The following is a 57,671-nucleotide window of genomic DNA, read 5'->3' as shown; positions in this document are numbered from 1 at the left end:
CTGTATCTGTCGGCCACATTAGGAAAAGGCATCTTCTCGCTCACTCCCGGCAAGGAGAGACAGTATTCTCTGAATTCTTCCACATTCATCGCTCACTCCTCCCCCGAAAAGTCCTCCGTATCATTTTCCATCCCAACTGGGTCTTCATCCGGAATTCCCGTCTTTCCCTCGGCCCGCTCCTTTCTCAGTGTTTCCGGCCGCAACATATCGTGAGGGAAATATCGGCTAAGCGGATAACGGTAGAAATCCATCCCGCTGTTCAGCCTCGCCACCAGCGACCTGTCCGGACGAAAATAGACGCGGGATAAGCGTACCTTGCCCGGCATCACATCGTCGGGATGCTCAAACCCGTCACTCGTCACCGCCACATGGAAGGAACCCAGCCCCTTAATGGTCACCGACTCTCCCTCCATCAGCGCTTCCTCTACAAATTTCGGCAAATCTATCAACACACTCTGCACGTCTCCCGCGCTCATGCCTTTTCTGGATGCCATACGCTGCGCCAGCAACTCCGCCGTCACACCTCCACGCTGTTGCAGCACACGCTGCACTGCATAATAAAGTTGCTTCACCCCTTCCGCCGTGCGGAAAACCTTCTTTCGAACCAAATAGACTATACTCATACTTTTTTCACAATAAACATAATGTTTCTTACTGCAACCAGGCTGCAAGCAATCTGCCCGAAGGTTACTTCCTCTCAACAGAAAGACAGCTTCCGCACGGCAGGAAGACTATTCCCCAAGATAGATGAGATGCACATCTCATGCTGTTCGAGATGCACATCACAATGCACACGAGATGTGCATCTCATACAGCAAAGGTAGTCATATTCCGGCTGATATACAAATATCTTTCATGTATCGGGGAATAATGTTCTGCACAGCCTGCAGAGACACTCAAAAAGAGAATACCCGACAACGGACCTCCACTGCTTTTATCATTAATTAACAATGATACATGCAGGGTTTTCGCAAATATGCTATTCTTACAAGAGTAAGACCTATTCCGAATGTTTAATTTTAAAGAGCACCCTATGAAAATGAAGTCAATCTTTAACAAGAAAACTCTAATCGCCATTGCAACCATCGGCACCTTGAGCTTCCAATCATGCCTGGACGATGGTGACAATTATGCCGTGAGATTCCCCAATGCCCTGGTAACGGTAAAGACCGATGCAGACCAGACAGTCTTTCTGCAACTGGATGACAAGACCACTCTGCTGCCCACCAACATGACGAAATCTCCCTACGGCGAAAAGGAAGTCCGCGCCCTGATAAACTACAAGGAAGTGGACGAGCCCAGCGATATCTACACCCAAGCTGTATATATAAACTGGATAGACAGTATCCTTACCAAGCCCGTCGCCCCGGATTTGGGCGAAGAGAACGATGCCGTATACGGTACCGATCCGGTGGAAATAGTAAACGATTGGGTGACCATTGCAGAAGACGGTTATCTGACCCTCCGCTTCAGAACCCGACGAGGAGACTATCACACCAAGCACTTTGTCAATCTGCTGCTGAGCCAGAATCCGGAAAACCCGTATGAAGCAGAGTTCCGCCACAATGCCAAGGGCGATATTTACGGCAAGTATGCGGACGGATTGGTTGCTTTCAAGCTGGATGCACTGCCCGATACAGAAGGCAAGACCGTCAAATTGAAACTGAAGTGGAAATCATACAGCGGCGAAAAGTCTGTGGAATTCGACTATTGTACCCGGAAATCCGTAACGCCCGAGAGTCCGGCTGTCACTTCCGTAAGAAATAGCCTAAACTTGCAATAACTTCATTCAAAGTATGCCTGCCCGCTCAAGGTCATTGCCTGTCAAGGCAGGCATATGAGTAAAAAAAGAGCAGGACACGTTGGCCGAAAGCCTTGAAACTGCAAAATATAGGTTCATTCAATAAAAAAAGCACTATAAATATTTGCTATTTTAAAATAAAGCCGTACATTTGCACCCGCAATTCGGGATGTAGCTCAGCCCGGTAGAGTACGCGTCTGGGGGGCGTGTGGTCGCAAGTTCGAATCTTGTCATCCCGACTGGTGAGCATTAAGGAGTTAAGTGATAAACTTAGCTCCTTATTTTTTATAGCATTTCTTAATGATAGAACTTGCTGCCATGAATTACTGGAATTCTCGTAAGAAATCTCTATTTTTGCATTTTAAACAAGAAAAATTATGGGAGCAGCTAAATGGATAGGCGGCATCATCGGTTTCATGGCCGGAGGACCGCTGGGAGCCTTGGCAGGTTTTGTATTCGGTTCATTATTCGACACCGATTCAAATGATGCAGGCGGTTATTATAGAGAAGAACCAACGCATGGTACTACCTATGCCGGGCAACGGAACAGTTTTCTCTTCTCCATGCTCGTAATGGCTTCGTACATAATCCGTGCAGACGGGCGCATCATGCATAGTGAAATGGAATTCGTCCGCCGCTTTCTGAGAAGCACGTTCGGCGAGGCTGCCGTGGGCGAGGGAGAACGAATATTGCTCAACCTCTTCGAGCAGCGCAAGCAGATGGACAGACAAAACCCACTGGCATTTAGAAATACCATCCGTGACTGCGGAACGCAGATTGCCGCCAACCTGACATACGAGGAACGCCTGCAACTGCTGGTATTCTTGGTAGAAATTGCCAAAAGCGACGGACACGTCTGCAACGAGGAGATAGAAGCCCTGAAAGAAGTGGCCATATACATGGGACTATCCGTCAAGGAAGTGGAATCCATGCTCAACCTAGGCAGTAACTCACTGAGCGAGGCCTACAAAGTGCTTGAAATTGAGCCCACCGCCACCAATGACGAAGTGCGTGCCGCTTACCGCCGCCTGGCCCTGAAACACCATCCCGACCGGGTGGCAACGCTGGGCGAAGACATCAAGAAAGCCGCAGAAGAGAAGTTCCAAAGTATCAACAATGCCAAGGAACAGATATACAAGGCACGAGATATGAAATGACGTACCTCGCTCCTTGCATTGTGGACAGAATCACTACGTTTATAAACATTCTATATTAACATCAACCCACACACTTATGAAGAAAACCTTTGCAATCCTCGCACTAGGCCTTACTGCAATTGCCGGACATGCCGCCACGCCGCTCTGGATGCGTGATGTACAAATCTCTCCCGACGGTACGGAAATCGCATTCTGTTACAAAGGAGACATCTACAAGGTGCCCGCCAAGGGTGGAACCGCCACACAGCTTACTACCCAAGAAAGCTACGAATGTATCCCCATATGGTCGCCGGACGGTAAACAAATAGCCTTTGCCAGCGACAGATACGGCAACTTCGACGTATTCGTGATGCCAGCAGACGGCGGAACCGCCCGGCGGCTCACTACCCACTCCACCGGTGAACTTCCTTCTGCATTCACTCCGGATGGAAAGTATATCTTGTTTTCCGCATCCATCCAGGACCCGGCAAGCAGCGCTCTTTTCCCCACTTCGGCCATGACCGAGCTTTACAAAGTACCTGCAACGGGAGGGCGTACGGAGCAAGTGCTGGGTACACCTGCCGAAGCGGTCTGCTTCGACAAGGCGGGCCAGCAGTTCCTCTACCAAGACCGCAAGGGATTTGAAGATGAATGGAGAAAGCACCACACCTCCTCCATTACCCGCGACATCTGGCTGTATGATGCAAAGACGGGTATCCATACCAACCTCACCGACCACGCGGGCGAAGACCGCAACCCGGTGTTGTCACCCGATGGAAAAACGGTTTACTTTCTGAGTGAGAGAAACGGCGGCTCATTCAACGTGTATGCCTTCCCGCTGGCACAGCCCCGAGAGGTGAAGCCCATCACCAGCTTCAAGACACATCCCGTGCGCTTCCTCTCCATGAGTGACGGCGGGACGTTGTGCTATGGTTACGACGGCGAAATCTATACCCAGCAGCCGGATGCCACCCCGAAGAAAGTCGCTATAGAGATTGTGCGCGATGACCAGCCGCAATTCGCCAACCTGCAACCTTCCGACGGAGCCACCTCTGCCACCGTATCCCCGGACGGAAAGCAGATTGCCTTCACACTGCGCGGTGAAGTCTTTGTCACTTCGGCAGACTATGCCACTACCAAGCAGATTACACATACACCGGCACGCGAAGCGGGTCTCTCCTTTGCGCCGGACAACCGCACCCTGGCCTACGCCAGCGAGCGAGGCGGCAACTGGCAACTCTACCTTGCCAAGATAGCCCGCAAGGAAGATCCCAACTTCCCGAACGCCACGCTGATTGAAGAAGAAGTGCTGCTGCCCTCCACCACCGTGGAACGTGCCTATCCGCAATTCTCACCCGACGGCAAAGAACTCGCTTTCATCGAAGACCGCATCCGGTTGATGGTGCTCGATCTGGAGACGAAGAAGGTGCGCCAGATTACAGATGGCTCCACCTGGTACAGCACCAGCGGAGGATTTGACTATTCATGGTCGCCGGACGGCAAGTGGTTTACACTTGAATTCACCGGCAACAAGCACGACCCCTACTCCGACATCGGCCTGGTCAGCGCGCAGGGAGGCGGAAAAATCACGAACCTCACCAACAGCGGCTACATGAGCGGCTATCCCCGCTTCGCGCTGGACGGCAACGCCATCCTCTTCACCACCGAACGTTATGGCATGCGTGCCCACGCCTCATGGGGTTCGCTAAACGACGCCATGCTCGTCTTCCTCAACCAAGATGCATACGACAAATACTGCCTGAGCAAGGAAGACTACGAACTGCGCAAGGAGTTGGAGAAGGAGCAGAAGAAGTCTGCCGGAAAAGATACCCCCAAAGACAAAAACAAGGATAAAAAGAAGAAAGACGACAAGAAAGACAGCAATACTGACGAAAAAGATGACCAGCCGAAAGACATCATCGTAGAATTGAAAGGCATCGAAGACCGTGTGGTGCGCCTCACCCCGAATTCTTCCGACATGGGCAGTACCATCATCTCCAAGGATGGCGAAACACTCTACTATCTGGCTGCCTTCGAAGGCGGATACGACCTCTGGAAGATGAACCTGCGCAAGAAAGAGACTCGCCTGCTGCACAAGATGGACGCCGGATGGGCGGACATGCAGCTGGACAAGAACGGCAAAAACCTCTTCCTGCTGGGCAGCCGCAAGATGCAGAAAATGGACACTTCATCCGACGCGCTGACTCCCATCGCCTTCCAGGTAAATGCCAAGATGGACCTGGCTGCGGAGCGCGAATACATGTTCGACCACGTGTACCGCCAGCAGCAGAAGCGGTTCTACAACACCTCGATGCACGGAGTAGACTGGGACAAGATGACCGCTGCCTATCGCCGCTTCCTGCCCCATATCGACAACAATTATGACTTTGCAGAGCTGCTGAGCGAATGGCTGGGCGAGCTGAACGTATCTCACACCGGCGGCCGTTTCTATCCCAAAGGGCAGTCCGAGCCCACTGCCAGCCTGGGACTGTTCTTCGACTGGAACTACACGGGCAAGGGCATGCTCATTGCCGAAGTGGTGGAGAAAGGTCCTTTCGACACCGCCAATACCCGGGTAAAAGCCGGCACGGTCATCGAAAAGATTGACGGTGTGGAAATCACCCCCGACGCGGACTATTACACGCTGCTCAACAATAAAGCACGAAAAAAAACACTTGTTTCTCTCTTTAACCCGCAGACCAAGGAACGCTGGGAAGAAGTCATCATCCCCATCACAAACGGTGCGTTCAGCAATTTACTCTATGCCCGCTGGGTGAAACAGCGTGCGGCAGACGTTGACCGGTGGTCGGGCGGACGCTTGGGCTACGTGCACATCGAGTCCATGGGAGACGACAGTTTCCGTTCCGTCTACTCGGACATCCTGGGAAAATACAACCACTGCGAAGGCATCGTCATAGATACCCGCTTCAACGGCGGCGGACGCCTGCACGAGGATATAGAAATACTTTTCAGCGGACAGAAATACTTCACGCAGGTGGTGCGCGGCCGCGAGGCGTGCGACATGCCCAGCCGCCGCTGGAACAAGCCGTCCATCATGGTAATGTGCGAGGCCAACTACTCCAATGCGCACGGTACGCCGTGGGTATACAGCCATCGGGGTATCGGCAAGCTGGTAGGCATGCCTGTGCCGGGAACCATGACTAGTGTTTCTTGGGAGCGTCTGCAAGACCCGTCGCTCGTATTCGGTATCCCCGTCATTGGCTACCGCCTGCCGGACGGCAGCTATCTGGAGAACTCGCAGCTGAAACCGGACATCAAGGTTGCCAATTCACCCGAGACCATCGTGAAGGGAGAAGACACACAGCTGAAAGTCGCCGTAGAGGAGCTGATGAAGGAACTCAAAAAATAAGTACCGCCCTGCCCCACGCAGGAATACCAGCCATACAGGCCCTATATATAAAAAAGGAGTTAAACCGCAGTTTAGCTCCTTTTTTATATGCCACAAGGAAACAATGCTTTTTTCTATCTCACTTTTTTGCACTACCTTTGCGGCGCAAACCCCTAACTCTTTAACCTATTATGTTTACTGACTTGTTAAACTCCTCTTATTTCGCCCTCTTCCTCATTGTGGCTTTAGGCTTCATGCTGGGAAGGATAAAAATCAAAGGACTCTCGCTCGACGTTTCCGCCGTTATTTTCATCGCCTTGTTGTTCGGACACTTCGGAGTTATCATTCCCAAAGAGCTGGGAAACTTCGGATTGGTACTGTTCATCTTCACCATCGGCATTCAGGCCGGACCCGGATTTTTCGATTCCTTCCGAAGCAAAGGCAAGACACTCATCATCATCACCATGCTGATTATCTGCTCTGCCGCCCTGACGGCAGTAGGGCTGAAATATGCCTTCGACATAGACACTCCCAGTGTCGTGGGACTGATTGCCGGTGCCCTGACCAGTACGCCGGGACTTGCCGTAGCCATCGACAGCACTCATTCCCCACTGGCATCCATCGCTTACGGTATTGCCTATCCTTTCGGCGTTATCGGCGTGATTCTCTTTGTAAAACTGCTGCCCCGTATCATGCGCATCGACCTCGACAAGGAAGCGCGCCGACTGGAGAAGGAACGCCGCAGCCAGTTCCCGGAACTGACGACCTGCCTGTTCCGTGTAACCAACCCTGCCGTCTTTGAGCGAAGCCTGATGCAAATCAATGCGCGTGCCATGACCGGAGCCGTCATCTCACGCCATAAGCACAATGAGCAGATAGCCATACCTACCGCCCAGACCATACTTCACGAAGGCGACTACATACAAGCCGTGGGCAGCGAAGATGCCTTGAACCAGCTTGCCGTCCTCGTAGGCAAACGCGAAGAAGGAGAACTGCCACTCGTTGACATGCAAGAGATTGAATCTCTGTTGCTCACCAAAAAGGATATGATAAACAAACAGTTGGGAGACCTCAACCTGATGAAGAACTTCGGCTGCACCGTCACCCGCATCCGCCGAAGCGGTATTGATTTGTCGCCTTCGCCCGACCTCGCCCTGAAATTCGGCGACAAGCTGATGGTAGTGGGAGAAAAGGACGGCATCAAGGGAGTGGCACGCCTGCTGGGCAATGACACCAAGCAGTTGTCTGATACGGACTTCTTCCCCATCGCATTAGGTATTGTACTGGGGGTACTGTTCGGCAAGCTCAACGTTTCCTTCTCGGACAGTCTGTCATTCTCTCCGGGACTGACGGGAGGCATTCTGATGGTTGCCTTGTTCCTGAGCGCCATCGGAAAGACGGGACCGATTCTATGGTCTATGTCCGGCCCTGCCAACCAATTGCTGCGCCAATTGGGACTGCTGCTCTTCCTGGCCGAAGTGGGAACCTCGGCAGGACGGAATCTGGTAGCCACATTCCAGGAAAGCGGCTGGCTCTTGTTCGGCGTAGGTGCCACCATCACGCTGGTGCCCATGTTGGTAGCAGTATGCGTAGGCTTGTTTGTGTTCAAGATAAACATACTCGACTTGCTGGGTACCATCACCGGTGGCATGACCAGCACACCGGGACTTGCCGCCGCCGACTCCATGACGGACAGCAACATTCCAAGTGTGGCATACGCCACGGTATATCCCATTGCCATGGTGTTCCTCATTCTGTTTATCCAGATTATCGCCTCCGCGGTCTATTGAGAAATGGAAAAGTACCGCAGGAAAGAAGCCATCGCCAGAATGAACGGCCTGGCAGAAGCCAATGTGCCCTTCCTCTTCATCATAGACTATGCACAAGAAGTGTCACACATCGAGCCCCTCGACAAGATAGACGCCTCCACCTGCCTTTTCCGGTTTCGGAAGGCAGGCAACGTGGCGGCATCTGCCACGGCCGATTCCGGAAGCGGCTCATGCCGATATATCTGCCCGATAGAGTGGCAAGTCACTCCACCCGCCCCTGCCGCATACCAGCAATCGTTCGACCTCGTGAAACAAAACCTGCTGGCAGGCAACAGCTACCTGACAAACCTCACCTGCAAAGTACCCGTCACCACCAACCTGACTCTGAAAGAAATATTCCTGCATTCGGAAGCCTTGTACAAACTATGGCTGAAAGACAAATTCGCCTGCTTCTCCCCCGAAATATTTGTCCGCATAGAGGAAGGCAAGATAAAGTCCTTCCCCATGAAAGGCACTATCGACGCTACCCTGCCTGATGCGGAACAGCTTTTGATGCAGGATGCCAAAGAGGCAGCCGAACATGCCACCATCGTAGATTTGATACGCAACGACCTCAGCATGGTTTCGGAGCACGTCGAAGTGACCTCCTACCGATATGTCGAGCACCTGCAAACCAATAAGGGTCCCATTCTCCAGACCAGCTCCGAGATATGCGGGACTCTCCCCGAAGATTATACCGCACATATCGGTGACATCCTCTTCAGCCTGCTTCCAGCCGGTTCCATCACCGGTGCACCCAAGCCCAAAACCATGGAAATCATTGCAGAGGCAGAAGACTACGAACGGGGATTCTATACCGGCATTATGGGGCATTATGCAGACGGGCAACTGGACAGCGCCGTCATGATACGCTTCATCGAGCAAGAAAACGACCGTCTCTACTTCAAGGCAGGAGGTGGCATCACCGCCAAAAGCCGGTGGGAAAACGAATACAAGGAAGTAATACAGAAAATATATGTGCCGATTTATTGAGACCATACGCATTGACAACGGAAGGGTCTGCAACCTGCCTTATCACAACCGGAGGCTGAACGACACCCGTGCCCACTTCTGGCCGGAAAGCACACCTCTACAACTGTCCGACCATCTCTTTCCCGGCTGCAAGGCAGGCATCGTCAAGGCACGCGTAGTGTATGGTGAGAAAGGTATTGAAGACGCCAGCTATTCCTCCTACGTCATGCGGCACGTGCATTCGCTGGCACTGATACAGGCAGATGACATTGACTACACCTACAAAAGCACCGGACGCGAACCTCTGAACCGCCTTTTCGCACTTCGCGGAGTGTGCGACGACATTCTGATTGTAAAACAAGGGCTACTGACAGATACCTCCATTGCCAACATCGCCTTTTACAACGGCACCCACTGGTACACACCGGCACGCCCCCTGCTGAAAGGGACCAAACGGGCAGCCTTACTGGAAGAAGGAATCTTGCAGGAAAAAGACATCAGACCGGAAAACTTATCCTCATTCTCCACGGTCAGACTGTTCAATGCTATGATTGATTGGGGAGAACTGGAACTCCCCGTACGGAACATTATCCCATAGAGCCTCTACTCGTGCATATCGTCGGGATGTATCTCCAAGAAGCTCACCGATATATATTTCGCACCCCGATATAGTCAGCGAAATAATCGGCAATATCAGCTCCAAGCCGAAGATGGGTTCTTCATGTACTGTTCCTTCAAAATGCACACTAGAGTTGGACATAGGACAAGGAACGGTTGGTATAGGCCAGCATAAAGAGATATGGCCGAAAACAACAAAGCGAGAGGGGAGCAAATCTATTTCCATAAGAATAATATTTATTATATCTGTCTGTCCCAACATCGGGACTTACCCCCACAAAGGCAAGCGAAAGACTGAAACCACAGAAACAAGTTACCTTTTTTCCATTTCTTAAAGATTTATCCTACTTTTGCAGTGACAATAAAAAAACTTACCACCGTAACTTAACAAATACGACCATGCAATATACCGTTTCCGCTCCTGCCTCGCTGCACGCAACCATACAGCTACCGGCATCCAAAAGCATCAGTAACCGGGCACTCATCCTCCACTCCTTAGCCCATGGCAACATCCTTCCCTGCAATCTGAGCGATTGTGACGACACCATGGTGATGACCCGCGCCCTCGACGGAAATCCCGGACATATAGATATTCTTGCCGCCGGTACCGCCATGCGTTTCCTCACTGCCTACCTCAGCGTAACTCCGGGCACCCGCATCATCACCGGTACGCAACGCATGCAGCAACGCCCCATCCGCATACTGGTAGACGCCCTAAGAGAGCTCGGCGCCCGGATTGAATACGTCAGGAACGAGGGTTTTCCCCCCTTGCACATCACCGGAACTGAACTGAAGGGCGAAGAAATATCCCTCGCCGGTAACGTCAGCTCACAATACATATCTGCCCTGCTGATGATTGGTGCCGTCCTCCCCAAAGGCTTGCGCCTGCACTTGACGGGTGACATCATCTCCCGCCCCTACATCAACCTGACCCTGCAACTGATGCGCGACTTCGGCGCCCAGGCCGACTGGACCTCCAAAGATTGCATCGCCGTCAGCCCCGGCGGATACACGGATACCCCTTTTACTGTGGAAAGCGATTGGAGCGCCGCATCTTACTGGTATCAGATGATGGCAATAGAAGGAATCAAAAATGAAATATTAAAAATGAAAGGGGAAGATGGAAGTAGCGCGAAAGAAAGTGAAAACAGTGCGAAGGAAAAAACACACCCTGCAGAAATCGAACTGCTCGGACTCTTCGCCCACAGCTATCAAGGCGACAGCCGCGGTGCAGAAGTCTTTGCCCGCCTTGGTGTCCATACCGAATATACAAACCGGGGAGTAAAACTGACCCGGAAGGGCATTCCCGCCGCCCGTCTCGACGAAGACATGGTGGACATCCCCGATCTGGCACAGACCTTTGTCGTCACCTGCTGCCTGATGAACATTCCTTTCCGCTTCACCGGCCTGCAAAGCCTCAAAATAAAGGAGACTGACCGTATCACCGCCCTCATTACGGAACTGCGCAAACTGGGTTACGTTATACGCTCCGAGCAAGACAGCATCTTGTTGTGGGACGGCGAACGTTGCCCGGAAGACGCCGCCCCCGTTATTGCCACCTACGAAGACCACCGCATGGCCATGGCATTTGCCCCAACCAGCCTCGCCCTGCCACACATCCGGATAGACGAGCCGCAAGTAGTCTCCAAATCCTATCCAGCCTACTGGAATGATTTGCAAAAAGCAGGATTCAAAGTGGAATAAACAGCCAGACGACATGCCTTGCACTCTATCTATTCAATCCGAAGCATAATTTTGCCGTGTGCAAAACAATATGTATCTTTGTCCGTTCTATTAACAGAACATGTTTTTCAAGAAAAGGAAGCCCATGTGGATATTGATTATTAGCCTGATTGTACTTGCCCTCGTGGCAGCCACGGCCGGAATTATACGCAACCGGAAACTACAGAAGAAGATAGACCGCGGCGAACTGGACGCCATGCCCGAAGTGCAAGAAGTAAATGCCGAATGCTGCGGACAGCATGAAACCTGCGAACGTGACAGCCTACTGGCAGCCGTCAGCAAACAAATAGAATATTACGATGATGAAGAACTGGACAAATACATCGGCACCGCTCCCGATGTCTATACTCCCGAGCAGGAAGACGAGTTCCGCGACGTGTTCTATACGATGCAAGACACGGACGTAGCCGGATGGGTGCGCAGCCTGCAACTGCGCGGCATAGCCCTGCCGAACAACATTAAAGATGAAGTGTTCCTCATTATCGGCGAACGCCGTCTCACTCCCCATTCCTAACACTCCACATCTAACCTTTAATTTTTAATTGAATAAATGGAGCTACTGCAATACACCTTTTTCCAACATGCACTCATCGGCAGTCTGCTGGCAAGTATCGCTTGCGGGCTCATAGGCACGTACATCGTCACCCGGAGACTGGTGTTCATCAGCGGTGGATTGACACATGCCTCCTTCGGCGGGATAGGCATAGGGCTGTATACCGGCATTTCCCCCATTCTGTCGGCAGCCTTGTTTGCAGTCTTGTCCGCTTTCGGTGTAGAGTGGCTCAGCAAACGAAAGGATATGCGGGAAGACTCTGCCATTGCCGTATTCTGGACATTGGGTATGGCACTGGGCATCATGTTCACTTTCCTTTCACCGGGATTCGCCCCCGACTTGTCTGCCTATCTCTTCGGCAACATTCTCACGATTACCTGGAGCGACATTGCTCTATTGGGAGGGCTTGCCGCCCTGCTGGCACTGTTCTTCGCACTATATCTCCATCCTATCATCTACGTAGCTTTCGACCGGGAGTTTGCCCGCTCGCAAGGTATTCCGGTGCAGGTATTCGAATATGTACTGATGATGTTCATTGCGCTTACCATCGTGGCATGCCTGCGCATGGTGGGCATCGTACTGGTCATCTCCCTACTCACTGTTCCCCAGATGACCGCCAACTTGTTCTCGCACCGGTTCCACCGCATCATCTGGCTTTCCATCGGCATCGGTTATCTCAGTTGCCTGGGCGGGCTGATGATTTCTTTCTACTTGAATGTCCCCTCGGGTGCATCCATCATATTCTTTTCCATCATTATCTATGCCATTTGCAAGACAGGAAAAAGTTTTTGGCTATATTTGCAACGCTAAAGAAATCTATAAACACAATGGAAATCAAAATTCAGTCATTAGACCAGATTCACGAAGCCGCCCGCCAGTTCATCGCTGAAATGGGTGACAATACAGTCTTCGCCCTCTATGGAAAAATGGGGGCGGGCAAGACGACTTTCATCAAAGCCGTTTGCGAGGAGTTAGGCGTTTCCGACGTCATAACCTCCCCCACCTTCGCCATTGTCAACGAATACCGTTCCGACACTGCCGGTGAACTGATTTACCATTTTGACTTCTACCGCATCAAGAAGCTGGAAGAAGTGTATGACATGGGGTATGAAGATTACTTCTACAGCGGTGCCCTCTGCTTCATAGAATGGCCGGAACTGGTAGAGGAACTTCTGCCGGGCAAGACTATCAAAGTGACCATAGAGGAAATAGAAAACGGAGAGCGGAAAGTCACCTTGGAAAACTTTGAATAACCCTTCCCCCCTTTAATTTTTAATTGTCAATTCCCATGAGCCAATACATCGTTCAAGGAATTTTTGCCGTCGCGGGCATCATCGCCTTGCTGGCAGCCATATTGAACTGGAACTGGTTCTTTACTGCCCGAAACACCCAATTTATCGTGCAAAATGTAGGGCGGCGGCAAGCCCGTTGGTTCTACGGTGTATTGGGTGTCATCCTCATCGGAACGTCCATCTTCTTTTTTCTGAATACGCCATCGGCTACATAAAAACAAAAATCGCGGATAAAGCCATGCTTATCCGCGATTTTCCTATACTTTTGATACAGACTATTCTTCGTCCAAAGATTCCGCATACTCCATTTCACCTTGCACGATGAAAAAGATTTCTTCCGAATCATAGTCACCCATCCCATCTTTATGGGCTTCCTTGACAATATAGTCCACGATTTTCTCCAAATCAATCTCGATGTACCCATCTGTATCCGGATGCGCATCAAGGATGCCGCTCTCGGAATAATACTCGTCAATCAAATCGAGAAAATAATAGAACTCGTCGTCAGAGAACTTCTCTTTCAACTCCTGCGGCAAATAATTCTTGATGTACTCGATAGTCTTTTCATCATCGACATCATTCTGCAAAAAATCGTCTTCCATTCCCATACTTACTATTGCTTAAAGGGTTAATGTTATTGACTATTTGACAATTTACTATTTGGCTGTGCCATGATGCCGAAAAGGTAAATCGTAAATAGCAAATCGTCAAATAGTACCTTATAATATCGCTTCTATCTTGGCCACGTAAGCAGATTTCGGAGCCGAACCTACCTGCTTATCCACCAGTTCTCCATTCTTGAAGAACAAGACTGTAGGGATGTTGCGTATACCATATTCGGCAGCTACGTCACCGTTCTCATCCACGTCACATTTGCCAATAATCACTTTTCCTTCATATTCAGTAGCCAATTCATCGATGATTGGTCCCACCATCTTACAAGGGCCGCACCAAGGCGCCCAGAAATCCATAACTACAGGTTTTCCCTCTGCCAGGATTTCTTGAAAATTGCTGTCTGTAATTTCTAAAGCCATTTCTTTTAATATTAAATGTCAACTATAATTATTAATTTACTGTCAATTGCATTTTATCAGCCTTCGCTTTCGAAACAAAGATAGTGCAAACCGAATGCAAAACAAAATGAACTTGTTCATTTTTTATGCTGAGGTGCAGCCTATCTTCGTTTTCTAACAAAGAAAACTAATTAATTCTGAACTCAAGGTCCGGACGTTCTTTTAAATAAGTAATTAGTTCACGCCCCACGGAAAGCTTCACGGGACGGGAAATCAAATCGACCGTCATCTTACTATCCTCATCTCTGACTTTGAAATAAAGCTCCGTACTACCCGGACATTCCTTGGTCAGTTCTGCCAGTTCAGTTATCAAAGCCTTATTCAGCACACTCAACGGAATGAGAATAGTAATCTTCTCGATCAGTTTTTCCTTGACGTCAGGCAACAATTCCATGGAGGTTATCTTCAGTTCCAGTTCATCCTGCCGCCATTGCTTAGGCTGGCAACGGGCTTTGATGAACAAGAAGGTACGCTCGCCCAGATACCCCTGATAAGTCACCCAATCATTTCCGAAGAAAGGAAGTTCTGCCGAACCGGAATAGTCTTCAATCTTGGCTATGCCGTAAGGATTGCCGTTCTTGCTGATACCGCGACGCACGGCAGTCACGATGCCACCCATTGTTATTTCGCGTCCCACAAGCACCGTCTTATCTTCCAGCTCTGCCATGTGAGTGTTGCAAACATGCTCCAGAACCACAGAATATTCATCCAACGGATGTGCGGACAGATAGATACCTACCAAATCACGCTCCCGGTTCAAACGGTCAAGGTCACTCCAACGTTCCGCTACCGGTATCTCCGGAGTGGCGATATCCACCACATTCTCACCACCGAATAGGGAATTTACAGCCGCTGCCTTGTCAGCTTGGTAACGGTTACCATAACGCACCAAAGTTTCGAGGAAGACCTCGTTCTTGGAGTTTACGGCAAAAAACTGCTCTCGCTTCAACTCAGGGAAGCCATCGAACCCGCCCGCCAAGGCAAGGCATTCCAGATTCTTCTTGTTGCAGGCTGTCAGATTGACACGCTGCACAAAATCAAATATCCCTTTGAAAGGACCATTCTTTTCGCGTTCCTCCATAATGCTCTGCACAGCACCCTCGCCTACCCCTTTCACCGCACCAAGGCCAAAACGGATATTGCCTTCCTTGTTCACGGTGAACTTCAGGTTACTTTCATTCACATCCGGTCCCAATGTATTGATGCCCATTGCCTTGCATTCGTCCATCAGCTTGGTTATATCGGTAATATTCGCCAAACTTCGACTCATGACCGCTGCCATGTATTCTGCCGGATAATTGGCCTTGAGAAAAGCTGTCTGATAGGCCACCCACGAATAGCAAGTGGCATGTGACTTGTTGAAAGCATAGGATGCAAACTTTTCCCAGTCGGCCCAGATTTTCTCGAGCACTTTCGGATTGTGGCCGTTCTTTTGTCCACCTGAAATGAATTTCGGCTTCATGTGGTCCAGCTTGTCACGCAGCTTCTTACCCATTGCCTTACGCAAGGCATCAGACTCACCACGGGTGAAGTCTGCCAGCAAACGCGACAGAAGCATGACCTGCTCCTGATAGACCGTAATGCCGTAGGTATCCTTCAGATACTTCTCCATGATGGGGATATCATACTCGATGGGCTTACGTCCCCACTTACGGTCGATGAAGTCGGGGATATAATCCATAGGCCCCGGACGGTAGAGGGCGTTCATGGCAATCAAGTCCTCGAAAGTGCTCGGTTGCAACTCGCGCAGATACTTCTGCATGCCAGCCGATTCAAACTGAAACGTACCGATGGTACGGCCGTCGCAATAGAGTTTATAGGTAGCAGGGTCGGAAATGGATATCTTGTCGATGTCGAGTTCCAAGCCGCGGTGCAGACGTACATTGGCAACGGCTTCCTTAATGATGGACAAGGTTTTCAGTCCGAGGAAGTCCATCTTGATAAGTCCCGTATCTTCAATGACGGAACCTTCATATTGGGTTACGAGCATCTTCTCGCCCGTTTCCTTATCATCCGCCGTGCTGACAGGTACCCAATCCGTGATGTCGTCACGGCAAATAATAGTACCGCAGGCATGCACACCCGTACCGCGTACATTACCTTCCAGCATCTTGGCATATTTCATCGTATCGCGCACCAGTGGATCGGGCGAAGCCTCCGCAGCCTGCAATTCGGGCACGTAGGCAATGGCATTGGGCAAATTGAGTTTCTTGTCGGGAATCTTATCCGGCACAAGCTTGCACAAACGGTCTGATTCGCTCAAAGGCAGTTTCTGTACGCGTGCCACATCCTTGATGGCCATCTTGGTCGCCATCGTGCCGTATGTAATGATGTGCGCCACCTTCTCTTGCCCGTACTTATCCGTCACCCAGCGGAGCACTTCTCCACGCCCGTCATCATCGAAGTCCACATCGATATCAGGCAAAGAGATACGGTCGGGATTCAAGAAACGCTCGAACAGAAGGTCGTATTGAATCGGGTCTATTTTCGTGATGCCCAAGCAATAGGCCACCGCCGAACCGGCAGCCGAACCACGTCCCGGTCCCACCGAGACTCCCAGCTGTGTACGGGCGGCATTGATAAAGTCTTGCACAATCAAGAAGTATCCCGGGAAACCCATCGTCTTCATGATGTACAGCTCAAAGACCAGACGTTCCTTCACCTCGTCGGACAAGGGGTCACCGTACAACTTCTTGGCACCGTCGAATGCCAACTTTGCCAGATAGTCGGCTTCCAGCTTGATACGGTACAGCTTGTCGTAGCCCCCCAGACGCTTTATCTTGGCATTGGCGGCATCCTCATCCAGCACCACCTTGCCGTTCTCATCCTGAGTGAACTCATCAAACAAGTCCTTTTCGGTATATTTCTGACGATAGCCTTCTTCCGTCCCGAAATCTTCAGGAATAGCAAACGTAGGCATAATAGGAGCATGGTCGATAGAATAATACTCCACCTTGTCCAAAATCTCCAAGGTATTGGACAAGGCTTCGGGAACATCTTCAAACAAGGCGTTCATCTCAGCCTTTGTCTTCATCCATTCCTGCTTAGTATAGAGCATTCGGGTAGGGTCATCCAGATTCTTACCCGTACTCAGACAAATCAGGCGATCGTGCGCTTCCGCATTCTCTTCATCCACAAAGTGGACATCATTGGAACAGATAACCTTAATGTCATATTTCCGGGCAAGCTCCAACAACTTGGCATTCGCCTTCTGCTGAAGCGGATAAGCTTCGTGATTGGCACGGGGAACAGTGGCTTTATGGCGCTGAAGTTCCAGATAATAATCATCGCCAAACAGATTCTTATACCAGCGTACAGCTTCTTCCGCCTCTTCCAGCTGGTCATTGATAATCTTCTTAGGAACCTCGCCACCGATACAAGCCGAGCAGACAATCAGCCCTTCATGATACTTTTCCAGTTCACTGCGATCTGTACGCGGACGCATATAGTATCCCCTTGTCCAAGCATGCGATACAAGTTTTATCAGATTGTGATACCCCTTCTCATTCTTTGCCAGCACAATCAGGTGATAACCACTCTGGTCCGGCTTCCCCTCCTTCTTATCCATGGTTCGGCGGGCCACATACATTTCACAGCCTACAATCGGCTTGAACAACTTGCTTTCCGCTTCTGCCATCTTGGTACGGCAATCGGCAATCTCCGCTTCCTTGTCTTCACACTCTATCTCACCACTTTCAATACCGGCAATCCTTTTCTTGAGGTCCTTTATCTCCCCCTTCGGCCCGCTGTTCTTCTTGTTGACATAGTTGGTGAACTCCTTGATACCGAACATATTTCCATGGTCGGTCACGGCAATGCCTTTCATACCATCCCTCATAGCCTTGTCAACCAGCTTGCTGACACTTGCCTGACCATCCAGAAGAGAGTATTGGGTATGGACATGTAAATGAACAAAATCTTGCATATATATCCTATCTATTGAGAGCCTAAAATTACAACCTCTATCACAGCTAACAAAAATATTTCCCAAAAAGTTATCAACACGCACATTTCTCTCTCCAAATCCTTGTTAGATTTTCAAAATAAGCCTATTTTTGCAAATAATTTCTATCTAAAATAGCAAATACTATATACATGAGTCGATTAAAAAGATTAAAAAAGATACGTATACACCGTGAAGGAACACATACATTAGCAGGCAGCTTGGCTCTGATTCTGACTGTCAACACTGCCCTTTACTTCGGATTGGAATGCAAAGTTCCTTTTTACGTAGTAGCGGTCATTAGCCTCATTGTATATGGTATACTAGTGAACTTCTTCCGCTGTCCCATCCGTTTGTTCGGACAGGAAACAGAGAAAGTCGTGATAGCTCCTGCCGACGGTAAAATCGTAGTGGTGGAAGAAGTAGAAGAAAACGAATACTTCCACGACCGCCGTATCATGGTATCTATATTCATGAGCCTGGTCAATGTACACGCCAACTGGTATCCGGTAGACGGTACGGTAAAGAAAGTGTGGCACAAAAACGGAAAGTTCATGAAAGCCTGGCTGCCCAAAGCCAGCACCGACAACGAGTGTTCCACTGTAGTAATAGAAACTCCGGAAGGCGTGGAAATTATGGCACGACAGATAGCCGGAGCCATGGCGCGCCGTATCGTAACCTATGCCGAACCGGGCGAGGAATGCTATATCGACGAGCATATGGGTTTCATCAAATTCGGTTCCCGCGTGGACGTCTTTCTGCCGTTGGGCACCGAAGTATTCGTTAAACTAGGACAACAGACTACCGGTAATCAGACTGTGATAGCCAAACTTAAATAATAAAAGAACAACAATGGCAAACTGCATTACCCGCCATATTCCAAATATTCTGACCTGCCTGAACCTATTCTCCGGGTGCATTGCCTGTGTCATGGCATCCGAAGCCAAATATGAATGGGCACTCGCTTTCATTATCTTCAGTGCCGTATTCGATTTCTTCGACGGCATGATGGCACGTGCACTGAACGCACATTCCATTATCGGCAAGGATTTGGATTCTCTGGCAGATGATGTCAGTTTCGGAGTGGCCCCTTCCCTGATTGTATTTTCCTTGTTCAAGGAAATGAACTATCCAAGCACAATGGAAAGCATGGCCGACGTTTTTCCCTATCTCGCATTTCTTTTGTCCGTGTTCTCTGCACTACGGCTTGCCAAATTCAACAATGACACCCGCCAGACAAGCTCTTTCGTAGGACTTCCCGTCCCGGCAAATGCCTTGTTTTGGGCTTCATTGGTGACGGGCGCTCACGACTGTTTGGTGAGCAACAGCTTCCATCCGGTTTATCTGTTGCTGCTGGTCTGCCTTTTCTCATGGTTGCTTGTATCGGAGATTCCAATGTTCTCACTCAAATTCAAGAATCTGTCATGGAAGGACAATAAAACAAGCTTCATTTTCCTACTTGTCTGCATTCCGTTCCTTATCTTCTTGGGAATCTGCAGCTTTGCTGCAATTATCGTGTGGTATATACTACTTTCGCTTATTACAAGGAAAAGTAAATAAACATTTTTATGGCACAATTGTTGTATTGAAGTTCGCAGAAAACGAACACATAAAAAGACATTAGCCCATGTTTCATATTTTAGGATTTTTATTCATCATCATAATTGCCATTCTGCTCATTGGTCTTAGCATTATCGGTAGTGTCATCCGAACCATATTCGGATTGGGTGGACACCGTACTTCCTCCAACTCCGGTCCCTACCAAAAAGGAAATGGTAATTACCAGCCGGGAGGGTATTCCTACAATGATAATAAACAATCGCCTGAGGAGGCACAAGCCGAAGAGGGTGAAATACGTCCCCGCCACAAGAAACTGTTCTCCAAAGACGAAGGAGAATATGTGGATTTTGAAGAAATCAAAGAGTAGGAATTAAGGATAAAGGATTATTTGCGCCTGGCGGCAAAGAACTCTTTCATTAGGACGGCACATTCATCTGCCAGGATTCCTTTTACTACTTCTGTTTTGGGATGCAATGCCTGCGAGGCATAGCGCTGATACCCTCTTTTCTCATCCTCGGCGCCAAACACCAGGCGTCCCATCTGTGCCCAAGCAATGGCACCGGCACACATCACACAAGGTTCCACTGTGACATAGAGAGTACATTCATTCAGATATTTGCCACCAAGGGTTGCAGCGGCAGCGGTAATGGCCTGCATCTCGGCATGGGCGGTGACATCTGTCAAGGTCTCTGTCAGATTATGGGCACGGGCTATGATACAGTCCTTACAAACCACAACCGCACCTACGGGAACTTCTCCCCGTTCACCTGCCTTATGCGCCTCCAGAAGCGCCTGTTTCATATAATAGCTATCGTCCAACGCCACTCCGTTTCAATTTTTAATTCTTAATTTTCACCTCCTCATATCGTGCTCACCAAACAAAGTAGGATAATCCTCTTCCATATTCTTATGGATAAACATGAGAATAGTCTCCCGCAGCCAGCGCGACTTGTTCGTTATCTTGTATTTATCCAGATAACGGTCTACAATCCGCAGTTCTTCCTCGCTCATCAGGCATACCATGCGCTGCTCGCGTTTCGGTTCTTCGGGCGTTGCTTTTGCACACGTTTTATCTCTCTTTCTCATATTTCCTGCAAAATTACTTTTACTTCTGTAAAAACAAAACGAACCTACGTAATTTTTATATCGGAAACACTTAAATAGCACTGAAATATTTTTCTGACCGGTAAACTTAAAGTATTTCTTAAAAACATCTTAATTTAGTAATTAAAAACGTATTTTTGGAGAGTTCTAAATTTAAAAGGTATGAAACATGTAAATTATCTTAGTTTCTTTCTACTCACATTGTTCAGTATAAGTTTTATCTCATGTAGTGACGATGACGATAATAAACTTAATATCGGCATAACCAATCAGAGTTGGACAGAGGGAAAATCCCTGGAGATCAGCCAGGATAATGAGTTGTCTGTAAGCTTCAATGCTGCAGCCAAATGGGTAGCTTCCGTCACCTCAGGAGCGGATTGGTGCAAACTGAATACGACCTCGGGTACAAAAGGACAAAGCACCTTGAAATTATCTGTAAGTACAAGTTCCACCACCGACCGGACAGCCAGAATTTCCATTAATATAGACGGCTATTCTCCTGCAAGTTTTGAAGTTACACAAAAGGGGACTAGTGTTCTCCAAACCACTGAAGATATGGAGATTAACGCAAAAGTTGACGAATATCTGAGGGAAATGTATCTCTGGAACGATGAATACAAAACGTTGAATCTTGACCATAACAAAGGCTATGAAGACTTCTTCTATGATGCATTGGGAAGTATGACTACCAATACTTTGGATAAAAAGGCTACTGCTGATGGGAAATATACTCTCTTTTCATACATACAGAAAAAAAATCCCATCGGTTCAACCCGTTCCACTCAATGGGTAAAAAAAGAACAAACCTACAGTTTCGGTATTACCGGAGCAGACGTCCGAGCAATTGGAAGTGAAGATAATTACACTATCTACTTCTTTGTACAAGGTGTTTATCCCAATTCACCGGCAGCACGAGCAGGTATTAAACGAGGTTCCTCAATCATGCAAATAAACGGAGAGAAGTTAACCATGAATAATTATTGGCAACATTACCTAGATTTACTGATACCTGCTTCGGCTTTCAGTCTGAAAATTACAGAGGAGGATATGGAGGGAGGTACCCAGGAAAAAGACATATCTTCTGAAGCCATGTACTGCAATCCTGTTCTTTTCAGCAAAGTGACAACAGAAGAAGAAACTCCAGGGCACAGGATCGGCTATCTTGTTTATTCTGGATTTGAGGCTGGATATGACCAAGAATTATTCGATGTATTCAAAGAATTCAAAAGCCAGAATATCACTGACCTAATTTTGGATTTACGTTACAATGGAGGTGGCCACGTTATATCAGCCAACCTAATAGCAACTTGTATAGCCGGCGCAAAATCTGAAGGCAAGGTGTTTACAAGCCTGAGATATAATAAAGAAAGAATGGAAAAACGCAACAATAAACGTGAGGAAGAATTGTTTGCATATTCCAACTATGAGAATCTGGCTACATCTCTATCAGCAGGTGCCTTAAACCTTCAGCACGTCTATTGTATCGTAGGTAGCGGAACAGCATCAGCCAGTGAACTTGTCATCAATTCTCTAAAGGGAATAGATGTAGAAGTAACACTTATAGGTAAAAGAACTACCGGTAAGAATGTAGGTATGGAACCAGTAGAATATACCATAAGAAATAATGTCTACGAAGTAGTTCCCATTACCTTCCAGAGCTATAATGCCAAAGGTGTTGGAGATTATGAAAATGGGTTCACACCTGACATCGAAATAGATGAAAACGACCCTTACGGCAGAGGAGACGGATATTACGTATACAGAGACTATGGTTCGGATAAAGAGTTCCTATATGCCCGTGCCATCCAGGAAATCACCGGTCAGGCTCCGATACCCACAACACGCAGTGCAGAAACCCTGATGAGAGGCAAAGCCTTGAAGGTCCCTGCCATCTACCGACGAGGACATGAAGGCATGATTAAGTTGCCGGAATAATGGCAATACACAATATTCTTGGAAAAGCCGGTGAAGACGCCGCTGCCAAATATTTGGAACAGAACGGTTACACCATACGCGACCGTAATTGGCGAAAGAATCACCTGGAGCTAGATATAGTGGCTGCCAAAGACGAAGAACTGATAATAGTGGAAGTGAAAACCCGTAGCAATACGGACTACATCGAGCCGCAGGATGCCGTGAACTGGCAGAAAATACGCCGTATTGTCGTAGCGGCCGATGCCTATGTCAAGCTCTTCTGCCTGGATGTACCCGTTCGCTTCGACATCATAACAGCCGTAGGCGAACCGGGAGCATTCAGGATAGAGCACATGAAGGATGCCTTCTATCCGCCCATGTTTTGATAACTGACAAATGAGAGTTATTGTAATCGTAAATCATAAATTGTAAACCGTAAATACCATCATGGACATAGAAACCGCCCGCGAATATTGCCTCAGCAAAAAGGCCGTCATGGAATGCCTTCCGTTCGACGAATACTCGCTCGTAATGAAGGTCATGGGTAAAATGTTTGCACTCATCGACCTGGAAAGTGCCAATAAGATTTGTCTGAAATGCGACCCCGAATATGCACTCGAACTGCGGGAGCACTATGTTGCCATCGAAGGTGCCTATCACTTCAACAAAAAGTACTGGAACCAGGTGTTCCTTGACGGTGACGTCGACGACAAACTGTTGAAGCAACTGATAGACCACTCCGTGGAAGAAGTATTGAAGAAGTTCACCAAAAAAATGCGTACCGAATATGAAGCCCTGCCCTGACACATTCCCGTTCCCGCTGGTGGCATTGGACGAGACGGCATCGACCAACCAATACCTCAGCCAGCTTTGCAACCAGTTGCAAGAATCCGTTGCCGAACTAACAACCGTGACTGCCGAGTTCCAAACTGCCGGTAAAGGCCAGCGCGGCAACACCTGGGAAGCCGAAGAAGGCAAGAACCTGCTTTTCAGCGTTGTACTCTACCCTTCTTTTCTGGAAGCCCGCCGGCAGTTCATCCTTTCACAAATCGTCTCCCTCACTATTAAGGAAGAACTGAGCAGATGGTCTGATGAAATCACCATCAAATGGCCGAACGACATCTATTGGAAAGACCGGAAAATCTGCGGCATACTGATAGAGAACGACCTTTCCGGACACCATATCAAGCGCAGCATTGCCGGAATCGGCATCAACATCAACCAGGAAGTCTTCAACAGTGATGCTCCCAACCCCGTCTCACTGAAACAAATCACCGGAAAGGAGCACGACCGTTATGAAATCCTTGCCCATATCCTGAGACGTATACAAATCTACTACAACAGCCTCCAAATGGAGGACTTCTCCGCCTACTCCGACGAGATATCCACACGGTATGCCCGCTCCCTTTTCCGTCGCCGGGGATTGCACCCTTATGAAGATGCCAACGGCAAGTTCCTTGCCCGGTTGCTGCGTGTAGAGCAAGACGGACGGTTCGTGCTGGAGGATGAAGGAGGAAGTGAACGGGAATATCTCTTCAAGGAAGTGCAATACATTCTATAAGAAATACACAACCCGTGCCATCGCGTTGGCAAAGTTGTGCCATCGTATTGGCACAGCCTTGCCAACGTACTGGCACAACTGTGCCAATACGATGGCACAAACACAAGTCCATAGCAGTGTACTACTGCCCTACTTCAAACTTCACTTCGGCTCCTTTCAGAAGGGGGGGGAAGTAAACCTTACTTTAACCGTTCCCTCCCCTCCGGTAGTCTGTATATAGGCCAGCAAACGCCCGTGGTATACACGGTGACGGTTATCGGTATAGTCACTCATGTCACTGTTGTCAGAGCCTTCGAGCCCAAGCAGACGCTCAGGCCCTTCAACTGCACACGTAATTTCATTGTCGCCAAGTTTCACAACAGCACCTTCTTCGTCAACCACCTCTACGGTAATATGCGCAGTGGCACGGTCGCCAGATAAAATCGTGCGGTCTGCAGTGGCACGAATGGCATAAGGACGTCCGGATGGAATAGCCTGACAAGGCATTTCCTTCCTCATCGCAGCCCTCAGCACGAAGCTCACCTGCCTGGAAAGGAATATCCCAATAGATAATACCGGTCTTTTCATCATAGGGTTTCATCCCGCCTACCACCTTGCCATTGAGCAGCAAGCGCGCCTGCGGAGCATTGGTATAGCACACCACGCGTATGTTCTGTCCCTCGTCATAGTTCCAGATGTCCCATGCATCATGATGCAGGCATACGCCTTTTACCTTCATCCAGTTGCCGTTGAGGGCAAAACCTTTGTCGGCATCAAATTCCAGCGTACGCAGTCCCACCTTTCACTTTATAAAGATACTCCCAGTCACCGGATTCGCCCAAGAGAATGTCTGTGGAAAGCCCCCGGGCATCCAACGACATATCCAACTCGCGTGCCAATGCAGCTACTTCGTCATTGGTCCAGCCACTGCCCTCCTGGCCGCTGTCCCAGCTGTACTGCGGCTCGTTGACGGGCGAAATATGGCTTATGTGATAGCCTTCAGCGGTATAACGGGCCGCTACATCGGCCATATATCCTGCAAAGTCACCATAATGTTCCGGTTTCAGATTGGAAAGTCCCCCTCTGGCCGAAAATCCTTTTCCATTATAAGTGTACTGCACGGGAGGGGTATTGCTGAAAAGAATGAAACTGTTACATCCCAACTCCTTGGCACGGTCCATGAAGTAACGTTGTCCCTCGCAACGGGTCCAGTCGTACGTCAAGTCATCGGTAAGATAGGATTCCGCACAACGGGTTTTGTCCTCGATGCCGCTGGCTTCACCTTGCGCGGCACTGCCGCCACCAAGATTCACCCGCCATTGGGAAAGGCCGATTCCTTTCGGTTTGCCACCCACAATCTCTGAGGAAAAAAGCAGTTCCGTAATCCCCGCACGGTGCGAAGTCCATGACTTGCCCACAAAGGCAGGCGCCCAACAGTCCGAGGCACCGAAGCCGGCTATTGTCTGGAAAGTCTGTCCGGCATCGATGCTCACCAGTTTCTCTACGCTGTTCGTAATGTCCGGACTATCAGAAGTGTCTGGAGTATCCGGTGTAACGGGAGAATCGTCGCTGCAAGCCATTGCGGCAAGCAGTGCCGGAAGAATAAAAATACATCTCAAATTCATAACATTGTTTCGGATTAAAAAAACTGCCGCGGATAATCCATTGCAAACTATCCGCGACAGAATATAAAGACCTATTGAATAATCAGTTCCTACAACAATCTGTTTTCATCAGAATGTGTTTAATTCCAGCCCGGATTCTGGGTAATGGAACCGTTGGACATTGTGATTTCGTACAAAGGAATGGGGAACACCATGTCGCGGTTCTCGTTGAAAGTGATGCCTTTGTCACTTGCTTCACCTTGATTTTCCCACTCAAGAGCATCACGGGTAGCCTCTTCAGTGTTCCACTTTACAAAGGAGCCGTTCGGTCCCAGAATATTGCTAATCATCTTTTTACCATTTGTATCAGTCCAGCGACGAATATCATACAGCCTGTTCTGCTCGAAAGCCAATTCCAAACGGCGTTTCTGGCGAATGGCACTTTGCAATGCCTTTCCACTTGCCGTAACGTCATCCAACTTGGCACGTCTGCGCACCTGATTGAGAGCATCGCGGGCAGAAGCGTCATCGCCCAGTTCGATAGAGGAACGGCTATCTTCAGACAAAATAGACATCAGCTATCTTTCGGACAAAATGTGCATGAGCAACTCCACGCTCTACCGCAAAATGAAAGCGCTTACCGGACTTTCCACCAACGAATACGTCCGCAAAATAAGGATGAAGTATGCCGAGCAATATCTGCTGGAAGGCAAATACAACATCTCGGAAATAGCCTTCAAGGTAGGTATAAACAATCCGTTCTACTTCCGGCAATGCTTCAAGGAAGAATTCGGCTGCATACCTTCGGAATATCTGAAGAGATTAAAAGAGACCGGAGAGAAATAAGAGACAAACAGCCCCTTCCTATTAGTCGGGATGCGGACAGCTATTTCAGCTCCAGCTCCATCTTCTTTATCTTTTCCAGCGTATTGCCTGCTTCCATGGAGGGGAATACTTGAAGCACGCGTTGCAGGTATGCCTTAGCTTTGCCGTAGCTATTGGTGAACACGTCGAACAGTCCGTTGCGATAGCATGCATACTGCATCCTTGTGGGGGAAGTTATCTTTTTATAGTCTTCTTCAAGCTTCTTCTTGTCCTTCTCGGCCTGGAGATAATAATAATTCCCCAAGAAGATATTGGCTTGGAGATTGTCGGCATCCAGCATCAATACCTTTTCATAGGTTTTCAAGGCATCTTTCTCCTGTCCCCGCATCATTTCCATCTCGGCACAAGAAACAAGTGCAGGCACATCTTTAGGATGACGCTGCAAGAACTCCTTATAGAAGAGATAGGCTTTATCGTAATTTCGCATTTCCTTGTAGTGCGCAGCCAGCACATCTGCAAAGCGGGGAGCCACCTCACTATTCTTGTCCACATTGGTCCAATAGAACATTTCCGTACAGTCCACACCGGCATCTGCCGACTGACGAAACAAGCTTACGGCATAATCATCCTTGCCTCCGAACAACGCCTCGGAAACCTTCTGCAACAGTTCACCCGCCGACTGCGCAGAAACCGGCAACGGCAACATCAGAAACAAAGAGAAAAGTAAAGTTAAGGATTTCATTCTTAAAGTATATAATAGTTTAACAGTCTGAATCATCTCCATGGAAATGCACCTACAAATTTACGCACTTTCACTGCAAACATCAACAAAATATAGTTAGAAACTGTTTTGATTTTCTTTTTTTTAGGTTTCCTCAGCATCTTCCGGGCTTGTTTTCGGTCTTTTTATCTCTTTTTCTACGTAACTTTGCCAGTCTTATGAAACAAGCGTTACCAATGAAACCCAGAGACAGACAAATCCTACAAATAGCCTTGCCTTCCATCGTATCAAACATCACCGTTCCTTTGCTTGGACTGATTGACGTAGCCATTGTCGGACACTTAGGCTCACCGGCCTATATCGGCGCCATTGCCGTAGGCGGAATGCTGTTCAACATCATCTACTGGATTTTCGGTTTCCTGCGCATGGGTACCAGTGGAATGACCTCGCAAGCATTCGGCAAACGGGATTTGCCGGAAGTTGTACGTCTGCTGATACGTTCTGTAGGCATAGGATTGGCGGTGGCGTTCTGCCTCATCCTGCTGCAAACGCCTATCAGGCAAGGCGCTTTCTTTCTCATCCATCCCACAAACGAAGTCAGGGAGATGGCAACGCGCTATTTCCACATCTGCATCTGGGGGGCACCTGCCATGCTGGGACTATACGGACTCACGGGATGGTTCATCGGTATGCAGAATTCACGTATTCCCATGTATATAGCCATCACACAGAATATGGCCAATATCATTGCCAGTCTCAGCCTAGTCTATCTATGCGGAATGAAAGTAGAAGGGGTAGCCCTGGGGACATTGATTGCCCAGTATGCCGGTTTCCTGATGGGGCTGGCACTCTGGGTACGCAATTATGGAAAGTTGCAGAGATACTGGGAAATTAAAAATTATAAATTAAGAATTAAAGGGAAAGAAGGGACAGGTATCTGGGAGAAAGGGGCGATGCTCCGGTTCTTCCAAGTGAACAGGGATATTTTTCTGCGTACCCTTTGCCTGGTGACCGTCACCCTGTTCTTTACTTCGGCGGGAGCTTCGCAGGGCGAAATCATTCTGGCCGTCAACACGCTGCTGATGCAGCTCTTCACTTTGTTCTCGTATGTAATGGATGGTTTTGCCTACGCAGGCGAGGCACTGAGCGGCAGATACATAGGCGCACGCAACCGGGAAGCCCTTACAGACACCGTCCGGCATCTCTTTGGATGGGGAGTGGCAATGGCAGTTCTCTTTACACTGGTCTATGCGCTGGGAGGTAATGCTTTCCTCGGGCTATTGACGGATGACAAAGAAGTGATAGCGGTTGCCGACACCTATTTCTACTGGGCGCTTGCCGTTCCTGCCGTCGGTATAGCCGCTTTCATCTGGGACGGCATCTTCATCGGCGCCACCGCTACGCGCGGAATGCTATTGTCCATGGCCGCAGCAGCCGTCAGCTTCTTCGTCTTGTATTATGGACTACGTCCCGTCCTGGCGAACCATGCGCTGTGGCTTGCTTTCCTCGCCTACCTCCTGATGCGGGGAGCGGTGCAGACAGGATTGAGCCGGGGGATGATAAGGAAAGCGTTTCGGTAGAATCACTATCTTTTTTTGAACACAAAATTACCGATTACCATGCATCAAAGCAAACGACAAGGCTGTTTTGGCTTAATGTAACGTAAACTCAATATAATTTAAAACAATTTTTACTGTCCGTCATTGACAAATCGCAGGTCAATGGCAGAGTTCTTCTGATAAAAACAGCATTTCATAGTTAGGAGCAAAAGCATTGGTAATAAGCTTATTGAAGAGAAAATACCGAGAACATTCAATCTGTGCCGCATTTTCTTGAAATTCCATTAAAATAGTGGTGAGATTATACTCATTTTCAGAAAATAAATTATATATTTGAAAATCAGCTAATTTAATAGTAAATATTATGAAAACAATCTCTGTTATTCGCCTCTTCATTATCTACATGTTAGCTGCATGTACTATTAGTTGCAACTCTAATGTTCCATCGTTAGAAGAGCCTAAAGATACAGCTCCTCATCTAAATGAGTCTGACAGTTTGGCCATGGTCAATATATACAAAAAGATTGGACCTTGGGGCTATGATTGGGATTTGAAAGATATTCAAACATGGGGTGGAGTGGACATAGCTTTGGAAACTTCAACCAACCAATACCGTATTGTTGGATTTAACTATTATGGAAGTTTTAGCGGGGAATTTCCCGATGATTTCAGAAAGTTGACAGAATTACGAGTCCTTGGACTTGGCGGTGGAACTTTGTCAGGACAAATACCCTCTTGGATAGGTGAATTGACGAATTTAATTTATCTTTACATAGGATTTAACCAGATAAGTGGACTTATTCCACCCGAAATAGGGAAATTAACTAATTTAGAGCAACTTACTATCGGAAATAACTTCGTGAATGGTCCGTTACCCGAAGAACTGGGGAATCTTGCAAACTTGCAGAAACTCGTTATCTGCGACACAAAAGTTAGCGGTTCTATTCCCAAATCGCTAGCTAAATTGGATAAAATAAAGAATATAGTTTTTCACAATAACCAATTATCGGGAGAATTTCCGATAGAAATATTAAAATATGGAGTTTTTTAGTAGATGACAAAATTTAATTTTATGCTGTTAAACATCTAATTTACAAGTGATTAAATTTGCGAAAGTCCCTGAAATTTAGTAATTTAAAGGAAAAGTTTGGTCGCTTTTTCTCATGAAAACTACTAATTTCAAGGACTCGGTCAAAGTTAACCAAATCCTCCCGATTATGCAAGAGCATTTTGGACAAAGTATGAATCTGGCACGCATAAAACTTATGGCGCTGCTGCTTCATGCACTCTGTGTGGTGCAGACTGTCAGCCTTCACAAACTGGCTGATGCGATGCCTACGACTGTCGACAAGGACTCCAACCTCAGACGGCTCCAAAGATTCTTTGCCAGGTATGTTCTTGACCTTGACATCATAGCCCGTATGATTTTCTCGCTGCTTCCCGTCAAGACCGGTCTTGTACTCAGCATGGATCGCACCAACTGGAAGTTCGGGGAGTTCAATATCAACATTCTTATGTTGGGCATCACCTATAAAGGCATTGCCTTCCCTTTGATATTCAGTCTTCTCTCTAAACGTGGCAACTCCAACTGGGAAGAACGCAAGAAGATTATGGAACGTTTTATCCGTCTTTTCGGAGCGGAATGCATCGACTGCCTTGTGGCAGACCGCGAGTTCATCGGAAAGGAATGGACAGGATGGCTCAACAGCCGTCGCATACGGTATTGCATTCGAATACGTCAGAATTTCTGGATTGTCAAGCCTTCCACCGGTGAAAGAATCCGTGCATGGTGGCTGTTCAATGACTTGAAGGTCGGTCAGGAGAAATTCTTCCATAAGCTCTTTCTTCACAAAGGGGAGTATGTCTATCTTGCCGGAAGCCGGATCAAAAACTCCGATGGTGTTCCGGAATTGCAGATTCTCATATGCTTCAATCGGCCCGAGGAGGCGATTTTGACATACAAAAAACGATGGGAGATAGAAACGGCCTTTAGAGCCATGAAATCTTCCGGCTTCAACATCGAGGACACCAATATGCGTGATATGGACCGCATCGCAAGACTTGTCGCGATGGTCTGCATGGCTCTTGTATGGGCATATCTCGTTGGTGAACATAAAGATATAAATATTAAACCGATAAGGATTCTGAAACATGGAAGAAAGGCAAAGTCGCTTGTCAAGTATGGGTTGGAGGAGATTTCAACAATACTTCTGCGTCCGACTTATACCCCAAAATTCGATGTTTTCAAATTTTTGTCATGTACTTAAATGGAGTTTATATAGGTTGCTGGAACAATAATATAACTAAGCTGTCTTTTGATGCATGGAAAGATGAACCGAGAATCAGTCCTCCCGATTTGCAGGGAAATCGTCTGTCCGGCGAACTTCCGGAATGGATCTTTAACACGAAGAACTGGCACTCACTTAAATTTCACGTAAGCAAGCAACAAGAAGGTTATGGTTACACTAATTATAAGGAGGACTAACTCATGAAAAACTTAATTCTATTAATTGCTTGTTTCTCATTACTTAGTTGTGAGAGATTTATGAATAACCTGGAAATGGCAGAACAAAGTAAGTATTCTGCTGATACAAGAGTGGAAGCACGAACGGAATGTTTGTTGGAAGTTTCCGTAACTTATGGCCAAATGCCGGTGTCGGAAATAATGAGGGTGCCTATTTCGTAGAGAGTGGTTTTGATTTTAGTACGGTTTGCGCTATCTTTGCAGCGCTATGACCGATATAGATATGACCATACATCAGGAAAACGCGCTGCACATCAAGAACATGGTGTGCAACCGCTGCATCATGGTAGTGAAAAGCCAGCTCGAAAGTTTAGGTCTGCAACCCGAATCAGTAGAACTGGGCATTGCCATACTGCCTGAGAAAGTAACAGACAAGGTCTACCAAACGGTAAAGGATGCGCTCGAACCTCTCGGTTTCGAACTGATTGACGACAAAAAGTCGCAAATGACAGAATTGATAAAGAATGCCATTATCGAACTGGTACACTATCATGACAATAAACTGAAGGTTAATCTATCCGATTATCTGGCTTCCAGATTCCACCGGGATTACAGTACGTTGAGCAAGTTTTTTTCTGAAGCAACCAACACTACCATCGAGAAGTATCTCATAGCCCAAAAGATAGAGCGTGTCAAAGAACTATTGGTGTACGGTGAACTGTCGCTGAACGAGATTGCCGATAAACTGAATTACTCCAGTACCGCCTACCTCAGTTCACAGTTCAAAAATGTAACGGGGCTAACTCCCAGCCACTTCAAGAAGATGAAAGAAAACAAAAGAAAGTCACTTGACGAGGTATAAAGCACCCACAGCATAAAGTTCCCTACCAAAATTCTATAAATTAAATCCGGAATACCATAATCTTTCGCCAACTTCTTTGGCGTATCTTTGTTCTTCAATTTATTGACGAAACTTCAAAACAACATAATTGTCATGACAGACAAGAATATCGTTCAAGAGACATTTCCCGTATTGGGAATGAGTTGTGCATCGTGCGCAGTACGGGTAGAAAAGACACTGAATCGGCAATCCGGTGTCAAAAAAGCAACCGTAAACTACGCTTCGGCAACGGCAACCGTGGAATACATCCCCCGGAATTGCTCTTCCGAAGTATTGCAGCAAGCCGTGCAAGCCGCCGGATATGACTTGTTGATAAACCAGGACACCAACACGCTCGAAGAAGCGGAAGAAGCCCACAGCAAGAAATTCAATGCATTGAAATTCCGTACGGCCTGGGCCGTCATCCTGTCCGTGCCCATAGCCATCATCGGAATGTTCTTTATGGATATGTCCTATGCCAATCCCATCATGTGGGCATTGTCCACTCCCGTTGTCTTCTGGCTGGGACGGGGATTCTTCAGCAGCGCCTGGAAACAGTTGCAGCATGGCAGCGCCAATATGGACACACTGGTAGCCATCAGTACGGGGACTGCCTATCTGTTCAGTCTGTTCAACATGCTCTTCCCTAACTTCTGGCTGTCCAGAGGCATCCATCCGCATGTATATTTTGAGGCGGCAAGTGTCATCATAGCCTTTATACTGCTGGGCCGCCTGCTGGAAGAAAAAGCGAAAGGAAACACCTCAACCGCCATCAAGAAACTGATGGGACTCCAACCCAAGACCGTGACCATCATTGTAGATGAAGGACACGCTGTCCCTCACTCTTCCTTTGAGCGCATTATCCCTATTGAGCAGATTCGCCCCGGCGACATCGTACAGGTGAAACCCGGAGAACGGATTGCCGTGGACGGCATCGTGACGGAAGGTACCTCCTACGTGGACGAAAGCATGCTGAGCGGTGAACCCGTAGCAGTGTCCAAGCACAAAGACGCCAAGGTCTTTGCAGGTACCATCAACCAGAAGGGAAGTTTCCGCTTCCGGGCAGAGAAGGTCGGCACGGATACACTACTGGCGAAGATTATACACATGGTGCAGGACGCGCAAGGAAGTAAAGCCCCGGTGCAGCAACTGGTGGACAAGATAGCCGGGATATTCGTGCCTACCATTATAGGCATCGCAGTGCTTGCCTTCATCGCATGGATGCTGCTGGACGAAACCGGCGGATTCACCCACGGATTGCTGGCATTTGTCACGGTGGTCATCATCGCCTGCCCGTGTGCACTAGGGCTGGCTACTCCTACCGCCATCATGGTAGGCATCGGCAAGGGAGCCGAAAGGGGCATTCTGATAAAAGATGCCGAAAGCCTGGAGATTGCCAAGAAGATAGACACCGTGGTACTAGACAAGACCGGAACTGTGACCGAAGGGAAACCGGTAGTCAGCAGATTGATATGGGATGCGCAGGCAATGACGCCCGGTACTGACGCCACTGCGGGCAATGCGATGCCGGACATTTTCTATAGCCTGGAGAAGCTCTCGGAGCATCCGTTGGCAGACGCCGTGGTGAACCATCTCCAGAAGTCGGCCTCCATAGAGATTCAAGACTTTGAAAGCATCACCGGAAAAGGCGTGAAAGGACGGGCACAAGGCCGGACTTACCTCGCCGGAAACCGGAAACTGCTGGAAGAGAACCGGATTGCCGTCAGTCAGTCCCTTCAGGAAGAGGCCGCCCGGCTGACATCGGAAGCACAGACCGTCATCTGGTTTGCCGACGGAGAAAACGCACTGGCAATAGCCGGAATCACGGACCGGATAAAGGAAACTTCCATCCGTGCCGTCAGCGAGCTGCGCGCCGCCGGCATCGAAGTCCACATGCTGACCGGAGACAATGAAGCCACCGCCCGCGAAATTGCCCGCAAAGCAGGCATCGCGCATTATCAAGCGAGTGTACTGCCGCAGGACAAGGCAGCCTTTATCAGCCGGTTACAAGCAGAAGGCCGGAAAGTGGCGATGGCGGGCGACGGCATCAACGACAGCGCCGCCCTTGCCCAAGCCGACTTAAGCATCGCCATGGGTGGAGGCAGCGACATCGCCATGGACGTAGCCAAAATGACTATCATCTCCTCCGATCTGACAAAAATACCGGAAGCCCTCCGGCTGTCCCGTCTGACAGTCCGGACCATCCGGCAGAATCTCTTCTGGGCATTTATATATAATATAATAGGTGTACCCATTGCAGCCGGAATACTCTATCCCGTCAACGGCTTTCTGCTGAACCCGATGATAGCCGGCGCAGCTATGGCATTCAGCAGTGTCAGCGTAGTAAGTAACAGCCTGCTGCTAAAACGGAAAAAGATACATAAAGGAGAAGAAAACAAAAAAGTTGAACCACCAACAGAAACAATCATGAAAAAAGAATTCAAGGTAGAAGGCATGATGTGCAACCATTGCCGCATGCATGTAGAGAAAGCATTAAACAGTATGGAGGGCGTACACGCCACCGTAACCCTAGACCCTCCGGTAGCCACCATAGAGTTTTCAGACGGAGAAAAGACTCTCGAAGAATTGCAAAAGACGGTGACGGAAGAAGCTGGTGACTATACACTGAAGGCATAAGGATAGAATTCATACGGTTTTCATACAGAAAAGAGAAAGGAAACCAAAGTAAATATCTACCTTTGCGCGCTAATTTACAGATAAAGATATGAACGCAAAAGCCAAAGGATATATTTTGGGTTCCATCGCCGCAGCTTCCTACGGTATGAATCCATTGTTTGCCCTCCCGTTGTACAAAGCCGGCATGAATCCGGACTCGGTACTCTTTTTCAGATACCTTTTTGCCATCCCATTGCTGGGCATCATGATAAAAGCGAGAGGGCGAACATTCAAGATACAGCGGAAAGAAACATTTCCGCTTATCATCATGGGATTGCTCGTAGCCCTCTCCTCACTGACGCTTTTTCTGAGCTATAACTACATGGCAGCCGGCATAGCGTCTACCCTGTTGTTCGTCTATCCCATCATGGTAGCTCTTATTATGGCTATGGTTTTCAAAGAGAAGCTGGCACTGCAAACTATCGTCTGCATGCTGCTTGCACTGGGAGGAATCGGACTGCTCTATGAAAGTGAGGATGGCAGCACGCTGAGCCTGATAGGTACACTGCTGGTTTTCGCTTCTTCCCTTTCCTATGCCATATACATCGTGGGCATCAACCAGACATCGTTGAAGAATGTGGCTACGCTTAAAGTCACCTTCTATGTTCTTCTTTTCGGCCTGTCGCTTTTTGTGGCACGCCTGCTCTATTCCGGAGTACTGAACACACCGGACCAGTGGTATCTGTGGGGTAATCTGCTTGCATTGGCTGTCTTTCCCACCGCCATCTCCTTCCTCTGCACCACCGGTGCCATCCAATATATCGGTTCCACCCCGACCGCCATTCTCGGCGCATTGGAACCCGTGACGGCCATCTTCTTCGGAATCACCGTCTTTGGAGAAGGCTTGACTGTCAGAGAAAGCGTCGGACTGGTGATGATTATCGTAGCCGTAACACTCGTCATCGCAGGGGGAAACATCACAAGTCATCTGGTCCGTTTCAGGAAACTGTTTCCAAGACTCCCGATGATAAGAAGCAAGAAAAGCAACTAATGCGAATCAGTAGCTGAAACCGGCCCATTTTACTTGCATTATTGCGCTTCCACATCTTTCACCCTTTTCTGAAACGCCCTATCCATCGGCATTTCCGGTGAAACTTCTCTTCCCTTCGGAGACTGGCGGTGAAAGCCCTCTCCGGCATGTCTGACAGACTCCGGTGTCTGTCGGGCTGAACACAAGTGTCTGTCAAATTAGACACAAGAGTCTGTCAACCTGCTGTATTCAGTTGTCAACTTCAGGATGCCCAAGTAGAGGTTTACACGCTCCAAGTAGAGGTTGTCCGTCCGGCTTCCGAGTGGCAGAGCGTGTACAATTGCTTCCGGATTCGGTATGTATAGTACGTTTTTTTCATTTACAGGAGTTAAAAACCAATACTTTTATGACTGCATACGCGATAGTATCGGCTCTAATTTCTTTAACTCCTCACGGAACGGTGCAAAGTGATAACTCCTGTAAATGAAAAAGCCATGAGCATAGAAGATTTTACCCGATTTTTCCTCCACTCTTTAAATGTTTACATTATCTTTGCGTACAAACAAAGTATAACAAAACCTATATATTATGGCAACATACAAAAGAATCTTATTGAAGCTCAGCGGCGAGAGCCTGATGGGCGAAAAGCAATACGGCATCGACGAGAAACGCCTTGCCGAATACGCAACTCAAATCAAGGAAATCCACGGATTGGGAGTACAAATAGGTATCGTGATAGGCGGTGGAAACATTTTCCGCGGATTGAGCGGCGCCAACAAGGGATTCGACCGTGTGAAAGGTGACCAGATGGGCATGCTGGCAACCGTTATCAACAGTCTTGCCCTCAGTTCCGCCTTAGTGGCTGCCGGGGTAAAAGCCCGCGTGCTGACTGCCGTACGTATGGAACCCATCGGCGAATTCTACAATAAATGGCGCGCCATCGAATGTATGGAAGCAGGTGAAGTAGTTATCATGTCCGCCGGTACAGGCAATCCGTTCTTCACTACCGATACCGGTTCCAGCCTGCGCGGCATCGAGATTGAAGCAGATGTCATGCTGAAAGGTACCCGTGTGGACGGCATCTATACCGCCGACCCGGAGAAAGACCCGACGGCCACGAAGTTCCACGACATCACCTACGATGAAGTGTTGAAGCGCGGTTTGAAAGTGATGGACCTCACCGCCACCTGCATGTGCAAGGAGAACAATCTGCCTATCATCGTTTTTGACATGGACACAGTGGGCAATCTGAAAAAAGTGATGCAAGGAGAAGACATCGGTACACTGGTGCATAATTGAATTGAAAATTGAGAAATGGGAATAAAAACCGAATGTTATTCAATTCTTAATTCCCAATTCCCGATTTAATAATTATATTTGCAAAGTTTCCAATTTAAAGCTATTCCAAAAAACGAAAATAATATGAGAGACGTAAAAGACATCTTAGACGAAGCGCAAGAAAGTATGGACATGGCCATCATGTATCTGGACGAGGCATTGGCTCATATCCGCGCCGGAAAAGCTGACATCCGTTTACTGGATGGTATCCGTGTGGATTCTTACGGAAGTATGGTTCCCATCAACAATGTGGCAGCCGTAACCACTCCCGACGCACGCAGCATTGCCATCAAGCCATGGGATAAGAGCATGTTCCGCGTCATTGAAAAGGCCATCATTGACTCCAGCCTCGGCATTATGCCCGAAAACAATGGTGAGATTATCCGTATCGGCATCCCGCCGCTGACGGAAGAACGCCGTAAACAACTTGCCAAACAATGCAAGGGAGAAGGAGAAACTGCCAAAGTCAGCGTACGCAATGCACGCCGTGATGCCATCGACGCCTTGAAGAAATCTGTAAAAGACGGACTGGCAGAGGATGCCCAGAAAGGCGGTGAAGAGAAGTTGCAGAAGATTCACGACAAGTTCATCAAACGGATTGATGACATGCTGGCTGCAAAGGATAAAGAAATCATGACCGTTTAATTAAGTTGAAAACGAAACATGGAAAGTTGAAAATGACCTGATATACCCAATATAGGCGCCTTTCAACTCTCCATGTTCAACTTTCAACTATCAACTTTCAACTATTTTGAGGGGACTCGTTATAAAAAACACCGGAAGCTGGTACTTGGTACGGACTGACGACGGAAGGGACATCGAATGCAAAATCAAAGGGAACTTCCGGCTGAAAGGCATACGAAGCACCAACCCCGTAGCTGTGGGTGACAATGTGAAAATCATACTGAACCAGGAAGGTACGGCCTTTATCAGCGAAATAGAGGACAGAAAGAATTACATCATCCGTCGCGCCTCCAACCTTTCCAAGCAATCGCACATTCTTGCCGCCAATCTCGACCAGTGCATGCTCATAGTGACAGTGAACTATCCCGATACCTCCACTACCTTTATAGACCGTTTTCTCGCCTCTGCCGAAGCATACAGTGTTCCCGTCAAGATTATATTCAACAAAGTGGATGCCTACGATGAAGAGGAGCTGCACTACTTGGACAGCCTAATCAACCTTTACACCACCATCGGCTATCCCTGTTTCAAGGTTTCTGCCAAAAAAGGGGAAGGCATCGACACCATCAAAGAAGAACTCAAAGGACGGACAACCCTCTTTTCCGGACATTCAGGGGTGGGGAAATCGACACTCATCAAAGCAATATTGCCCGATATAGAGATTAAGACCGGAGAAATATCCACCTATCACAATAAAGGCATGCACACCACGACCTTCTCGGAAATGTTCCCGGTTCCGGGCAACGGATATATTATCGACACTCCGGGCATCAAAGGTTTCGGGACATTCGATATGGAAGAAGAAGAGATAGGACACTACTTCCCGGAAATATTCAAGACATCCGCCGACTGCCGCTACGGCAACTGTACCCACCGCCACGAACCCGGATGTGCTGTACGCGAAGCTGTCGAGAAGCACTATATCAGTGAGTCACGATACGCTTCCTATCTGAACATGCTGGAGGACAAGGAGGAGGGAAAATACCGGGCTGCTTACTGATTTGTCATTTTATCACCTTTCCAGTCTGTATTCTTACACTTTTTTAACTCTTTATCTTTTAAACTATTCTCTTCTCCCGTAGTCTAATTTAAGGTTGATTTTATTGCTACTAAGACTACAACATGAATAAAAGAGTAAAATGGGGCATCATCATCATGATTGGTGCCGGACTGATTGGAGGAGGAATCTACTCCCAATTACCTAAAGAGAATGAAGCATTGACTGCTGCCGACAAGGTGATGGCCGGTCGACATGACGGTAAGAAAATTCTAAATGTAAATGCAAAAATAATCAAACCGCAACTGCTGAAAGATGAGATACAAATCAGCGGCAGCCTGCTACCGGACGAGGAAGTGGACCTTTCCTTCGAGACATCCGGTAAAATCGTAGAAATAAATTTTGAAGAAGGCAGCTTTGTCAAGAAGGGACAGTTGCTTGCCAAAGTGAACGACCGGCCGTTGCAAGCACAACTGCAACGTCTCGTCTCCCAATTAAAGCTAGCGGAAGACCGTGTATTCCGCCAGAATGCCCTATTGGAAAGAGATGCCGTCAGCAAGGAAGCCTACGAACAAGTAAAGACAGAACTTGCCACCTTGAATGCCGACATCGACCTGATAGAATCGAACATCGCACAAACCGAGCTTCGTGCTCCCTTTGACGGTGTCATCGGTCTGCGTCAAGTCAGCGTGGGCACTTACGCCTCGCCTACGACCATCGTGGCCAAGCTTACCAAGATTTCACCCCTGAAAGTAGAATTTGCCGTTCCCGAGCGGTATGCCAATGATGTAAAGACAGGTGCCGGACTGGACTTTACCCTTGAAGGAAAGCTAAACGCTTTCCACGCTACGGTCTATGCCCGCGAATCGAAGATAGACCCTGCCACCCATACGCTGACTATCCGTGCCCTTTATCCTAATGCCAACGGAACCGTGCTGCCGGGCCGCTATGCCAGCATCAAGCTGAACAAGGACGAAATTCAGGATGCCCTTGCCGTACCTTCCGAAGCTATCGTACCTGAAATGGGAAAGGACAAGATATTCCTCTATAAATCCGGAAAAGCCCAACCGATAGAGATTACTACGGGAATCCGTACGGAAGCGGAAGTACAAGTATTGCAAGGCTTGCAAGCCGGTGACACCGTCATTACTTCAGGAACGCTGCAACTTCGTACCGGACTGCCGGTAACACTGGACGCTGTTAATTGAAAAATGAAGAATTGATAATGGAGAACGAACACATCAAACAACCATTATCTGCAACCAATTCTTCTTTGTCAATCATCAATTATCAACCATCAATTATCAACTGAACATGAATATATCCGAATTAAGCATACGGCGACCGGTACTCTCAACAGTACTTACCATGATAATTCTGCTATTTGGTTTCATCGGCTACAATTACCTGGGTGTACGCGAATACCCGTCCGTAGATAATCCCATCATATCGGTGTCCTGCTCCTATCCGGGTGCCAACGCCGATGTTATCGAGAACCAGATAACAGAACCTCTGGAGCAGAACATCAACGGCATTCCCGGCATACGTTCCCTATCCAGTGTCAGCCAACAGGGTTCATCACGCATCACAGTGGAGTTCGAGCTTTCCGTTGACCTGGAAACAGCCGCAAACGACGTGCGCGATAAAGTGTCGCGCGCGCAACGCTACCTGCCTCGCGACTGTGACCCGCCTACAGTTTCAAAAGCGGATGCCGATGCCATGCCTATCCTGATGGTGGCACTCCAGAGTGACAAACGTTCCCTATTGGAGTTGAGCGAAATTGCCGACCTCACCGTAAAGGAACAGCTACAAACAATCTCCGACGTCAGCAGCGTAAGCATCTGGGGAGAGAAGCGCTACTCCATGCGTCTTTGGCTAGACCCCATCAAGATGTCCGGTTACGGCATCACTCCCATGGACGTGAAGAATGCCGTAGATCAGGAAAATGTGGAACTTCCCTCCGGCAGTATCGAAGGAAATACCACCGAACTCACCATCCGCACACTGGGACTGATGCATACGGCGGAAGAGTTCAACAACCTTATTCTGAAAGAAGATGGCAACCGTATCGTCCGTTTCAGCGACATAGGACGTGCCGAGCTGGGCCCTGCCGACATCAAGAGTTATATGAAGATGAACGGTGTACCCATGGTGGGTATCGTAGTCATTCCGCAGCCGGGCGCCAACCACATAGAAATAGCCAATGCCGTATATGACCGCATGGAGAAGATGAAAAAAGACTTGCCCGAAGACATTCAATACAACTACGGTTTCGACAACACCAAGTTTATCCGCGCCTCCATCAACGAGGTGAAACAGACGGTATACGAGGCTTTTGTGCTTGTTATCATTATCATCTTCCTCTTCCTGCGCGATTGGCGCGTGACACTGGTACCGTGCATCGTGATTCCGGTTTCGCTCATCGGTGCCTTCTTCGTAATGTATCTGGCAGGCTTCTCCATCAATGTGCTTTCCATGCTGGCAGTAGTGCTGGCCGTAGGCTTAGTGGTGGACGATGCCATCGTAATGACTGAAAACATCTACGTCCGCATAGAAAAAGGAATGCCTCCTAAGGAGGCAGGCATCGAGGGAGCCAAGGAAATCTTTTTTGCTGTAATCTCCACCACCATCACGTTGGTTGCCGTGTTCTTCCCCATTGTGTTCATGGATGGCATGACGGGACGGCTGTTCCGCGAATTCAGTATACTAGTATCCGGTTCGGTGGTTATCTCTTCATTTGCCGCACTGACCTTTACCCCGATGCTTGCCACCAAACTCCTGGTGAAACGCGAAAAGCAAAGCTGGTTCTACCGTAAGACCGAACCTTTCTTTGAAGGGATGAACCGGATATACAGCCGCTCGCTGAACGCCCTGCTGAAACAACGCTGGATGACGGTGCCCTTTACCGTAATCACTATTCTCCTCATCGGCTTCCTCTGGAACACGATACCCGCAGAAATGGCGCCGTTGGAAGACCGTTCGCAAATCAGCATCAACACGATGGGAGCCGAAGGTGTGACCTACGAGTATATCCGCGACTACACTGAAGACATCAACCAACTGGTAGACTCCCTCGTACCGGACGCCGAAGCAGTGACTGCGCGCGTATCAAGCGGTAGCGGCAATGTACGCATCACGCTAAAAGATATGAAAGACCGCGACTATACCCAAATGGAAGTGGCTGAAAGACTATCGAAAATGGTGCAGAAAAAAACCAAGGCGCGTTCTTTCGTGCAGCAATCCTCCTCGTTCGGAGGACGGCGTGGCGGCATGCCTGTGCAATACGTGTTGCAGGCCACCAACATCGAGAAGTTACAGGAAGTGCTGCCCAAGTTTATGACGAAAGTCTACGAAAGTCCTGTATTCCAGATGGCAGACGTGAACCTTAAATTCAGCAAACCCGAAGCACGCATCAATATCAACCGCGACAAAGCAAGCATCATGGGCGTAAGCACCAAGAACATTGCCCAAACCCTGCAATACGGCTTGAGCGGACAGCGCATGGGATACTTCTACATGAACGGAAAGCAATATGAGATATTAGGCGAAATCAACCGCCAGCAACGTAACAAGCCCGCCGACCTGAAGGGCATCTATATCCGAAGCGACAACGGGAACATGGTACAGTTGGACAACCTGATAGAGCTGACCGGCGGCATCGCCCCTCCCAAGCTCTACCGCTACAACCGCTTCGTCGCCGCCACCGTTTCTGCCGGACTTGCCGACAGGAAGACCATCGGTCAGGGACTGGACGAGATGGACCGGATAGCCAAGGAAACTCTGGATGACTCGTTCCGTACCGCACTGACGGGCGACTCAAAAGAGTATCGCGAAAGTTCGTCGAGTCTGATGTTTGCCTTCATACTCGCCATCGTACTGATTTATCTTATTCTTGCCGCCCAGTTCGAAAGCTTCAAGGATCCGCTGATTATCATGCTGACGGTGCCTCTCGCGATTGCCGGCGCACTGGTATTCATGTATTTCGGAGGTATTACCATGAACATCTTCAGCCAAATCGGCATCATCATGCTGATAGGTCTGGTAGCCAAAAACGGTATTCTTATCGTGGAGTTTGCCAACCAGAAGCAAGATGCGGGCGAAGAAAAGATGATGGCCATCAAAGATGCCGCCTTGCAACGCCTGCGCCCTATCCTGATGACAAGTGCCTCTACTATACTAGGACTGATACCGCTGGCATTTGCCACCGGCGAAGGGTGCAACCAGCGCATCGCCATGGGTACTGCCGTCGTAGGCGGCATGCTCATCTCCACACTGCTGACGATGTACATCGTGCCTGCCATATATAGTTATGTATCAACGAACCGAAGTAAACTGAAGACCGAATGAAACGCATTGTTTTAATTTTCATAGCCATCGTCTGCACAGCACCGGGCCTTTATGCACAGCCTGCGCCTACCTACACCTTGAAGTCCTGCCTAGAGCAGGGATTGCTGAACAACTACTCCCTGCGCATTGTCCGCAATGAAGAGCAGGTCAGCAAGAACAACGCCACACTGGGCAATGCGGGCTACCTGCCCACACTGGACCTCTCCGCCGGCTACAAGGGAACCATAGACAATACCGAGACCAAAGCCCGAGCCACCGGAGAGACAACCAAGGACAACGGAGTGTTCGACCAAACTCTCGATGCAGGCATCAACCTGAACTGGACCATCTTCGACGGTTTCAACATTACCGCCAACTACCAACGGCTCAAGGAGCTGGAACGCCAAGGCGAGACCAATACGCGCATCGCCATCGAGGACCTGATAGCCAACATAGCCGCCGAATACTATAACTATGTGCAGCAGAAAATCCGCCTGAAGAACTTCCGTTATGCCGTATCGCTATCCAAAGAGCGCCTGCGCATTGTGGAAGAGCGTTACCACATCGGTAACTTCTCGCGCCTGGACTACCAGCAGGCCAAAGTGGACTTCAATGCCGACAGTGCCCAATACATGAAACAGCAGGAACTGCTGCACACCTCACGTATCCAGCTGAACGAACTCATGGCAAACAAAGATGTAGACCAGCCGTTTATCATACAAGACAGCCTCATCAACGTGACCGCCTCCCTGAACTTCGAGGAGCTGTGGAACGCCACCCTCACCATCAACGCCTCACTGCTACGTGCCGAACAGAACAATACCTTGGCCCGTCTGGACTACAAGAAAGTCTGCTCGCGCGACTACCCATACGTGAAGATGAACGGCGGATACGGCTACACCCTCAACAAGTACGACATCTCTGCCAACAGCCGCCGCAGCAACCTCGGTCTGAACTTCGGCGTCACGGTCGGCTTCAATCTGTTCGACGGCAACCGGCGCCGCGAACGCAAGAATGCCCGCATTGCCGTGCAGAACGCTCGCCTGGAACGGGAGCAACTGGAGCAAGCCCTGCGCGCCGACCTCAGCAACCTATGGCAGGCCTACCAAAACAACCTGCAAATGCTGAACCTGGAACGCCAGAACCTTGTGGCTGCCAAGGAGAACCACGAGATTGCCATGGAACGATATATGCTGGGCAACCTCTCGGGAATCGAGATGCGCGAAGCCCAAAAGAGTCTGCTGGATGCAGAAGAACGTATTCTCTCCGCGGAATATGATACCAAATTATGTGAAATCTCCCTACTGCAAATCAGTGGAAAAGTAGCGCGCTATATGGAATAAGCAATATAATCCGTACCTTTGCGCCCGGTTTATCAGAATTGAAGCACAATGGGATTATTCATCAGAAAGCCATTCGAGGCACTGCAAGCGGAGGCTAATGCCTCCGGAAAGAAAACATTGAAACGTGTACTTGGTCCGTGGAGCCTTGTTGCCCTGGGCGTGGGAGTCATCATCGGAGCGGGTCTATTCTCCATCACCGGAACGGTGGCGGCAGGCTATACGGGACCGGCCATCACACTGTCCTTTGCCATTGCCGCACTGGGATGCTGCTTCGCCGGACTATGTTATGCGGAATTTGCATCCATGATACCCGTAGCCGGCAGCGCATACACCTACTCGTATGCCACGATGGGTGAACTCATCGCCTGGATTATCGGGTGGGATCTGGTACTGGAATACACCGTAGCCGCAACCACGGTAAGCATCAGCTGGAGCCGCTATCTGGTCGTCTTTCTCGAGGGACTGGACATACATCTACCGCAAACCCTCACCGCCTGTCCCTGGGATGGCGGAGTCGTAAATATCCCCGCCTTCCTTATCGTAGTGCTGATGAGCCTCTTCCTGATACGGGGCACGGAAGGCAGCTCCATCTTCAACGGCTTCATTGTATTCCTGAAGGTTTCCGTCATACTGATTTTTGTCATACTCGGCTGGAAATACATCAATACCGACAACTATACACCTTACATCCCTGCCAATACGGGCGTGCTGGGCGAATATGGCTTCTCCGGCATCATGCGAGGGGCGGCCATCGTATTCTTCGCCTTCCTCGGGTTCGACGCCGTGAGCACAGCCGCCCAAGAGACGAAGAACCCGAAGCGGAACATGCCTATCGGCATTCTGGTCTCCCTGCTGGTATGCACCGTGCTCTATATGGTTTTTGCCCACGTCATGACGGGAGTGGCACACTACACCGCCTTCAGCGGACAACAAGGCATTGCTCCCGTTGCCATAGCCATAGAGCACATGGGGCAGGCTGATGCGGCAGGTATCATCCAGCCAGACTATCCCTGGCTGAACCGTGCCATCGTACTGTCCATTCTGTTCGGATATTGCTCCGTCATCATGGTGACGCTACTGGGACAGAGCCGCGTATTCCTAAGCATGAGCCACGACGGGCTGCTGCCTCCTTTCTTCTCGCATATCAACGAAAAGTTCCGTACTCCGGCACGCAGCAACCTGCTCTTCATGGCACTTGTGGGCCTACTGGCAGCTTTTGTACCCGCACGGCTGGCCGGAGAGATGACAAGCATCGGCACGCTGATGGCCTTCACGCTAGTCTGTGCCGCTGTATTGGTGGTACGCAGAACCATGCCTGACGTGCCCCGTTCCTTTAAAACCCCACTTGTTCCACTTATCCCCATACTGGGTATTCTTACTTGCCTTTGCATGATGTTGTTCCTTCCTGCCGATACATGGATACGCCTGGTGCTGTGGATGCTCATCGGTCTGGACATCTACGTGGGCTACGGCATGAAGCACAGTAAGCTGGAGCATGGAGGCGCCACCCGCCACGGGCAGGTGGCCTTGAACATGATTGGACTTATCCTTGCCGTTCTTTGTGTCATCACCGGACTGTGGCACCAACAGACTGTGGGATGGGGAGAAAGCAAAGTGCTGCTGATTATCTCGTTTGTTTTCGCATTCACGCACTGCGCTTACTATATGTGGAGAATCTGGAGGAAATAATAAGCCCTGAATCTCCTCCGTAAAATCCGGCAAGGATATCATATGGCGGAAACCAATGAATGTTACAGCATAGCCAATGGCAAACATGGGAATGCCGATGCCACGGAGTTGCCGGCCCGTCCAGTCATGGTTCCTCAGATAATGCCCCAACAATAGATAACCGTTGAAACCGGCAAAGTAATACAGCATACCGAACGAGTTTCAGTTTGTTTTGCTTGATGAAACAGAGTGTTCTATGCCGCGAAACACTTTGTTTCCCTCTACAAAACAAAAAAGCCGTAACAAGATTTTCTCCGTTACGGCTTTCCTTATATTATGCCTTTCTAAAAGGCTTCTGTTTTTACTTGCTGCAATTCCAGGGCTTCAGTTGCTTGAAGAAGTCGTTGCCCTTATCGTCCACCAGGATAAATGCAGGGAAGTTCTCCACCTCAATCTTCCAGATAGCTTCCATACCGAGCTCGGGATATTCCACACACTCGATGCTCTTGATGTTGTTCTGTGCCAAGATAGCGGCAGGACCACCGATAGAGCCCAGGTAGAAACCGCCATACTTTTGGCAGGCATCTGTCACTTGCTGGCTGCGGTTACCTTTGGCAAGCATAATCATGCTGCCGCCGTGGCTTTGGAAGAGGTCTACATACGGGTCCATACGTCCGGCAGTAGTCGGGCCCATGGAGCCGCAAGCCATGCCTTGAGGAGTCTTGGCAGGACCGGCGTAGTAGATGGGATGGTCTTTGATGTACTGCGGCAGGTCTTCGCCACGGTCCAGACGTTCTTTCAGCTTGGCGTGTGCGATGTCACGGCCTACGATAATGGTTCCATTCAGAGACAAACGGGTGGAAACCGGATACTTGGTCAGCTCCTTCAGAATATCGGCCATCGGCTGGTTCAAGTCAATCTTCACCACGTCGCCTTCACCGGCCTTACGGAGTTCTTCGGGAATCAGTTCACCCGGATTGCTGTCGAGCTTTTCAATCCAGATACCTTCTTTATTGATTTTACACTTGATGTTACGGTCGGCAGAGCAGGAAACACCCAGACCCACGGGGCAGGACGCACCGTGACGCGGCAGGCGGATGATGCGGATGTCGTGAGCCAGATACTTGCCGCCGAACTGGGCACCGAGGCCAATCTTATGAGCTTCTTCCAGTACCAGCTTCTCCAGTTCCACATCGCGGAAAGCGCGGCCGAACTCATTGCCGGTAGTGGGTAGGTTATCGTAGAAGTGGGTGGAAGCCAGTTTCACAGTCAGCAAGTTCTTTTCGGCAGAGGTACCGCCGATAACGAATGCGATGTGATAGGGAGGACAAGCTGCCGTACCCAAAGTCTTGATTTTTGAGATAAGGAAGGGAACCAATGTTTCGGGGTTGAGGATAGCCTTTGTCTCCTGGTAGAGATAAGTCTTGTTGGCAGAGCCACCACCCTTGGTTACGCAGAGGAACTCGTACTCCATACCTTCCGTAGCTTCGATGTCAATCTGTGCGGGAAGGTTGCACTTCGTATTCACCTCATCGTACATGGTGAGGGGAGCATTCTGCGAATAACGCAGGTTCTCTTCGGTATAAGTCTTGTAAACACCCAGTGAAAGAGCTTCTTCATCACAGTAGCCGGTCCATACTTGTTGTCCCTTTTCGCCGTGGATGATTGCCGTACCCGTATCCTGGCAGAAAGGAAGTACCCCCTTGGATGCCACCTCTGCATTACGCAGGAAGGTGAGTGCCACGTATTTATCGTTATCGCTTGCTTCGGGGTCGCTCAGAATCTTAGCAACCTGCTCGTTGTGCGAACGACGCAACATGAACGATACATCACGGAAAGCCGCATTGGCCATTGCCGTCAGACCTTCTTTTTCAATCTTCAGGATAGGTTTTCCTTCAAACTCGCTTACCGACACGTAATCTTTCGTAAGCAGATAATACTCAGTAGTATCTTTCCCTTTCTCGAACATGGGCTGATACTTGAACGGAGGTGTTGTTGCCATAATTACTCGTATATTTAATGTTTAAAAGTGATTCGGATAGCAAAGGCAGCCCCAAAACCGCCTTTACAGAGCAAAGGTAAAAACTATTATTGAAATAATTCTTTAATTAGAGTAAAAAGGCGGCAAATCATAATTATTTTTCTGATACCCGCCGCATCCGTCCTATCAGTTCATCGCCCAGCGCCGTCTTCACCTCTATATGTTTCAGTACAGCCGTCACAAACGGATTACTTTCAAAGTCGCCGCGCACCTGCTCGAAGTCGAGTTCCTTTTCCAGGCGCGAGCCGTCGGCACCGAAGCCCGTCATGGAAGCCAGTGAAAATTCTTTCTTGGCATCCTCATACACCATGCGGTCGAGGCCAACTACTGCTTCTTTCCATTTTTCGACAATGCGCATAACGTCTTCTGCCGTCATGTTCTCCGGTTTGATGCCATAGAACTCTTCCAGCCTCTCATACGCCCATGTCCATTCGTATGTATAATAGTTGCCGTGCATCTTCTCAAACTCGGCATTGATAGACTTCAAGCGGTCGACTTTACCGGACTCAATACCGTCTATCAGCGCATCTATCTCACTCTTCGGGGCTATCAATCCGGAAATATCCACCCATTCGCCACTGCCAATGGCAGTATCGGGCTTCAAACGGGCACGTATTTCTTCATCGCTCCGGAAGTCGATGCCTTCCAAACGCTTGATGACAGAATTTCCGAGGAACTTATGAATGGCAATTTCATAAAAGCGGATGCCTTTCACCAAAGCCGAGTTACGTATCTTCGCGCTATGGAAAGAATAGATGTCCGAAAGCTCGCCACTGGCATGGCGCAGATTCTGCAACGTTTCCCGTCCCTTGAACATCTTCTGCACCGTGTAGGGGCTAAGAAGATTATAGTTGATGTAATCCAGTTTGTTCGGGTCGGTACGCCCGTCACGCTTCGGCCACTTCTGGGCATCACGGATGGTACCCACACTACGCAGGTTGACACCGGGCACGAGGTAGGTGGTATTATTCTGCTCTATCAAGTAAGAGAACGGCAGGTTCGAAGTATCAGAATGGTTGACATGCCGCCCCATTACCAAGGAGAACGCTCCCACCCTTGCAGGCCACAAGATGTACGAATCGGAAGTCGTCTTGGCACCACGCTCCAAAGTGCCTTGATGGATAGGCCCTAACTTATACATATGGTTGCTCTGATTGGACCCCGAACCGGCATTCATAAAGGAAAACATACCGGCAATCAGCAACGTGGATTTATGGTGTGTCACCGTATAAGGTCCGGCAAAAATAGCGCACGCCTCCCCGTTCTCTCCCTGGCAGTTGCTGAAAAACAAAGAATCCGAGGCAGAGTAGTTGTGTCCCAACTTACATGCCTGCCCCACGAAGCAGCGGCTCAGCATAGCTCCGTCATCTACATGAGACCCGGTAGAGATGATGAAATCATCACAAATCACCCCATGCCCGATGTGTACCGGCGCCACCTCGTTGCTGTTGATGCTTCCGTTATACAGACGGCATGTACCACAGATACGGCAATAATCACCGATGCGCACATTCTTTATGGAACCGGTGTTCAATATCATTACATGGTTCCCGATGCTTCCTACAGCAGAAGCATGTTTGTTGGAATAAAAATCCGTGATTTCCTTCATCCGTGCAATCAGCTCCGGGCGATGGCGGTAAAGCGCCAGAATATAGGCTTGGTGTGCGGAGAGTTTATCATTAATCAGCACCTCACGGCCTCCCGTCTCATTCAGGACAGACACTTCTACCCCGTTACCGAACTTCGACACACCGTCTACCAGAATAATATCCACATTCTCAATGAAGGTGTCATGCCCTATTTCATAATTGGCAATGTAGTTCTGGATATTCTCAATGCAACAGTTATCTCCCACCGTTACATTATGCAGCGTCACATGCCGCAAACCGGAATGCTTCCTGATTCCTCCCGGCAACATAAATTCTGAATGGAACACTCCCAAACGCACCTCACCCGAAAAACGGGTATGATGCACAAATTCCGTTGAGAACTCTTCTGCAACGGTTACTTTCCCCCAATCATCAGCCAGACATGACTGGCTCTTCAACCGGAGAATTTCATCTTCGGTCAGTCTTCTGTAATTCATCCTTATAACGAGTTATGAGTTATGAGTTATAAGTTATTGCCTTTGCCGGCACTACCAATTCAAACCGCTGCCAGCAAATAACTCATAACTTATAACTCATAACTAAAATTAAATTTCTTCTTCGTAGGTCTGATAAAGAAAGTCATTATAGGGGTACTTCTGCACGTGCAATTCCTTCACACGCTGATAAACTACACTCTTCAGTTCCTCCATATTGATTTTTTCGCGGGCAGAAATAAAGAGGCAGTCATCCTCCATCTTGGCCATCCACGTCTTCATCAGTTCTTCGAGTGTCAAGTTTTCCTTGGTTCTGGGGGTAAGGTCGTCAGCCGCTTTCTCTATATAAGTATAAGCGTCTATCTTATTGAATACAAGAATCATGGGCTTATCGGCGGCACCGATATCTGCCAACGTCTTGTTCACAACTTCTATCTGTTCTTCAAAATCCGGATGAGAGATGTCTACGATATGCAACAGCAAGTCTGCCTCGCGTACCTCATCCAGAGTAGACTTGAAGGAGTCTACCAAATCCGTCGGCAATTTACGGATAAAGCCCACTGTATCAGAAAGCAGGAACGGCAGGTTCTCAATAATCACCTTACGCACCGTAGTATCCAACGTGGCAAACAGCTTATTCTCTGCAAAGACTTCACTTTTCGAAAGCAAAGTCATCAATGTGGATTTTCCTACATTGGTATATCCCACCAATGCCACACGAATCAAGCGTCCGCGGTTCTTCCGCTGGGTAGACTTCTGCTTGTCAATCTCAGCCAAGCGCTCCTTCAACAATGACATACGGTTCAAGATGATACGGCGGTCCATTTCCAGCTGCGTTTCACCCGGACCGCGAAGTCCCACGGAACCTTTACCTCCACCGGCACCGGAGCCACCACCCTGGCGTTCCAAGTGAGTCCACAAACGTTGCAGACGAGGAAGCATATACTTGTATTGCGCCAGTTCCACCTGCGTTTTCGCGTTGGCAGTCTGTGCACGCATGGCAAAAATATCGAGAATGAGCGAAGTACGGTCCAATATCTTAATCTTCAACTCCGCTTCAATGTTACGTATCTGTTTCGCAGAAAGTTCATCGTCAAAAATCACCATGCCGACTTCACGTTCGGCTTCTTCTTCATTACGGATATACTCTCTGATTTCTTCCAGCTTGCCCTTGCCGACGTAGGTCACGGAATGTGCCTGATCCAGCTTCTGGGTAAACCGCTTCACTACTTCCGCCCCGGCTGTCTCAGCCAAGAATGCAAGCTCGTCCAGATATTCATTGGTCTTACGCTCATCCTGGGTCTTCGTGACAAGACCTACCAATATCGCTGTTTCTGCCCGCACTTCGGAGATTACAAATTCTTTCATAGTTTCTATACCTTATTATATATACGTATTGTTGGTTCGGGCAGCAAATATAAATAATTTTGGCGGAAGCGCCTTAAAAAGGGGAATAAAATAAAAACAGACACAATAGAGAAATGGCATGTAAGATGAAGTCAAACTTCATCTTACATGCCATTTCTAATTACATATTATCTAATTGCCAGGATAATCAGAACCCTTCCGGCATCTCCAGCGTTTCCGTGAATCCTTGATACAGTACTCCCCATTTACCACTGTCAAGTACTACTAAGCCCTGCATCGGGAAAGACAACACGTTTCCTTTACGCTCCATACCTGCTGCTGCAAAGTATAGCATACCATAATCCGTCTTGTCATAACCAGTAGGTTGAGGATCCCAACCTATCAGTTCTTGATTGTCATCGCTTAGCGTAAACATGATGGGATATCCTTTCGTAATGCAATCTTCCAGCTTATAGATGTTAGCCTCTTTAGCCTTCAGCACAGGTTGATCCCAACCCTCGCCAAATAATTGAGATGCATAGTAGCCTGTACCTATATTGAGCCAAGTATAGTCACGCTTTATATTGACCGTCACCTTAGGTGAACCATAAACGTAGGAATCTTCTTCAGGAATGGTAATAGTATAAGATGCAGTAGTACCCACAGCTATGTCAAACGCAATCTTTACTTCTTTGAGTGCTTCACCGGCAGCAAAATCAATCGTTGTCGGTACTGTTACGTTCTCCGCATCTGTAGTCAAGTGAATAGATGCAGCCGCATCTGTTTTCTGACGGCCGATTTTGACCACAAAAACCTGTTCATCATTCGGATAATAAGTCAAATCAGTGTTATCAGCATAAATATAAGCTTGTACACCCTCGGTAGGAACCGGAGAAGGCTCCCACTCCACACCGTCTGAACAAGCCGTCATAGCCAAACCGCATACGGCCAAGCCCAAAAACAATTTATTGAATATCTTATTCATATACAAATTCTATTAAAAGTTAGTTCATTGGTTAATTGTTACCTGGTGCAAACTCCCCTATCGGAGTAGGACGTTTAGCAATAGCACCGGACGGGTCCGGATTGTTCATTCCCTGAAGGGCAGTATTTGAATCGACCTCGGTCTTAGGAATCATCAATGTCCAGTTGGGCTTCACACCTTTACAGTTTATCTTGAAGATATCTTCTATAAAGTTGGTACCCTCATAATTCTGAATGACATCCGGTTTCAGACGTTTAGCCGTGGGGAATGCGATTCCCTCACCCCAGAACTCGATACGCATCTGTTTCAACACCTCAAGTTGGAAATTACGCAAATCACCCGTACTGAAATTGTAATTGCTCTGACGGTACTGCTTCATAAAGTTATTCAACAACTGTACGCCTGCTGCCACATCCTGGCTGGCACCTACTGCTTCAGCCTCTATGAGATACATCTCTTCCACACGCATCACGGGAATATCTGCAGCCGCACCCACAGAATAAGTGTTATAGTCACCACCCACGGGGCGGAACTTCAATGACATATAATCCGGTTGTTCATCCAGCCATGCATTGCCTCTCACTGACTGGTAAGCGTAAGTACTTCTGTCCGGGTCAAGGTAAGAATATTTGCGGAAATCGGTAGCAGGAATCGCGTCATAAAGTGAACGTGCCATCTGGAGCTTAGACAAAGAAGCATATCCCCAATCCGCTTCATTGGAAATGTGACCAATGAAATTAGCAAGATTACCCATATTGGAAGCCGTGGGGTGAAGGTACCACATCCATGCAGAAGTAGCCGTATTGAAACCGGTAGTGGGATTATGCCACTGTGATTCGCTCATAGGTGTTGCTCCCGATTTATCAATAGCCTTGCGGGCATACTCGGCAGCTTTAGCAAACTGACCATCCCACATATATACTTTAGCCTTCAAACCGTATACGACCGCCAAGTCGGGGAAATTCTTACTGACAGGTGTATAAGACTCCAGACCTATCTCTGCCTTGTCAAGGTCGGCAAGAATGAAATTCACCAATTCTTCGTGAGTTGCACGCGGATTGCTCTTCGCAATGTCGTTAGTTGTTGCCTCAGTCACGATGGGCACCGTCAGCCCCAGTACCTTGCTACAATCGGTATAGATGTTTTCTACCGGTTCGAAAAGTACCATCAGCGTATAATAGTCCAATGCACGGAAAGCATGAGCTATACTTCCAAGTCCACGCATTTCATCGGTAATTGTGGGATCAGTCACATCAACGGCCGCAATCACGTCATTGGCCGATTTAACGAACTTATATAGGGTGAAGTAAGGCAAATATGAATAATAGCCGGTGTCGTTCATACCATTATTGGCATTGAAGCGCCACCACCAGTCATATCCGTAATCCGTAGCCACGACATCACCCAGCAGTTCTGTCTGGGCCAACATCAATGAGGGATAAGCAAGGTCGGTCTCATGTGTTTGCTTACCGTACACCAGATAGCCTTGTACCATTTGCGATGGCAAGCCATTAAGCGAAGCCTCAATTGCTGTTGCCGATGCACCAATCTGATCGGAGGTCGCTGTAGAATCTTCGGGAAAAACCTCTTCTATACAGCCGGTCAATACCGTGGCCGATACGACCATAACCGAAAATAGTTTGAATATATTCTTCTTCATAATCATTGTAATCTATATATTAGGTTTAGAACTCAAATGACACACCACCGGAGATGGTACGCATCGGTGAATAGAAAGTAGCATTGGTTGTCTCGTCGTATGACTGACGTGGGTCGAACCCTTTACGTTTAGACCAATAGAAAACATTTTCTGCCGACATATACACGCGCAATGAGTTGATGGCCAACTTTCTTGTCCACTTGGAAGGTAACGTGTAGCCCACATTAATATTCTGGATATTCAAGAAGCTTGCATTTGTCAAGAAGCGCGTAGACATTGCCCCTGAATATTGGTCGTTCATCTGGAAACGAGGGATATTAGTATTTGTGTTCTCAGGAGTCCATGAGTTCAGCAAATCCTTATGGTAGTTGTAACCAGCCGTACCATAAGGTGACGACATAAAGTAAGCATACGTACCATCATATTGCTTACCACCAATCTGGTAAGTGAAGTTTATGCCGAAGTCCACGCCATATACTTTCAGTTTGGTACCGAAACCACCATACACCTTAGGTATTGAGCTTTCCTCTGTGATGTAATAGTCAGCCTGAGCATGATTCGTAGTCGTTTCACGTCCGGTGATATTGCCGGCCTCGTCCTTGACATTCTTATAGAACAAAGACTCACCCTTTTCATTCACTCCGGCATACTCCTTCAAGCGCCATGTAAACATAGACAAATCCTCACCAATGAAGAAGCTTCCGTTAGAATAGCCCTTATATCCTTTTCCATCAGCTGTATACTCAGTAGTAATCAACTTATCAGGATCAAGCATCGTAATACGGTTCTTCAAGGTTGAAATGTTCACATTCACATCCCACGTAAAGTTACGTGTATCGAAGATATTCACATTGAAGTCCATTTCCACACCACTATTGACCATGTTACCAACGTTGTCCATATAGGAAGCATAACCCAATGAGGGAGCCACGGTAAATGAGAACAACATATCCGAAGTCTTACGTCTGTAGTACTCGATGCTACCGGTCACACGGTTCCACAACTGGAACTCTGCACCGATATTGAAGTTAGTGTTGGTTTCCCAAGTGATGTCTTTAGTGCCCTTAGATTTAAATGAAGTACCAAGGCTGTTGTTAGAGTTGATAATGTTAAATCTATCCGTATAGAGGAAATCACCGATATTGTCATTACCTTGTGAACCAATAGAAGCCTTCAACTTCAGTTCCTGCACCCATGAAGCATCAAACCAGCTTTCTTTGTTGATAAGCCACGCACCGCCTACCGACCAGAATGTACCCCAGCGATGGTCCGGATGGAAACGGCTGGAAGCATCACGACGCAAAGAAGCCGAGCCGAAGATGCGTTCGTCATAATTGTATTGCAAACGGCCGAAGAAACCTTCATTGTTACGACGCTCTTTATAGGAAGAAGCACCTTGTCCGTCGATAATGGCACCGTCCAGTTCTTTATTATCTTGAGAGAACATCTGCGACTTGCTGGCAGCCAGAAAGTAATAACGGTAATCATAATATTCATGACCCAAAAGGATGTCGAAGTTATTGTCGCCAAACGAACGGGCATAAGAAACAAGTTGTTGCAAGTTGTAATCGTAAGTACGTGTATGATACTTGCTCACTGTACCTCCGGTGGAGTCAAACTGTCCGTAGTAGGGATTGTACACGTAAGAAAAGCGTGTCTCATCCAAGTTGAAAGCGCCATTGAATGTCACCTTCAAGCCTTCTATAGGAGTTATATCTACAAAGGCGTTGCCGTTAATGGCATTTCCTTCAGAGTTTCTGGTATTAAGTTTATTATCCAGAATAGGGTTGGCATCAGCAATGAAAGGACGCTGCATACCTGCGTTGATACCACTACCGTAGTCCATCATTCCAATACCATTATTATCCATCATGATGCTACCGTCAGCATTGCGCACGTAGGCAGGATAGATGGGAGCCATTTGGGTAACAAACGCCCATATATTACCGATAGACGAACTGGTACCATTGTTACTCAACGAGTTGGAATCAAAACGTGCATATCCCATATTGCCGCCAATCTTCAACCACTTCTTAGCTTGATAATCAGCTTTCAAACGACCAGTCAAACGTTTCAGGTCAGAGCCTTCAGTGATACCCTCATTTCCAAGATAACCTAAAGAAACATAGAAAGAGGACTTTTCATTGGCTGCGCTCACCGAGAAGTTGTATTCCTGACGCAGACCGGTACGCATTCCCACATCTTCCCAATCATCCGGAGTCAGCAGATAGTCACGTCCTTTATAATTCACAACTCTACCCAATGTGGCGTTGGGATTAAGTTTACCGTTCTGACCGATGAGGAATTGCCCATCGGGAACTGTATATACATTGTATCCCAATCCACCGTTGGAGCCAAACAGATTCTTGTTTGCCTCAAGCCATGCAGCTTGGTCATTCATTCCCGTTGACTTATAATAATTGTTCATGGCACGATAATGCATCTCGTAGTACATGCCAGGATTGTCAATCACTTCATATTTCTGCAACGCTCGAGTGTTAGCACCCCACTTAGCATCAAAAGTCACCTTAGCCTCTCCCGACATATTGGCCCTTTTGGTAGTGATGATAATTACACCATTAGCACCACGAGCACCGTAAAGAGCATTGGAAGCCGCATCCTTCAATACTGTCATTGACTCAACGTCGTTAGGATTGATATTATTAATATCACCGCTATAAGGAGCGCCGTCCACAATAATCAGAGGGTCATTCTTTGCATTGATTGAGCTAAAACCACGAATCTTGATGGATGACTTTGAACCCGGAGCACCGTCATTGGAAGTCAGTGTCACACCCGGCACAGCACCTGCCAAGGCATCAGTAACATTCGTCACTTGCGACTGCTCCAGCTTTTCGGTACCAACCACCTTAGCCGAACCCGTAAATGCAGACTTCTTTGCTGTACCGAAAGCAACCACCATTACCTCATCAAGCATCTCAGTATCAGACTTCATCACCACTTTTAAACTGGGTTTTATTGGCACTTCTTGGGTCTGCATACCAATATAAGAAATCACCAGAGTTTTCGCGGAACTAGAATATTTTTTATTTTATTAGTAATCAGTCAATTATGCTATATAGTAGAAATAGCT

General features: G+C 48.3%; 44 protein-coding genes, 1 tRNA gene and 6 pseudogenes (1 of these 51 running past the window's edge). 33 read left to right on the top strand and 18 right to left on the bottom strand.

Annotated features, from left to right (window positions below; all coding sequences use genetic code 11):
• Nucleotides 1–89, bottom strand: partial view of an MmcQ/YjbR family DNA-binding protein gene (locus M1B78_RS07740; RefSeq protein ID WP_257940338.1) — the start only. 295 nt of this gene lie to the left of the window's left edge; 89 of the gene's 384 nt are visible here — the first part of the coding sequence; the start codon lies at nt 87–89; its stop codon lies off the left edge, out of view.
• A gap of 3 nt (nt 90–92) precedes the next feature.
• Entirely contained in the window at nt 93–623 is a 531-nt protein-coding gene (locus M1B78_RS07735; protein ID WP_257940337.1) for an HU family DNA-binding protein, read from the bottom strand.
• A 410-nt stretch (nt 624–1,033) separates the two neighbouring features.
• Between M1B78_RS07735 and M1B78_RS07730 the strand changes: the two genes are divergently transcribed.
• The 12 genes from M1B78_RS07730 (at nt 1,034) to M1B78_RS07675 (ending at nt 13,487) form a co-directional block, all read left to right on the top strand.
• A complete protein-coding gene (locus M1B78_RS07730; RefSeq protein WP_257940336.1) occupies nt 1,034–1,783 on the top strand; it encodes a NigD-like protein in 750 nt (249 codons plus the stop codon).
• Between the two features lie 183 nt (nt 1,784–1,966).
• A tRNA-Pro gene (locus tag M1B78_RS07725) sits at nt 1,967–2,040 on the top strand.
• Between the two features lie 138 nt (nt 2,041–2,178).
• Nucleotides 2,179–2,958 carry a DnaJ domain-containing protein gene (locus tag M1B78_RS07720; RefSeq protein WP_136009561.1) on the top strand — a complete coding sequence of 260 codons (780 nt, stop codon included), beginning with the start codon at nt 2,179–2,181 and terminating at the stop codon, nt 2,956–2,958.
• Between the two features lie 76 nt (nt 2,959–3,034).
• On the top strand, nt 3,035–6,307 hold the full coding sequence (locus M1B78_RS07715) for a S41 family peptidase (RefSeq protein ID WP_257940335.1): 3,273 nt from the start codon (nt 3,035–3,037) through the stop codon (nt 6,305–6,307).
• A 170-nt stretch (nt 6,308–6,477) separates the two neighbouring features.
• Nucleotides 6,478–8,076 (top strand): aspartate:alanine exchanger family transporter, encoded by a 1,599-nt coding sequence (locus M1B78_RS07710; RefSeq protein WP_136009559.1) that lies wholly within the window; start codon nt 6,478–6,480, stop codon nt 8,074–8,076.
• Between the two features lie 3 nt (nt 8,077–8,079).
• Nucleotides 8,080–9,087, top strand: coding sequence for an aminodeoxychorismate synthase component I (locus M1B78_RS07705; RefSeq protein WP_257940334.1), 1,008 nt, complete (start codon nt 8,080–8,082; stop codon nt 9,085–9,087).
• Entirely contained in the window at nt 9,071–9,664 is a 594-nt protein-coding gene (locus tag M1B78_RS07700; protein ID WP_176468788.1) for an aminotransferase class IV family protein, read from the top strand. Before M1B78_RS07705 ends, M1B78_RS07700 begins: the two co-directional genes overlap by 17 nt.
• 419 nt (nt 9,665–10,083) lie before the next feature.
• Nucleotides 10,084–11,388, top strand: a complete 1,305-nt coding sequence (locus M1B78_RS07695) for a 3-phosphoshikimate 1-carboxyvinyltransferase (RefSeq protein WP_257940333.1) — start codon at nt 10,084–10,086, stop codon at nt 11,386–11,388.
• Nucleotides 11,389–11,512: 124 nt separating this feature from the next.
• Nucleotides 11,513–11,941, top strand: a complete 429-nt coding sequence (locus M1B78_RS07690) for a phospholipase (protein ID WP_136009555.1) — start codon at nt 11,513–11,515, stop codon at nt 11,939–11,941.
• Nucleotides 11,942–11,977: 36 nt separating this feature from the next.
• On the top strand, nt 11,978–12,790 hold the full coding sequence (locus M1B78_RS07685; RefSeq protein ID WP_136009554.1) for a metal ABC transporter permease: 813 nt from the start codon (nt 11,978–11,980) through the stop codon (nt 12,788–12,790).
• Between the two features lie 17 nt (nt 12,791–12,807).
• Nucleotides 12,808–13,233: a tRNA (adenosine(37)-N6)-threonylcarbamoyltransferase complex ATPase subunit type 1 TsaE gene (gene tsaE, locus M1B78_RS07680; RefSeq protein ID WP_136009553.1), complete on the top strand. Its 426-nt coding sequence runs from the start codon at nt 12,808–12,810 to the stop codon at nt 13,231–13,233.
• Between the two features lie 35 nt (nt 13,234–13,268).
• Nucleotides 13,269–13,487, top strand: a complete 219-nt coding sequence (locus M1B78_RS07675; RefSeq protein WP_136009552.1) for an immunity 17 family protein — start codon at nt 13,269–13,271, stop codon at nt 13,485–13,487.
• 60 nt (nt 13,488–13,547) lie between these two features.
• Here the strand turns inward: M1B78_RS07675 and M1B78_RS07670 are convergent, their stop codons facing one another.
• The 3 genes from M1B78_RS07670 to dnaE all read right to left on the bottom strand — a co-directional run bounded on the left by M1B78_RS07670 (nt 13,548) and on the right by dnaE (nt 18,270).
• Complete coding sequence (locus M1B78_RS07670; protein WP_257931578.1) at nt 13,548–13,880, bottom strand: hypothetical protein; 333 nt, start codon at nt 13,878–13,880, stop codon at nt 13,548–13,550.
• A 111-nt stretch (nt 13,881–13,991) separates the two neighbouring features.
• The gene (trxA, locus tag M1B78_RS07665; RefSeq protein WP_005824191.1) at nt 13,992–14,306 is read right to left on the bottom strand and encodes a thioredoxin; all 315 of its coding nucleotides are present in this window, start codon (nt 14,304–14,306) and stop codon (nt 13,992–13,994) included.
• 166 nt (nt 14,307–14,472) lie between these two features.
• Nucleotides 14,473–18,270, bottom strand: a complete 3,798-nt coding sequence (gene dnaE / locus M1B78_RS07660; protein ID WP_257940332.1) for a DNA polymerase III subunit alpha — start codon at nt 18,268–18,270, stop codon at nt 14,473–14,475.
• A 170-nt stretch (nt 18,271–18,440) separates the two neighbouring features.
• Between dnaE and M1B78_RS07655 the strand changes: the two genes are divergently transcribed.
• The 3 genes from M1B78_RS07655 to M1B78_RS07645 all read left to right on the top strand — a co-directional run bounded on the left by M1B78_RS07655 (nt 18,441) and on the right by M1B78_RS07645 (nt 20,215).
• Complete coding sequence (locus tag M1B78_RS07655) at nt 18,441–19,127, top strand: phosphatidylserine decarboxylase family protein (RefSeq protein WP_136009548.1); 687 nt, start codon at nt 18,441–18,443, stop codon at nt 19,125–19,127.
• Between the two features lie 13 nt (nt 19,128–19,140).
• The gene (gene pssA, locus M1B78_RS07650) at nt 19,141–19,848 is read left to right on the top strand and encodes a CDP-diacylglycerol--serine O-phosphatidyltransferase (protein ID WP_257940331.1); all 708 of its coding nucleotides are present in this window, start codon (nt 19,141–19,143) and stop codon (nt 19,846–19,848) included.
• A gap of 67 nt (nt 19,849–19,915) precedes the next feature.
• Nucleotides 19,916–20,215, top strand: coding sequence for a DUF4834 family protein (locus tag M1B78_RS07645; RefSeq protein WP_257931583.1), 300 nt, complete (start codon nt 19,916–19,918; stop codon nt 20,213–20,215).
• A 17-nt stretch (nt 20,216–20,232) separates the two neighbouring features.
• Here M1B78_RS07645 and M1B78_RS07640 read toward each other — a convergent pair whose 3' ends face one another.
• The gene (locus M1B78_RS07640; protein ID WP_257940362.1) at nt 20,233–20,667 is read right to left on the bottom strand and encodes a nucleoside deaminase; all 435 of its coding nucleotides are present in this window, start codon (nt 20,665–20,667) and stop codon (nt 20,233–20,235) included.
• Nucleotides 20,668–20,700: 33 nt separating this feature from the next.
• Nucleotides 20,701–20,934: a hypothetical protein gene (locus tag M1B78_RS07635; RefSeq protein ID WP_117856960.1), complete on the bottom strand. Its 234-nt coding sequence runs from the start codon at nt 20,932–20,934 to the stop codon at nt 20,701–20,703.
• A 180-nt stretch (nt 20,935–21,114) separates the two neighbouring features.
• Here M1B78_RS07635 and M1B78_RS07630 point away from each other — a divergent pair, with 180 nt between their 5' ends.
• The 4 genes from M1B78_RS07630 (at nt 21,115) to M1B78_RS07615 (ending at nt 24,427) form a co-directional block, all read left to right on the top strand.
• A complete protein-coding gene (locus M1B78_RS07630; protein WP_257940330.1) occupies nt 21,115–22,887 on the top strand; it encodes a S41 family peptidase in 1,773 nt (590 codons plus the stop codon).
• On the top strand, nt 22,887–23,252 hold the full coding sequence (locus tag M1B78_RS07625) for a YraN family protein (protein ID WP_257940329.1): 366 nt from the start codon (nt 22,887–22,889) through the stop codon (nt 23,250–23,252). The genes M1B78_RS07630 and M1B78_RS07625 overlap by 1 nt, the downstream gene beginning before the upstream one ends.
• A gap of 61 nt (nt 23,253–23,313) precedes the next feature.
• Complete coding sequence (locus M1B78_RS07620; RefSeq protein ID WP_257940328.1) at nt 23,314–23,670, top strand: MmcQ/YjbR family DNA-binding protein; 357 nt, start codon at nt 23,314–23,316, stop codon at nt 23,668–23,670.
• On the top strand, nt 23,654–24,427 hold the full coding sequence (locus M1B78_RS07615) for a biotin--[acetyl-CoA-carboxylase] ligase (protein WP_257940327.1): 774 nt from the start codon (nt 23,654–23,656) through the stop codon (nt 24,425–24,427). The genes M1B78_RS07620 and M1B78_RS07615 overlap by 17 nt, the downstream gene beginning before the upstream one ends.
• A gap of 121 nt (nt 24,428–24,548) precedes the next feature.
• Here the strand turns inward: M1B78_RS07615 and M1B78_RS07610 are convergent.
• The 3 pseudogenes from M1B78_RS07610 to M1B78_RS07600 all read right to left on the bottom strand — a co-directional run.
• Nucleotides 24,549–25,130 (bottom strand): annotated as a pseudogene (locus M1B78_RS07610) (DUF4982 domain-containing protein); the annotation flags it as partial.
• 67 nt (nt 25,131–25,197) lie between these two features.
• A pseudogene (locus M1B78_RS07605) lies at nt 25,198–26,031 on the bottom strand (glycoside hydrolase); the annotation flags it as partial.
• A gap of 119 nt (nt 26,032–26,150) precedes the next feature.
• Nucleotides 26,151–26,549: pseudogene (locus M1B78_RS07600) on the bottom strand (RagB/SusD family nutrient uptake outer membrane protein); the annotation flags it as partial.
• A 1-nt stretch (nt 26,550) separates the two neighbouring features.
• Between M1B78_RS07600 and M1B78_RS07595 the strand changes: the two are divergent.
• A pseudogene (locus tag M1B78_RS07595) lies at nt 26,551–26,856 on the top strand (helix-turn-helix domain-containing protein); the annotation flags it as partial.
• A gap of 40 nt (nt 26,857–26,896) precedes the next feature.
• Here M1B78_RS07595 and M1B78_RS07590 read toward each other — a convergent pair.
• A complete protein-coding gene (locus M1B78_RS07590) occupies nt 26,897–27,577 on the bottom strand; it encodes a tetratricopeptide repeat protein (protein ID WP_257931586.1) in 681 nt (226 codons plus the stop codon).
• A gap of 215 nt (nt 27,578–27,792) precedes the next feature.
• On the opposite strand from M1B78_RS07590, the gene M1B78_RS07585 reads away from it, so the two are divergent.
• From M1B78_RS07585 to M1B78_RS07525, 13 genes are all read left to right on the top strand, one after another.
• On the top strand, nt 27,793–29,136 hold the full coding sequence (locus M1B78_RS07585) for an MATE family efflux transporter (RefSeq protein ID WP_136009533.1): 1,344 nt from the start codon (nt 27,793–27,795) through the stop codon (nt 29,134–29,136).
• 343 nt (nt 29,137–29,479) lie between these two features.
• A complete protein-coding gene (locus M1B78_RS07580) occupies nt 29,480–30,166 on the top strand; it encodes a leucine-rich repeat domain-containing protein (protein ID WP_257940326.1) in 687 nt (228 codons plus the stop codon).
• A 112-nt stretch (nt 30,167–30,278) separates the two neighbouring features.
• Nucleotides 30,279–31,382 carry an IS4 family transposase gene (locus M1B78_RS07575; RefSeq protein WP_257940325.1) on the top strand — a complete coding sequence of 368 codons (1,104 nt, stop codon included), beginning with the start codon at nt 30,279–30,281 and terminating at the stop codon, nt 31,380–31,382.
• Nucleotides 31,383–31,847: 465 nt separating this feature from the next.
• Nucleotides 31,848–32,441, top strand: a complete 594-nt coding sequence (locus M1B78_RS07570; RefSeq protein WP_257931588.1) for a helix-turn-helix domain-containing protein — start codon at nt 31,848–31,850, stop codon at nt 32,439–32,441.
• 132 nt (nt 32,442–32,573) lie between these two features.
• The gene (locus M1B78_RS07565; protein WP_257940324.1) at nt 32,574–35,096 is read left to right on the top strand and encodes a heavy metal translocating P-type ATPase; all 2,523 of its coding nucleotides are present in this window, start codon (nt 32,574–32,576) and stop codon (nt 35,094–35,096) included.
• A gap of 88 nt (nt 35,097–35,184) precedes the next feature.
• Nucleotides 35,185–36,126 carry a DMT family transporter gene (locus M1B78_RS07560; protein ID WP_257940323.1) on the top strand — a complete coding sequence of 314 codons (942 nt, stop codon included), beginning with the start codon at nt 35,185–35,187 and terminating at the stop codon, nt 36,124–36,126.
• Between the two features lie 567 nt (nt 36,127–36,693).
• Complete coding sequence (pyrH, locus tag M1B78_RS07555; RefSeq protein ID WP_257940322.1) at nt 36,694–37,404, top strand: UMP kinase; 711 nt, start codon at nt 36,694–36,696, stop codon at nt 37,402–37,404.
• Between the two features lie 123 nt (nt 37,405–37,527).
• On the top strand, nt 37,528–38,088 hold the full coding sequence (frr, locus tag M1B78_RS07550; RefSeq protein ID WP_025834253.1) for a ribosome recycling factor: 561 nt from the start codon (nt 37,528–37,530) through the stop codon (nt 38,086–38,088).
• Nucleotides 38,089–38,194: 106 nt separating this feature from the next.
• Nucleotides 38,195–39,127: a ribosome small subunit-dependent GTPase A gene (gene rsgA / locus M1B78_RS07545; protein ID WP_176468891.1), complete on the top strand. Its 933-nt coding sequence runs from the start codon at nt 38,195–38,197 to the stop codon at nt 39,125–39,127.
• 122 nt (nt 39,128–39,249) lie between these two features.
• On the top strand, nt 39,250–40,332 hold the full coding sequence (locus M1B78_RS07540; RefSeq protein ID WP_257931591.1) for an efflux RND transporter periplasmic adaptor subunit: 1,083 nt from the start codon (nt 39,250–39,252) through the stop codon (nt 40,330–40,332).
• A gap of 106 nt (nt 40,333–40,438) precedes the next feature.
• Nucleotides 40,439–43,471 (top strand): efflux RND transporter permease subunit, encoded by a 3,033-nt coding sequence (locus M1B78_RS07535; RefSeq protein WP_257940321.1) that lies wholly within the window; start codon nt 40,439–40,441, stop codon nt 43,469–43,471.
• Nucleotides 43,468–44,793 (top strand): TolC family protein, encoded by a 1,326-nt coding sequence (locus tag M1B78_RS07530; RefSeq protein WP_257940320.1) that lies wholly within the window; start codon nt 43,468–43,470, stop codon nt 44,791–44,793. The genes M1B78_RS07535 and M1B78_RS07530 overlap by 4 nt, the downstream gene beginning before the upstream one ends.
• Nucleotides 44,794–44,841: 48 nt before the next feature.
• The gene (locus M1B78_RS07525) at nt 44,842–46,482 is read left to right on the top strand and encodes an amino acid permease (RefSeq protein ID WP_257940319.1); all 1,641 of its coding nucleotides are present in this window, start codon (nt 44,842–44,844) and stop codon (nt 46,480–46,482) included.
• Here M1B78_RS07525 and M1B78_RS07520 read toward each other — a convergent pair.
• The 7 genes and pseudogenes from M1B78_RS07520 to M1B78_RS07490 all read right to left on the bottom strand — a co-directional run.
• Nucleotides 46,453–46,683: pseudogene (locus M1B78_RS07520) on the bottom strand (acyltransferase); the annotation flags it as partial. The gene M1B78_RS07525 and the pseudogene M1B78_RS07520 overlap by 30 nt on opposite strands.
• A 139-nt stretch (nt 46,684–46,822) precedes the next feature.
• Nucleotides 46,823–48,463, bottom strand: coding sequence for a fumarate hydratase (locus M1B78_RS07515; RefSeq protein WP_005824254.1), 1,641 nt, complete (start codon nt 48,461–48,463; stop codon nt 46,823–46,825).
• 133 nt (nt 48,464–48,596) lie between these two features.
• Nucleotides 48,597–50,588, bottom strand: a complete 1,992-nt coding sequence (locus M1B78_RS07510) for a DUF4954 family protein (RefSeq protein ID WP_257940318.1) — start codon at nt 50,586–50,588, stop codon at nt 48,597–48,599.
• A gap of 108 nt (nt 50,589–50,696) precedes the next feature.
• Entirely contained in the window at nt 50,697–51,953 is a 1,257-nt protein-coding gene (gene hflX / locus M1B78_RS07505; RefSeq protein WP_257940317.1) for a GTPase HflX, read from the bottom strand.
• A gap of 187 nt (nt 51,954–52,140) precedes the next feature.
• On the bottom strand, nt 52,141–52,917 hold the full coding sequence (locus tag M1B78_RS07500) for a hypothetical protein (protein WP_136009522.1): 777 nt from the start codon (nt 52,915–52,917) through the stop codon (nt 52,141–52,143).
• A gap of 31 nt (nt 52,918–52,948) precedes the next feature.
• Entirely contained in the window at nt 52,949–54,577 is a 1,629-nt protein-coding gene (locus M1B78_RS07495) for a RagB/SusD family nutrient uptake outer membrane protein (RefSeq protein WP_229077914.1), read from the bottom strand.
• A gap of 25 nt (nt 54,578–54,602) precedes the next feature.
• Nucleotides 54,603–57,614: pseudogene (locus tag M1B78_RS07490) on the bottom strand (SusC/RagA family TonB-linked outer membrane protein); the annotation flags it as partial.
• Nucleotides 57,615–57,671: the final 57 nt, after the last annotated feature.

The sequence above is a fragment of the Bacteroides muris (ex Fokt et al. 2023) genome (assembly GCF_024704895.1).
GTDB classification, from domain to species: domain Bacteria; phylum Bacteroidota; class Bacteroidia; order Bacteroidales; family Bacteroidaceae; genus Bacteroides; species Bacteroides muris.
Note: the sequence above shows the minus strand (reverse complement) of the source record. Positions and strands in the feature narration are given on the sequence as shown.

Excerpts from the sequence above, each read along its gene's own strand:
- M1B78_RS07735 (WP_257940337.1), bottom strand. The coding sequence starts at position 623 with ATGAGTATAGTCTATTTGGTTCGAAAGAAGGTTTTCCGCACGGCGGAA.
- M1B78_RS07730 (WP_257940336.1), top strand. The coding sequence starts at position 1,034 with ATGAAAATGAAGTCAATCTTTAACAAGAAAACTCTAATCGCCATTGCA.
- M1B78_RS07720 (WP_136009561.1), top strand. The coding sequence starts at position 2,179 with ATGGGAGCAGCTAAATGGATAGGCGGCATCATCGGTTTCATGGCCGGA.
- M1B78_RS07715 (WP_257940335.1), top strand. The coding sequence starts at position 3,035 with ATGAAGAAAACCTTTGCAATCCTCGCACTAGGCCTTACTGCAATTGCC.
- M1B78_RS07710 (WP_136009559.1), top strand. The coding sequence starts at position 6,478 with ATGTTTACTGACTTGTTAAACTCCTCTTATTTCGCCCTCTTCCTCATT.
- M1B78_RS07705 (WP_257940334.1), top strand. The coding sequence starts at position 8,080 with ATGGAAAAGTACCGCAGGAAAGAAGCCATCGCCAGAATGAACGGCCTG.
- M1B78_RS07700 (WP_176468788.1), top strand. The coding sequence starts at position 9,071 with ATGTGCCGATTTATTGAGACCATACGCATTGACAACGGAAGGGTCTGC.
- M1B78_RS07695 (WP_257940333.1), top strand. The coding sequence starts at position 10,084 with ATGCAATATACCGTTTCCGCTCCTGCCTCGCTGCACGCAACCATACAG.
- M1B78_RS07690 (WP_136009555.1), top strand. The coding sequence starts at position 11,513 with ATGTGGATATTGATTATTAGCCTGATTGTACTTGCCCTCGTGGCAGCC.
- M1B78_RS07685 (WP_136009554.1), top strand. The coding sequence starts at position 11,978 with ATGGAGCTACTGCAATACACCTTTTTCCAACATGCACTCATCGGCAGT.
- tsaE (WP_136009553.1), top strand. The coding sequence starts at position 12,808 with ATGGAAATCAAAATTCAGTCATTAGACCAGATTCACGAAGCCGCCCGC.
- M1B78_RS07675 (WP_136009552.1), top strand. The coding sequence starts at position 13,269 with ATGAGCCAATACATCGTTCAAGGAATTTTTGCCGTCGCGGGCATCATC.
- M1B78_RS07670 (WP_257931578.1), bottom strand. The coding sequence starts at position 13,880 with ATGGGAATGGAAGACGATTTTTTGCAGAATGATGTCGATGATGAAAAG.
- trxA (WP_005824191.1), bottom strand. The coding sequence starts at position 14,306 with ATGGCTTTAGAAATTACAGACAGCAATTTTCAAGAAATCCTGGCAGAG.
- dnaE (WP_257940332.1), bottom strand. The coding sequence starts at position 18,270 with ATGCAAGATTTTGTTCATTTACATGTCCATACCCAATACTCTCTTCTG.
- M1B78_RS07655 (WP_136009548.1), top strand. The coding sequence starts at position 18,441 with ATGAGTCGATTAAAAAGATTAAAAAAGATACGTATACACCGTGAAGGA.
- pssA (WP_257940331.1), top strand. The coding sequence starts at position 19,141 with ATGGCAAACTGCATTACCCGCCATATTCCAAATATTCTGACCTGCCTG.
- M1B78_RS07645 (WP_257931583.1), top strand. The coding sequence starts at position 19,916 with ATGTTTCATATTTTAGGATTTTTATTCATCATCATAATTGCCATTCTG.
- M1B78_RS07635 (WP_117856960.1), bottom strand. The coding sequence starts at position 20,934 with ATGAGAAAGAGAGATAAAACGTGTGCAAAAGCAACGCCCGAAGAACCG.
- M1B78_RS07630 (WP_257940330.1), top strand. The coding sequence starts at position 21,115 with ATGAAACATGTAAATTATCTTAGTTTCTTTCTACTCACATTGTTCAGT.
- M1B78_RS07625 (WP_257940329.1), top strand. The coding sequence starts at position 22,887 with ATGGCAATACACAATATTCTTGGAAAAGCCGGTGAAGACGCCGCTGCC.
- M1B78_RS07620 (WP_257940328.1), top strand. The coding sequence starts at position 23,314 with ATGGACATAGAAACCGCCCGCGAATATTGCCTCAGCAAAAAGGCCGTC.
- M1B78_RS07615 (WP_257940327.1), top strand. The coding sequence starts at position 23,654 with ATGAAGCCCTGCCCTGACACATTCCCGTTCCCGCTGGTGGCATTGGAC.
- M1B78_RS07590 (WP_257931586.1), bottom strand. The coding sequence starts at position 27,577 with ATGAAATCCTTAACTTTACTTTTCTCTTTGTTTCTGATGTTGCCGTTG.
- M1B78_RS07585 (WP_136009533.1), top strand. The coding sequence starts at position 27,793 with ATGAAACCCAGAGACAGACAAATCCTACAAATAGCCTTGCCTTCCATC.
- M1B78_RS07580 (WP_257940326.1), top strand. The coding sequence starts at position 29,480 with ATGAAAACAATCTCTGTTATTCGCCTCTTCATTATCTACATGTTAGCT.
- M1B78_RS07575 (WP_257940325.1), top strand. The coding sequence starts at position 30,279 with ATGAAAACTACTAATTTCAAGGACTCGGTCAAAGTTAACCAAATCCTC.
- M1B78_RS07570 (WP_257931588.1), top strand. The coding sequence starts at position 31,848 with ATGACCGATATAGATATGACCATACATCAGGAAAACGCGCTGCACATC.
- M1B78_RS07565 (WP_257940324.1), top strand. The coding sequence starts at position 32,574 with ATGACAGACAAGAATATCGTTCAAGAGACATTTCCCGTATTGGGAATG.
- M1B78_RS07560 (WP_257940323.1), top strand. The coding sequence starts at position 35,185 with ATGAACGCAAAAGCCAAAGGATATATTTTGGGTTCCATCGCCGCAGCT.
- pyrH (WP_257940322.1), top strand. The coding sequence starts at position 36,694 with ATGGCAACATACAAAAGAATCTTATTGAAGCTCAGCGGCGAGAGCCTG.
- frr (WP_025834253.1), top strand. The coding sequence starts at position 37,528 with ATGAGAGACGTAAAAGACATCTTAGACGAAGCGCAAGAAAGTATGGAC.
- M1B78_RS07540 (WP_257931591.1), top strand. The coding sequence starts at position 39,250 with ATGAATAAAAGAGTAAAATGGGGCATCATCATCATGATTGGTGCCGGA.
- M1B78_RS07535 (WP_257940321.1), top strand. The coding sequence starts at position 40,439 with ATGAATATATCCGAATTAAGCATACGGCGACCGGTACTCTCAACAGTA.
- M1B78_RS07530 (WP_257940320.1), top strand. The coding sequence starts at position 43,468 with ATGAAACGCATTGTTTTAATTTTCATAGCCATCGTCTGCACAGCACCG.
- M1B78_RS07525 (WP_257940319.1), top strand. The coding sequence starts at position 44,842 with ATGGGATTATTCATCAGAAAGCCATTCGAGGCACTGCAAGCGGAGGCT.
- M1B78_RS07515 (WP_005824254.1), bottom strand. The coding sequence starts at position 48,463 with ATGGCAACAACACCTCCGTTCAAGTATCAGCCCATGTTCGAGAAAGGG.
- M1B78_RS07510 (WP_257940318.1), bottom strand. The coding sequence starts at position 50,588 with ATGAATTACAGAAGACTGACCGAAGATGAAATTCTCCGGTTGAAGAGC.
- hflX (WP_257940317.1), bottom strand. The coding sequence starts at position 51,953 with ATGAAAGAATTTGTAATCTCCGAAGTGCGGGCAGAAACAGCGATATTG.
- M1B78_RS07500 (WP_136009522.1), bottom strand. The coding sequence starts at position 52,917 with ATGAATAAGATATTCAATAAATTGTTTTTGGGCTTGGCCGTATGCGGT.
- M1B78_RS07495 (WP_229077914.1), bottom strand. The coding sequence starts at position 54,577 with ATGAAGAAGAATATATTCAAACTATTTTCGGTTATGGTCGTATCGGCC.